The sequence below is a fragment of the Mesorhizobium sp. P2_A8 genome, from assembly GCF_056404935.1.
In genome coordinates this window covers 958,267-1,014,323 of sequence record NZ_JBFUDB010000001.1, presented here as the reverse complement: position 1 = coordinate 1,014,323, position 56,057 = coordinate 958,267, and the positions used below count along the sequence as shown (strand labels likewise).

Here is a 56,057-nt window from a genome sequence, read left to right as displayed (position 1 = left end):
TTCGAGAAGTACTTCTCCGCCGAGCCCGGCGAAGGCGATTGACAACACGGCCGCAAAGGCCGGTATTACGCTAGGTAAGAGGCCCGTCGCATGAACCGCCTTGACAGGCGGCGCTAAGCTGTGGCCTTCGCTTCCGCAGCAAAACCTTGATTCTTCCGACTTTTTGTGTTACATCAGCCAAACATGCCGGTGACACAACGTCGATTTATGGCGCAGACGCCCCAAATCACTGAAAGGTGAAAATCCCATTCCGGACCAGAGCGATCTGGGCCAGGCGGTCGCACTATTGCGGTTGGCCGGTCCCGGCTTTTTCCGATGGGTTCATCTGTTGTGCGGCTAACGATCGGTTTCCCCGATCGCGCGAGTTCGGGCCGGCAGGACGCCGGTACCACAACAAGGAGTCCAGGGCGTAATGGCAACGATCACCCCGCAGAAGAAGTCCACCGCTGCGCGTCACGGTTTCAAGACTGGCGAGTACATCGTCTATCCGGCGCATGGCGTCGGCCAGATCGTCTCGATCGACGAGCAGGAAGTAGCTGGGCACAAGCTGGAACTGTTCGTCATCGACTTCCAGAAGGACAAGATGCGCCTGAAGGTGCCGGTCGCCAAGGCGACCTCCATCGGCATGCGCAAGCTGTCGGAGGAGGATTATGTCGAGCGCGCGCTGAAGGTCGTGCAGGGCCGCGCCCGCGTCAAGCGCACCATGTGGTCGCGCCGCGCCCAGGAATATGATGCGAAGATCAATTCCGGCGACCTGATCTCGATCTCGGAAGTGGTGCGCGACCTCTACCGCGCTGACAACCAGCCGGAGCAGTCCTATTCCGAACGCCAGCTCTACGAGGCGGCGCTCGACCGCATGGCCCGCGAGATCGCGGCCGTCAACCGCATGTCGGAGACCGAAGCCGTGCGCCTGATCGAGGTCAATCTCAACAAGGGCCCCAAGCGCGGCGCCAAGGCCGACAATGAGGAAGCCGAGCAGGAAGAAGCTGCCTGAGTTCTTCGCCTTTGAAGTCATGAAAAACCCGGCCTCGCGCCGGGTTTTTGTTTCTCGGGAAGATGACGTTGGGGGATACCCGCGCCTACGCGTCACCTCCACTTTCCTTTTCCGCCTCCTGCTTCAGCGTTGCGATGAAACGCCTGGTCCGCTGGTGCTCCGGATTGCCGAACAGCACGCCGGCCGGCCCTTTCTCGACGATGACGCCGGCATCGAGGAACACCACTTCCTGGGCGATCTTGGAGGCGAGGCGCAGATCATGCGTCGCCATCACCATGGTCGTCCCTTCGCTGGCCAGCTTCCCGAGGACGTCGACCACCTCTTGCGCCAGTTCCGGATCGAGCGCTGACGTCGGCTCGTCGCAGAGCAGCACCTTCGGCGACGGCGCAAGCGCCCGGGCGATCGCCACGCGCTGCTGCTGGCCGCCCGACAGGGTTGCCGGCCAGGCGTCGGCCTTGTGCGCCATGCCGACCTTTTCCAGCAGGGCCAGCGCCCGCTCGCGTGCCCGCTCCGTTGGCCATTTCAGCACCGTCACCAGCCCCTCCATGACATTCTCGATCGCGGTACGATGCGGAAAAAGCTGGAAGTTCTGGAACACCATGCCGGTCTGCAGGCGCAAGCGCTGGATATCCCTGGCCGCGACCTTGCCGCCAGGGCGGAATTCGAGCGTCTCGTCGCCGATGCGCACTGTACCGGAGGTCGGAATCTCCAACAGGTTGATGCAGCGCAGCAGCGTGCTCTTGCCGCCGCCGGATGGGCCGACGAGCGCAGTGACGCTGCCTTCGGCGATGGCGACCGTCACGCCCTTCAGTACGAGATTGTCGCCAAAACGCTTTTCGATGTTGGTGAGGCCGATCATGAGCGCGCCTCCAGGAAGCCGCCATAGCGGTTGAGTCGTCCTTCCAGCCGCGTCTGCAAGGCCGACAGCACCGAACTCATCGCCAGATAGAGGATCGCCGCCTCGACATAGAGGATCAGTGGCTCATAGGTGGTGGCGACGATGCGCTGCGCCGCCTGGAACATTTCCGGCACAGTGATCGCTGCGGCCAGTGACGTATCCTTGACCAGCGAGATGAAGGTGTTGGAGAGCGGCGGCACCGCGACCCGCCCAGCCTGCGGCAGGATGGTGCGCCGCATCGCCTGGCTCCAGGTCATGCCGATCGAATAGGCGGCTTCCCACTGGCCCTTCGGCACCGAGCCTATTGCGGCGCGGATGATTTCCGACGTGTAGGCACCGATGTTGAGCGTGAAGCCGATCAACGCGGCGGTGAAGGCGTCAAGCAGGATGCCCACCGACGGCAGGCCGTAGAAGATCAGGAACAGCTGCACCAGCAGCGGCGTGCCGCGGAAGATCCAGACATAGAAGCGCACAAGCGCGACCAGCGGCTTCGCCCCGAACAGGCGGGCAAGTGCTGCACCCAGACCAACCGTCAAGCCCAGAACGAAGGAAAGCAGCGTCAGCGGCACTGTGAAGATCAGCGCCGCCCACAAGAGCGAGGGCAGCGACTCCAGCATCAGTTGCAGCCAGTGCGGCACGTAAGACCTCCAAATGGTCGAGGCGGCTTCATCAAAGCGCGAATGTTGTCGGCATATCACGACAAAAGCGGCGAACCGTCAAAGACGGCTCGCCGCTTGATATCGCATGGGCCGGCGACCGGCCTCACTCAAAAATTACTTCGAAACGTCCTGGCCGAAATAGGTGTCGGCAATCTTCTTGTAGGTGCCGTCGGCCTTGATGTCGGCCAGCGCCTTGTTGATCGCCGCAACCAGTTCCGGATCGCCCTTGCGCACGATGACGCCGGAATAGTCGGCGTTTTCCTCTTGCGCGGCGATCTTCACATTGGCGTCGGGCTTGTGCTTCTTGAAGTCGAGGAACGACAGGCTGTCATTGATGGTGGCGTCGGCGCGGCCGGTCAAAAGCAGCTGGATCGACTGGTCGAAGCCGTCGGTGCCGACGAGCTCGGCACCATTGGTCTCGGCGAGCTTGCCGAAATTCGAGGTCAGCGACTGCGCCGACTTCTTGCCCTTGAGATCAGCGAAGGTCTTGATGTCGGTGTTGTCGCCGCGCACGATCAGCACCGCCTTGGAGGCGATGTAGGGATCGGAGAAGTCGTACTTGGCCTTGCGCGCGTCGGTGATGCCGACTTCGTTGATGACGGTATCATAGCGATTGGCATCGAGGCCGGCGATCAGCCCGTCCCACTTGCCTTCGAGGAACTCGGCCTTGACGCCGAGCTTGTCGGCGATCGCCTTGGCGATTTCGACGTCGAAGCCTACCAGTGCGCCGGACGTGTCATGATAGGTGAACGGCGCATAGGTGCCTTCCGTGCCGACCTTGATGACGCCTGCCTGCTTAATCTGGTCGAGATTGGCGCCGGCATGACCGGCGGTAACAGCCAGAGCCTGCAGCGTTCCGGCGATGATAAGCGACTTGAGCCATTTCATTTTTCTGTGATCCCGTCCTTGGCCGGCTGTCCGGCATGTTGTGAGCGCTGGAAACTGACAGATACAAGTCGGAAAAATAAGGAACAGGATTTCAAAAATAACCGACTTCTGAAACCAGATTCTCGAAATAGCGTTTTTTGGCGGAGATCGAGGGCATCGCGGATCATCGCCGGAATCCCTCCAGCAGCACAATCCAGCCACCAACAGCCACGGAACCATTCTCATGCATGGCACGTTTTGGATTTTCTAGGGCACGACGCCGCGATTTCAACCCGGGCGCCTGCCAAGTTTGCAAAGTCATCCGCATCGCCTGACCCAGGGAGCGCCTCATGATGGAAGACACGGCAGGACGGATCATGGTCCGCGCGGCAATGAGGGCTCCCTACCTCGAACGTGACGAAGAACATCGGCTGGCATTACTGTGGAAAGAGGACAACGACCAGAACGCGCTGCACAGCATCACGGTTGCCCATATGCGGCTGGTCATTTCAATGGCCTCCAAATTCCGTCATTACGGCCTGCCGCTCGGCGATCTGATCCAGGAAGGTCATGTCGGCCTGCTTGAGGCCGCCGCCCGCTTCGAGCCCGAGCGCGAGGTGCGATTCTCAACCTACGCGACGTGGTGGATCCGTGCCTCGATGCAGGATTACATCCTGCGCAACTGGTCGATCGTGCGCGGCGGCACCAGCTCGGCGCAGAAAGCGCTGTTCTTCAACCTTCGACGCTTGCGGGCGCGGCTGGCCAACGGCGCCGAACCACTGTCCAACGCAACGCTTTACCGCGAAGTCTCGGAGGCACTCGGCGTCTCCGAGGCTGACGTGGCGATGATGGATTCGCGGCTGTCGGCGCCAGACTCCTCGCTCAACATGCCAATTGCCGATGACGCGGGTTCGACCGAGCGGATGGATTTCCTAGTCTCCGACGATCCGCTGCCCGACGAGATCGTCGGCGACAAGATCGATGTCGCGCGCCGCTCGCTCTGGCTGAGGGAAGCGCTTCGCGCGCTCAACGCGCGTGAGCTGAGGATCATCGAGGAACGCAGGCTGAACGACGAGGGTGCGACGCTGGAAGCGCTTGGCGAGACGCTCGGCATCTCCAAGGAACGTGTCCGCCAGATCGAGGCGCGCGCCATGGAAAAGCTCAAGGTCGCGCTGGTGAAGCAGAACCCAGAGTTTCTGGCGACTGCCGCCTGACCGGCAGCACGCGTCTTACTTGTCGGTGACGATCTTGACCTTGTCGCCGGCCGAGACCGCGGCACCGGGCGACAGCGCATTGAGCACGCGGAACAGGTCGAGCTTGCGGTCGACACCAACCATCTGGGCGGACAGCGAACCCATCGTCTGGCCGGGCTGAACGGTGACGACGCGGATATGCAGCGGCTTCAGGGCCGCCTTTTCCGCCGCGCTTAGGATACGGAACGATCCGCTGACCGAACGCGCTACGGTATCCAGCGAGGTGCTGGCGGATGGTGCCGCAGTCAGCAGCCGGTAGACCTGGCCGCCGGCGCGGATCACTGCGATGTCGAACTGCCAACCTTCGGCGCCGGCATGCGCGGTCGCCGCCTCATTGCCGTTGATCGTCTCCTGCTTGACGCTGCTGTCGTCGAGGCCAGCCACCCAGCCGCTGCGGATATAGTCGGTCAGCGCGCGATTCTTGTCGATGGAGACGCCATCGAAGCGGATGGCCATGTCGCCAGGCCCGGTTGCTGTCACAGCCGCGGCCGAATTGTCGATGATGAAGCCCTGTGGCACCGAGAAGGACACGCCAAGGCCCGGATGGAGGAAGGTCTCGCCACGCACATAGCCTTCCTCGGGCGTGTCGCCATAGAGCAGGCCGTCTATCCCGGCGAGGAAGGAATCGCGGTCGCGTGTGCCGACGCCAGGTGCGCCGAACTGACGGGCATGGCGCTGCGCCAGATCGATGCGCTGCGGGGTGTTGGGGTGGGTGGCCAGGAAGTCGAGGCTGGCATCGGTGGCGCCGCTGATCGAGCGGAAGTCGGTATAGGCCGACATCGACTGCAGGAAGCGGCCGGCGGCGAAAGGATCGTAGCCGGCTTCGCCGATCGACTTGATGCCGATGGCGTCGGCCTCCAGCTCCTGGTTGCGAGAGAATTGCGCCAGCCTGAGTTTGCCGCGGATCAGCGCCGCCTTAGCGGTCGGGCTGTCGCCGAGCACATCGGAAACCACCTTGGTCGCCAGGCCTTCCTCGGCCTCCAGCTGCTGGCGCTGCAGGCCGTGATTGGCGGTGACGTGGCCCATCTCATGCGCGATGACCGCGGCCAGCTCGGCCGAATCGTTGGCCAGCGCCAGCAGGCCGCGCGTGATGTAGAGATAACCGCCCGGCAGTGCGAAGGCGTTGACGTTGGGCGAATTCAGGATGGTGATGCGATAGGTCTGCGTCGGGTTGGCCGACACGACGGTCAGATTGCCGACCACCTTGGCGACCATGCGCTCGAGCTTGGGATCGGAATATTCGCCGCCATAGGTGGCCAGGATGCGCGGATGCTGCGCCTTGGCCAGTTCGGCGAGCTTGCTGTTGGCGGCGACATTGTCGACGGTGATCGGCCTGTCGGAAGGCTGGAAGCCGGATTCCTGAACCTCGGGCGGCGTGAACATCTGGCAGCTCGCCAGCGCCACGGCGAAGCCGGCCAGCGCAAGAAAGCGCGCCAGCGGATTCATTCGTAGTCTGTCAACGCCGATCGCCAGAACGGCTTCCTTTCGGGTCCCTGCGCATGGCCACGAAAATCGGGGGCGATCTTCGGAACGTGTCATGCGCTATCTCAAACTGCTGCAGCATCCGTCGCGCGTCCCTCGGGGCGGGCGGCGGATGCTGCAGGCAAATCACGGCCTGTGCCGGACCGGTGAGGCGGACCTAGCCACACTCCACCACTCATGGCAAGCAAACGCCACATCGCCTGGAGCCGGTTTGACCGTAAATTATGTCCGCTTCCGGGCAACATCCCGTGATACGGCATTCCCGGCGCTTGCACCGACATAGCGCCGGAACGCTTCCGGGCCAGCCCCGGTGAAGAAATCATCCGCCTTGCCGGTTGCCGCGACAACGCCGTTGTCCAGAAACACCACGTGCTCGCCGATGCGGCGGGCATCCCCCGGCTGGTGGGTGACGAACAGCACCGTCATGCCCCGTTCGGCGTGGACTGCGGCCACCAGATCCAGCATGTCGTCGCGCAGCGCCGGGCCGAGCGACGCAAAGGGTTCATCGAGCAGGAGCACCGGCCGGTTGCGTACCAGGACGCGGGCCAGGGCGACGCGCTGGCGCTCGCCGCCGGAGAGTTCACGCGGCAGGCGCTTTTCCTTGCCGCCAAGGCCGGTGCGTTCGAGCGCCTCGGCGATCGCGGCGCGGTCGGCTTCGGTCAGCCGCAGCGATGGCGAGCGGCCGAGCCCGACATTCTGCTCGACGGAAAGATGGGCGAAGAGGTTGTTTTCCTGGAACACCATCGACACAGCTCGCGCTGCCGGCGGCTCGGCGCTGACATCGGCGCCGCCGATCAGCACGCGGCCTGACTGCGGCGTCTCGAAGCCGGCCACCAGGTTGAGCAGCGTCGACTTGCCAGAACCGCTTGGCCCCATGATGGCGGTGATTTTCGACGCGGCGAAATCGACATCGAAGACAAGCGGCGCGTCACCATAGCTGAACGACACCTGGTCCAGCCGCACCGGAACACCCTTTTCAGACCTGCTGGCCGCCCCGTCAGGCATCCCGATCCTTCTCCCTTCCAAGCCAGTGCGCCGCTACGATCAACGCGAGGCAGACGAGGCCGAGCAACAGCGCCAGGCCGGCGGCGTCCTGCGTGCGGTAGCTGCCCATGCGCGCCAGCAGAAGGTAGGGCAACGTCTGCACGGAATCACTGCCGAACAGCGCGATGACGCCGAGATCGCCAAGCGACAGCGCCATGGCGAAAGCGAAAGCCGTGGCGAGCGGCCGCCGCAGCGATGGCCAGTCAACCACGATCAACCGGTTCCAGCCGGCAATGCCGAGCTGAGCACAGAGCCGTTCATGACGTTCGCTCGCCGCATCATAGGCGGGACGGACGGCGCGCAGTGCGAACGGCATCGCCATCACAGCGTTGACGGTGACGACCATGACCGGGGCGATGGCAAAGACATCGCCGACATGGCGCAGCAACAGAAACCAGCCCGCGCCGACGACGATCGGCGGCACGACGAGGACAAAACCGGCACCGGTATCGGCGGCGTGTTCCAGCATTGTCTTGGGACCAGTCCGGCGGTTCAACGCCAGCGCCCGGCGCGCCATGGTCAGCGCCAGCGACAACGTCACGGAAAGCAGCGCCGACAGGAAGGCGAGCACCGCACTGGTCAGCGTCGCCTGCCGCACGGCGACCTCACCGGCCAGCCGGCCGAGATCGGCGCCAAGCCCGGCCATCACCGTGGCGACCATCGGTCCGGCAACGAACAGCAGCGTCAGAACGATGAGCACGACGTTCAGTGAGGTCTCGGCCCCGTTGACCGAAAGATAGCGGCGTGTCGCAACCGGCAGATTGGTGTCGCCGACCACATTGGCGCCAAGCCGCGTCAGCGCCAGCACGACGGCAAACGTCAAGGCGATCTGCAGCAGGGTCAGCGTCACGGCGCGCGCGGGATCGAAATCGAAGCGCAGCGCCTGGTAGATGCCGACTTCAAGCGTTGTCGCGGCCGGCCCGCCACCGAGCGTCAGCACGGTCGTGAACGAGGTGATGCAGAGCATGAAGACAAGCCCGGCGACAGCCGGCAACGCCGCACGCAACGTTGGCCATTCGATCAGCCGGAACGCCGGCCGCGCCCCCATGCCGAGCTGGCTCGCCAGCCGCCACTGATCGGCGGGGATGGTCTGCAGTGCCTCGAGGAACAGCCGCACGCTGAGCGGCAGGTTGAAGAAGACATGGGCGATGAGGATACCCGACAGGCCATAGATGCCCGGCCAGTCTCCACCGCCGATCACGCTTAACACGCCGGCGAAATTGCCGGCGCGGCCATAAAGCGCCAGAATGCCGAGTGCCGCGACGATGGCGGGCAGCGCCAGCGGCACGGCGAACAGCTGCAGGATGAAGGCGCGGCCAAAGAAGCGCGGATGCCGCGACAGCGCGCGTGCCACGAACAATGCCGGCACCACCGAAAGCAGCGTCGAGAGTACGGCCTGCCACAAAGTGAAGCGAACAACGCGAAGGAGATAAGGATTGAAGGCTGCCCAGGCGCCGGAGAAATCGTGAACGCCTTCGACGAGCAGTCCGGCAAACGCACCGCCGATCAGCAGCGCGATGGCGGCAAGCGCGATGATACCGGCGCTGATGCGGGGGTCAGAGGACGCGCGTTGCACGCTGGACCGCCTGACCCGAGACCTGCCATTGACTGGAGTTCAGCGGGCGCCGCGTTCCTTCGCGCCTCCCTCTGTCCTGCCGGACATCTCCCCCACGAGGGGGGAGATCAGCCGTCACTAATCTCAGATGTCGCAGGACGAGCGCCAGCTCCCAAGCTGCCAATCTCCCTCCTTGAGGGGGAGATGTCCGGCAGGACACAGGGGGGCGCCGTAGAGCACTCATCTTCGATCAGTTTACCACAGCCTATTTGCTCATCACCGCCAGCCATTCATCCACCCAGGCCTTGCGGTTGGCGGCGACCTCCTCGGGGCTGAACAGTAAGGTCTTGGTCGGCTTGACCAGTTTGTCGAAGGCCGGGTTGAGCGGCTTGTCGGTCTTGCCGGCCGGAAACATCCAGTTTGTCTCGGGGATGGCATCCTGGAATTTCGGTCCGGTCATGAAGGCCATGAACTTTTCCGCCAGCGGATTCTTGGCCCCTGTGGTGGTGATGCCGGCGACCTCGATCTGCAGATACTCGCCCTCTTCGAACGACGCCGCCTGGTAACGCTCGGTGTTCTCGGCGACCATGTGATAGGCCGGTGAGGTGGTGTAGGACAGCACCATCGGCGCCTCGCCCTTGGTGAACAGGCCGTAGGCCTCGCTCCAGCCCGGCGTCACGGTCAGCACCTTCGCCTTGAGCTTCGCCCAGGCCTCCGGCGCCTTGTCGCCATAGACCGACTTCACCCACAACAGCAGGCCGAGGCCCGGCGTCGAGGTGCGCGGATCCTGGATGACAATCTTGTCGTCGGCACTGCCTTCGACCAGGTCCTTCAGGCTCTTCGGCGGGCTCTTCAGCTTCTCGGTGTCGTAGACGACGGCGAAATAGCCATAGTCGAAAGGCACGAAAATGTCGTCGCTCCAGCCGCCCGGCACACTGACATCGGACACCGCGCCATGTGGCGCAAACAGGCCTGTGGCCTTGGCATCGGCGGTCAGATTGGTGTCGAGGCCGAGCACGATGTCGGCCTTGGTCGATGCCCCTTCCAGCCTGACGCGGTTGAGCAGCGCGACGCCATCGGCGACCGAGACGAAGTCGACATCGCAGCCGCATTCGGCCTCGAATTCCTTCTTCACCACGGGACCCGGACCCCAGTCGGCGGTGAAACTCTCATAAGTGTAGATGGTGAGCTTGTCCTTGGCCAAGGCCGGCCCGGACAGGACCACAGCCATCGCAGAGACAAGAGAGTATAAAAGCGTGCGCATCGGCGCCTCCTTCGTTCGAATTGAAAGGAATTGAGGCGTCGGACTGTCCGAAACGTCTAATCCCTCCGCCGGTACAAACCGGATCAGGTTCAGCGGGTTGGCGACTTGCCTCTCAGCCGGTCCGCGAAGATCGCGTCCGGCACCCCGTTAGAGCGTTTCGACACATAGGCCCGGCCGATCCCTCACGCAAGTGGGAGTTTGCCGGCCTTCCGTTTCCCGTGCCGGGCTGGTAAGGGCCACACGATATGAGCACATTCACCATCTTGCTTGGCGGCGATCTCATCCACACGCCCCGGCTCGACCGCCAGGTCGCAGGCTCCCGCGTCATCGCCGCCGACGCCGGCATCGGCCATGCGCGGCTGCTGGGTCTTGTCCCGGAACTGTGGGTGGGTGATTTCGATTCCGTGCCCGCCAACCTGCCGGACGATCTCGCCGCCGTACCCCGCCGGACCTTCCCGGCGGAGAAGGACAAGACCGATGGCGAATTGGCCATCGCCGCCGCGCTGGAGCGCGGCGCGACCAGCCTGGTGCTCGCCGGCGCCTTCGGCGGCAAGCGCGCCGACCACGCCTTCCTGCATCTGGCGCTCGCCCTGCGGCTGGCCGAGGCCGGGACGAGGATGCTTCTGAGCAGCGGCGCCCAGGAAGGCGCCCCGCTGCTGCCCGGGAAAGCCGGCTTCGACTATGCCGACGGCACGCTGTTTTCGGTGCTCGGCTTTTCCGATCTTTCCGGCCTGACAGTCACCGGCGCCAAATGGCCGCTCGATCACGTCAAGGTGGCGTTCGGCTCGTCATTGACCATCTCCAACGAGGTCAGGGGTCGCCTCGAAGTCACGCTCGGCCATGGCCGCGCGTTGTTGCTAGCTCACCCTTATCCCCTACCTGAAAGCTGACATGGCCCCGCCTCTTCTCAATCTCGACGGGATAAAACTGACCTTCGGCGGCACGCCGCTGCTCGATGGCGCCGCCTTGACCGCGTCGGCCGGCGACAAGATCGCTTTGGTCGGCCGCAACGGGTCCGGCAAGTCGACGCTGCTGAAGATCGCCGCCGGCCTGATCGAACCGCAGGACGGCGAGGTGTTCCGCCAGCCCTCGGCGACCGTCCGCTATTTGCCGCAGATGCCCGACATGGAGGGTTTTGCAACGGTCCGCGCCTATGTCGAGGCGGGGCTCGGCCCCGCCGACGATCCCTATCGCGCCAGCTATTTGATGGAGCATCTCGGCCTGTCGGGCGAGGAGCGACCGAACGATCTTTCCGGCGGCGAGGCCAGGCGCGCCGCCCTCGCCCGCGTCATGGCGCCGGAGCCCGATATTCTGCTGCTTGATGAGCCGACCAATCATCTCGATCTCTCGGTGATCGAGTGGCTGGAAGAGGAACTCGTCCGCACCTCCTCGGCGCTCGTCGTCATCTCGCATGACCGCCGCTTCCTCGAGCGCGTATCGCGCGCCACCGTCTGGCTCGATCGTGGCCAAACCCGCAGGCTGGACAAGGGCTTTGGCCATTTCGAGGAATGGCGTGACCTTGTGCTGGAAGAGGAAGAGCGAGAGCAGCACAAGCTCGGGCGCCAAATCGTGCGCGAGGAGCACTGGCTGCGCTACGGCGTGACGGCGCGGCGCAAGCGCAACATGCGCCGGCTGGGTGAACTGCAGACCATGCGCCAGCGCTTCCGCGGCCATCGCGGCGCCGAAGGTTCGGCAACCATGGTGGCCAGCGACGCAGCCGAATCCGGCAAGCTGGTGATCGAGGCGAAAAACATCGAGAAGAGCTTTGGCGACCTCACCGTGGTCAAGGGATTCTCGACCCGCATCCAGCGCGGCGATCGCGTCGGCCTGGTCGGGCCGAACGGCGCCGGCAAGACGACGCTGCTGAAGATGCTGACCGGCGAGATGCAACCCGACGCCGGTTCGGTGCGGCTCGGCACCAATCTGGAGATCGCCACACTCGACCAGAAGCGCGAGGCGGTCGACCCGCAGGAGACGCTTGCGCAATATCTCACCGACGGACGCGGCGAGAACCTCGTCATCAATGGCGAGCAGCGCCATGTCGTCTCCTACATGAAGGATTTCCTGTTCAAGGCTGAGCAGGCACGTACGCCGGTGCGCGAGCTTTCCGGCGGCGAACGGGCGCGGCTCTTGCTGGCGCGCGTGCTGGCGCGGCCGGCAAACCTTCTGGTGCTCGACGAGCCGACCAACGATCTCGACATGGAAACACTGGAGCTGCTGCAGGAATTGGTGGCCGGCTTTGCCGGCACGGTCATCCTGGTCAGCCACGACCGCGATTTCCTCGACCGCACCGTGACCAGCATCATCGCTCCGGACGGCGGCGGCCGCTGGATCGAATATGCCGGCGGCTATTCCGACATGCTGGCACAGCGTGGCGGCACCAAGCTCGACGACCGCAAGGCTCGCCCGAAGGCCGAAGCCGGCGAAGCCCCAGTGACGGCCAAAAGTGAGGCCGCGGCGCCAAAGGGGCCGGCGAAGAAACTGTCGTTCAAGCAGAAATTCGCGCTGGAATCCCTGCCCAAGAAAATCGAGGCCGTGATGGCTTCCATCTCAAGGCTTGAGAACAACATCGCCGATCCGGCCTATTACGAGCGCGATCCGGCCTCGTTCCAGAAGACCATCGCCGCCCTCGACAAGGAGCGCGCGACACTGGCGGCGCTCGAGGAAGAGTGGCTGGAACTGGAGATGCTGCGCGAGGAGATGGAAGGGTAATGGTGTTCGCGGGCCTTATATTGGACGCATAAAGGGACGCGAACTCCATGCTTCAATCGAAGTCGGCGAAAATCCGTCGGCCATCAGTTCGCAGTTGATCGAAGACGCCAAAGCGTTGGGCATCAACATTTCTTGCGCCGCGGAGATGGGTATTGTGAAAGCGATCTCGGCGAAAAAGACGCGTCAATGGGCAAGAAGAGAACAACGAAGCCATTGCAAGCTGGAACGACCATGTCGGACGCAAAGGACTGCCCCAAGCCAAATATCGGCTGTTTTGATGTCGCCTAAGGCGCTCTCGTCTCAGCCCGCCGTCTTCGCCTGCCAGGCCTTGATCGCTTCGTCGAACACCTTCTCGCCGGGAATGCCCTTTTCCATGGTCAGCAGCGCCCGCCGACCGGTCTTGTAGACGACCGGCACGTCGATCCAGTCCTGCCCGCGAAGCAAGGTCATGTTGGCGTCCTCATCGGCCTTGGTGTCGTTGAGCGCGACGAGGAAGAAGCCGTCGGCGATCTTGGCCGGGATGCCGATCAGCGGGCTGCCGGCATCTTGCTCAGAACTCTTCATGGCGACACGCAGAATGTTGTCGACACCGCCGCCTTCGAAGCCGTCGGGCGTCAGGAAGATCATCTCGATGATGTGGCTGGCCGGCAGTGTCTGGTCGGTGTTGCGGCGGATGGTCATGCGCAACTGGATGTCCTTGCCCGGTATGGTTGCCTCAGCGCGGATTGCCGGCTCCGGCGGCAGGTCGCCACCGGGCGATTCCTGCACCAGTGACCAGACGATGCTGCCGGGCTCCGCCGAACCCTGGGCGGTGCTGGTGCGTTCTTCATAGAAGATCGCCTTCTGGCCGACCGGCAGCGCGGTTTGCGCGGGCGCGGCCGCCGGTGCTGGCGGCGTGGCGCCTGCCGGTGCCGGAGGAGTGGCGGCAGCATCAGCCGGCGCAGCGGGCGCTCCGCTGGCAGGTGGCGTTGCGGGTGCCGTACCCGGCGGCGGCGTTGCGGCGGGTGCGGCCGCGGCCGGGGTGCCGGTAGCCGGGGCGGAAACCGCCGGCGCGTTCGTCGCCGAGGGCGGCGTGGTCAGCGCGGCGACCGATTCGCCTTCGCCGATGCCGCTCTGTCCGCCGGCCGGGCCGGGATCGACTTCGCTGCCCTGTGGCGTCAGCCGCTGCGTGAATTTCGTGCCTTCGGTTTCTGTGCCGGCAGCTGCTGGCGCCGGCGGCGTTGCCGCGGCATCGGTTGCCGGCTTGGCCGGCGCCGGCTTCACCGGTTCGGTCTTGACGACCTTGGTGCTGCCGTCAAGTCCCAGCATCTTGCCGAAGGCGTCCTTGTTCAGCCAGATACCATAGCCACCGCCGGCAACGACCAGCAAGGCGACGATGGCGGCGATCAGCCCGCCATAGCTGCGCTTGCGTTCTGCCGGGCTCAGGCGCTCAAAAGTATCCGACACCGGCTCTTCGTTGCTTGAAAAGACATCGACCCCGTCGTCGGCCACCTCCTCGCTGTCCATGCCCGGAAGGGCCGTGTCAGCGCGAGCAGAAGGCGCCGCTGTCGGCTTTTGCCAGCTAGGCTCGACCTTGGCGACAGGTGGTGGCGCCGGTCGATATGGTTCCGGCTTGCCGAGAGGCGGCGGCGGCCAGGTCGGTTCTGCCTTCGCCGGTTGCCGTGTATGGCTCGGCTGGTTCTTGTTGCGGTCGATGGAAGAAAAGATGTGTTCCAGTTCCGCCAGCGGGTCGGTCTCCGGACCGCTCTTGGCATAGTCCCGCTCGACACTTACGACAGCGTCTTCCAGGGAGCGCTTCTGCTTGGCTATGACCTCGGCGGACAGCGGCGGCGAAAACTCCGCAAGTTTCTTTTCGAGCGCGGAACGCGCGCCGTCATAGATCCGCTTGCGCGTATCGAGTCCCGGCTCGCCGTGCTTGTCGAGCTGCCTTTTCAGAACAGAAACGAAATCTGCCATGCTTCGGTCGACCTGTATTTTGCTCCCGGGCCGGCCCCCGCAAATCAGCCGCGATGCCCCGGAAAGGCTGAGAAACTAGTCTTGAAACGGATCGGTCACAAGTATCGTGTCGTCCCGTTCCGGACTTGTGGATAGGAGCGCGACAGGGGCGCCGATCAGCTCCTCGATGTAACGAACATATTTGACGGCCTGGGCCGGCAGGTCGTTCCAGCTGCGCGCGCCGGCGGTGGTGCCTTTCCAGCCCTCCAGCGTCTCGTAGACCGGTTCGACGCGCGCCTGCGCGCCCTGGCTGGCCGGCAGGTAGTCGATCATCTCGCCGTCGAGACGGTAGCCGGTGCAGACCTTGATCTCGTCCAGCCCGTCGAGGACGTCGAGCTTGGTCAGCGCGATGCCCTTGATACCGTTGACGGCGACGGCCTGGCGCACCAGCACCGCGTCGAACCAGCCGCAGCGGCGCTTGCGGCCGGTGACGACGCCGAACTCATGGCCGCGCGTGCCGAGAAACTCGCCGATCTCGTTTTTCTGCTCGGTCGGGAACGGGCCTTCGCCGACGCGCGTCGTGTAGGCCTTGGTGATGCCGAGCACGTAGCCGATGGCGCCCGGGCCGACGCCGGAGCCGGCGGCCGCCTGGCCAGCGACCGTGTTCGACGAGGTGACGAACGGATAGGTGCCGTGGTCGATATCGAGCAGCGTGCCTTGCGCGCCCTCGAAAAGGATGCGCTCGCCGGCCCGGCGCTTGTCGTCGAGGATCTTCCAGACCCGGTCCATATAGGGCAGGATCTCGGCCGCGACCGAGGTCAGTTCATGCATGATGGCGTCATGCGTGACTTCGGCATGGCCAAGCCCGCGACGCAGCGCATTGTGATGCGTCAGCAGCCTGTCGACCTTCAAGGGCAGCGTTTCCAAATCCGCCAAATCCATCACCCGCACTGCGCGCCGGCCCACCTTGTCTTCATAGGCGGGGCCGATGCCACGACGGGTCGTGCCAATCTTCGTTCCGGAGTTGGAGGCGGCGTCCTCGCGGAATCCGTCCAGCTCCCGGTGCAGGGACAGGATAAGCGCTGTGTTTTCGGCTATTTTCAGGCGCTCCGGCGTCACGTCGACACCCTGCGCCTTGAGCTTTGCCACCTCGGCGACGAAAGCATGCGGGTCGAAAACGACGCCATTGCCGATGATGGACAGCTTGCCCTGCCGCACGACACCCGACGGAAGCAAGGACAGCTTGTAGACCTTGCCGTCGACGACCAGCGTATGGCCGGCATTGTGGCCACCCTGGAAACGCACCACCACATCGGCGCGTTCCGACAGCCAGTCGACGATCTTGCCCTTGCCTTCGTCGCCCCATTGCGAGCCGACGACCACCACATTGGCCATGTTTCTTTTCCCTTGAGACGCCGCCGAGCGGCTTGAATATGGTTCGAAACGACAGGCCTCTATAACGTCAAGACCTCGTGAGCGCGACCTTTCTTTGCCGCCAAAAATGCGCTGAGGCACAACAATTTTCGGCTTTGACATCATTTACTTGGGCCGAAGGGGGCAATAGGCCGGCAAACACCGCTGCTCACCTCTGGCGGCCGGAATCCCGCGATGTATCGAAGCGCCTACATATTCCTGTTGCTCACCACCTTGCTGTGGGGCGGCAATTCGGTGGCCGGTAAGCTGGCGGTCGACCACGTCTCGCCGATGACGCTCGTCTTCCTGCGTTGGGTGCTGGCCGTGGCGATCATGCTGCCGATCGGCTTGCAGACGATACGCGAGGACTGGCCGATGGTGCGCAAGCACTGGCTCGTGCTGGCGGCCCTTGGCGCCAGCGGCTTCACCTTGTTCAACACGATCTTCTACACAGCGCTCAACTACACGACTGCGATCAACGTCTCGATCGAACAGGCGGCGATGCCGATCCTGATCATCGTCGCCAATTTCGTCTTCTTCCGCCTGCGCGTGAACTGGGCGCAGATTGTCGGCGTCGTGCTGACCATCGCCGGCGTGGTCCTGACCGCCTGCCACGGCGACCCGCGCCGGCTGTTGACGCTGGAGCTCAATTTCGGCGACGCCATCATGCTGGTCGCGGTGTTTCTCTATAGCGGCTATTCGGTCGGACTGCGGCTGAAGCCGGTGATGCACTGGCAGAGCCTGATGCTGGCCCTGTCGGTTGCCGCCCTCGTCACCTCGCTGCCCTTCTTCCTGTGGGAGGTCGCCGCCGGCAAGGTCATCGTGCCCGACGCGCGCGGCTGGGCGGTCATCGTCTATACCGCGATCGGCGCCTCGGTCATCTCGCAGATCTTCTACATCAGGGGCAACGAACTGATCGGTGCCAACCGCGCCGGCCTGTTCATCAACCTGGTGCCGATCTTCGGCACCCTGCTGTCCGTGCTGATCGTCGGCGAGACGTTCCAGCTCTATCAGGCACTCGCTTTGGTGCTTGTGCTGGGCGGCATCGGGCTTGCCGAATACAGCGGGCGCAAGGCAGCGAGACTGCCGTCAGCCAGAACACGATGAACGAACGAAAGGCGCGGGCCAGGCCGCGCCTTTCGATCTTTCGCAACAGCTCGGGATCACATCGCGTTGATGTCGAACTGCAGCCGCTTGGCCGAAGCGATCGACTTGTGCGCCTTGACCTGTTCCAGCACGTTCTCCGGGAACGGTGCATCGAGATAGAGCAGCGCGATCGCATCGCCGCCCGGCCGGTTGCGGCCAAGCTGGAAGTTGGCGATGTTGACGCCGTTCTCGCCGCACACCGTGCCGAGCAGGCCGATGATGCCCGGCGCGTCGGCATTGGTGGTGTAGAGCATGTGCTGGCCGACCTCGGCGTCGAGGTTGATGCCCTTGATCTGGATGAAGCGCGGCTTGCCGTCGGAGAAGCAGGTGCCGGCGATCGAACGCGTCCTGTGCTCGGTCGTGACCGTCAGCTTGATGTAGCCGTCGAACACGCCCGATTTGTCGCGCTTGACCTCGGCGACGATGATGCCGCGCTCCTTCACCATGATCGGCGCCGACACCATGTTGACGTCGGAGACCTGCGGCCGGATCAGCCCGGCAAGTGTGGCGCTGATCAGCGCGCGCGTGTTCATCGTCGCGGTCGAGCCGTCGAACAGGATCTCGACCTCCTTGATCGGATCCTCGGTGACCTGGCCGACAAAGGCGCCGAGCACTTCGGCGAGCTTGACGAAGGGCTTCAGGCGCGGCGCTTCCTCGGCGGTGATCGACGGCATGTTGATGGCGTTGGAGACGGCACCCTTGATCAGGTAATCGGCCATCTGCTCGGCGACCTGCAGCGCGACATTCTCTTGGGCTTCCGCCGTCGAGGCGCCGAGATGCGGTGTCGCCACCACGTTCTCCATGCCAAACAACGCGTTCTGCTCGGCCGGTTCGACCTCGAACACGTCGACGCCGGCGCCAGCCACCTTGCCGCTCTTCAGCGCCGCGATCAGGTCGGCCTCGACGACCAGCCCGCCGCGCGCGCAATTGATGATGCGCACGCCGTTCTTCATCTTGGCGATCGCCGCGGCGTCGATGATGTTGCGCGTCTTGTCGGTCAGCGGCGTGTGCAGCGTGATGAAGTCGGCGCGGGCGAAAAGCTCATCCAGCTCGACCTTGTCGACACCGAGTTCCTCGGCACGTTTGTCCGACAGGAACGGGTCGAAGGCGATGACATGCATCTTCAGGCCAACGCCGCGCGTGGCGACGATCGAGCCGATGTTGCCGCAGCCGATGACGCCCAGCGTCTTGCCGGTGATCTCGACGCCCATGAAGCGGTTCTTCTCCCATTTGCCGGCATGGGTCGAGGCGTTGGCTTCCGGGATCTGGCGGGCCAGCGCGAAGATCATGGCGACCGCATGTTCGGCGGTGGTGATCGAGTTGCCGAAGGGCGTATTCATCACGATGATGCCCTTGCGGCTCGCCGCCGGGATGTCGACATTGTCGACACCGATGCCGGCGCGACCGATGACCTTGAGATTGGTGGCGGCGTTGATCAGCTTTTCGGTGACCTTGGTAGCCGAACGGATGGCGAGGCCATCATATTGGCCGATCACTTCGGCGAGCTTTTCCTTGTCCTTGCCGAGGTCGGGCAGATAGTCGACCTCGACGCCTCGATCCTTGAATATCTGCACGGCGGTGGGAGAAAGTTTGTCTGAAACGAGAACGCGGGGCATGGATTTGATCCTTTGCGATTGGCGTCCCTCCCGCTTGGGAAGGGTCGGCGCGAAGCGCCGGGATTGGGTTGTTGCGGCCGACGCGGCCAAATCTTGTTTGGATGGTGAGAGCTGGGTGGAGATGACCCCACCCCGTCCTCCGGCCATCCTCCCTTCAGGGGAGGACTCAGGCCGCAGCCTTGAGCGACGCCTTCTGCGCGGCAAAGGCCCAGTCGAGCCAGGGCAGCAGCGCTTCGAGATCCGACGTCTCGACCGTCGCGCCACACCAGATGCGCAGGCCGGGCGGTGCGTCGCGATAGGCGCCGATGTCGTAGGCGACACCTTCCTTGTCGAGCACTGACACCAGCCCCTTGGCGAAAGCCGCCTGTCCGTCGGCGTCGAGCGCGGACACGTCCGGATCGGTGAAGGACAGGCAGACCGAGGTGTTCGACCGCGTCGCCGGCTCGACGGCGAGATGACCGAGCCATGACGACTTGCCGACAAAGCCGTCGAGGACGGCGGCATTGGCATCCGCTCTGGCGACCAGCGCCTCGAGGCCGCCGATCGACTTCGCCCAGTGCAGCGCGTCGAGATAGTCCTCGACGCACAGCATCGACGGCGTGTTGATGGTCTCACCCTTGAAGATGCCTTCGATCAACTTGCCGCCCGAGGTCAGGCGAAAGATTTTCGGCAGCGGCCACGCCGGCTTGTAGGTCTCCAGCCGCGCGACGGCTCGAGGCGACAGGATCAGCATGCCGTGCGCGCCTTCGCCGCCCAGCACCTTCTGCCAGGAGAAGGTGACGACATCCAGCTTCTGGAAATCGAGCCTCTGTGCAAAGGCGGCCGAAGTCGCGTCGCAGATGGTCAGGCCCTTGCGATCCGCAGGAATGAAATCGCCATTCGGGACGCGCACGCCAGAGGTGGTGCCGTTCCAGGTGAAGACCACATCGCGATCGAAGTCGATCTTCGCCAGATCCGGCAGTTCGCCATAGCCGGCTTCGATCCTGCGCACGTCGGCCAGCTTCAACTGCTTGACCACATCGGTGACCCAGCCGGAGCCAAAGCTCTCCCAGGCGACCATGTCGACGCCGCGCTCGCCGAGCAGCGACCACAGCGCCATCTCAACCGCGCCGGTGTCCGACGCCGGCACGATGCCGATGCGGTAGCCGGCCGGAACCTGGAGGATTTCCCGCGTCAGCTCGATCGCCTGTTCGAGCTTGGTCTTGCCGATCTTGGCGCGGTGGGAGCGGCCGAGCGCAGCCGCTTTCAGCGCCTCGACCGACCAGCCGGGGCGTTTTGCGCAGGGACCTGAGGAAAAATTGGGGTTTGCCGGACGGAGTCCGGGCTTCGTATGTGTCGTCATCGTGGTCTATCCTTCCAGATAGTGGCCCCTCGTTGGGGAGGGGTGGCCCACGGACGGCGATATTCGTTCGGGCTTCGGGCGTCAAGAGGAAAGTTTTTGTCGCTGCCGGGATACCGGCGATCGGCGATCAGGATGTCGTGACTTCAAAAGCAAACGGCGGACCGAAGAGATCCGCCGTCATTGTCTTCATCCGAACCGAGCCTGCTACCAGAGATCGTAGCGCAGCCCGAGCTTGATCTGATGGTTGCTGATCCCCTTGTGGACCGGAAAGGAAGTCAGGCTTTCGGCCGTCACATATTCGGCGTCGGGGGCGGAAAAATACTGATAGCCCAGATCGACGGAAACATTCTTGGAAACCTGATAGGCAAGGCCCGCATTCAGCGTATAGGCCAGGGAGTATTTGGTCTTGTCGTCGTTCAGGACGAAATCGTCGGTGGGATCAAGGTTGTCGGTGAAATAGGTCGCCGAAAGCTTGCGCGTGCTGCGGACAACACCGATACCGGCGCCGAGATAGGGCGTGATCCCGACATAGGTGCCAAGATCGACATAGCCGTTGAGGATGCCCGAGAAGGCGTAATTCTTCAACGATGCAGATGCTTCGGTTGACGTTGCCGGCGGCAACACGATCCCGGTATCATCATAGCCGACGCCGATCTTGTTGCCGGGCAGATAGCCGAGATTGAGATCGGCGCGCAGATAGTCGTTGAAATGGTAGCCGAAGCCGATGCTGGCAAAGATGGGATCTTCCTTGTCGCTGAAACTGGCCGGCGTGAAGGCGAAATCCTCATTCTCGAAGCTCTTCTGCGCCAGATAAGAAACATCGCCGCGCAAATACCAGCCCGAGCCGACCTCGACCGGTACATAGTCTTGCGCCTGGTCGACATAGATCGGTGGATCGTAATCGGCAGCGAGTGCGGGCGTCAGCGGCACGAGGCCGAGTGCGGCAAGCGCCAGCAACATACGCGATGTGAGTGTCATGGTACCCGACTCCCGAATTTGGCGCCGCCAGCAATTGCAACGGCAGCCATCGTTTCAGGCATCATTGTTAACCATAGTGGTTAAGTGCTGGTTAAGGCTAACAGAGCGTTAGCGAATTCATTTCCGGCGGAAACTTTCATTCCAGGCGACCCAAACGAAAACCGCCCGGCTGATGCCGGGCGGTTCGCGAACTTTCAAGCAAAGCAAGTGTTACTTGGTGTAGACTGGCTCGGGTTCGGGCTGGTAGGCCACCGGAACGGAGCAACCGTTGTTGCCGCCAAACTGATAGCGCAGGCCACCGCGCACCTCGTGGGTGCTGATGCCGTCGTCGAAGCCAGGGCCGGCGCTGCTCGCATCCCATTCGAACATGCGGCCGCCCTGGATGTGGCTGTAGCGATAGCCCGCATCAAGGATCACCTTGTCCGTCAGGCAGTAGGAAGCACCTGCCATCAGGGCGTAGGCGAAACGCCAGTTGGATGCTCCGGGATTGGTCTCGGTGGTGTTCGGGTCGTAGACTGTATCCCACTTGACGCGCGCGCCGCCGATACCTGCGCCGACGTAAGGCGTGATGCCGTGCCAGGTGCCGATATCGACATAGGCATTGGCGAGCAGCAACAGGGCGCTCATCTTCGACACCTCGGTCGAGGTCGTGAGGAGATCCGAGGTACCGCCATCAAAGTTCGACTTGAACCAGTAATCGGCGGTCAGATCCGTCCGGAAGTGATCGTTGATCTTGTAGCCGACGCCGCCACCGAGCGAGAAACCGCCCTTGAGCTTGCCGAAGTCGAAACTCTTGCTGCCGGGGGTGACCGTACAGTTACAGGGATCGATGGTGTAAGTCATGTAGTCGATGCCGCGCAAGGTCGACTTGTGATAGTCAAGGTCGCCGCGAATGTACCAGCCACCGACATCGGCCGGTTGCTCGTAAACCGGCGGCGGAGCCTCTTCGACCACCGGCTCCTGAAGGTCGGCTGCGAACACCGGCCAGGCCAGGCCCGCGAACAGCGCGGCGAACAGGGCCTTTCTTGCTGTATTGAACATGCTTGTCACCCCTAGGAAGTTCGGAACGGCCATCGTGTCCGAAATGCGATTGGCTTTCAGTCGTGGATAATGAATTGCAAAGGTTAAAAGGCGTTTAACCCTGTTGCTTAACCACGAATCTCGAAACTTTTGAGGAAGCGGCGCGCGGTCTCCGGAGGCCGGGATCGCCGCCGGCCAACAAAAAAGCCCGCCGGAAAGGCGGGCTTTGAGCGGGTGGAGGTGCTACGGCGCGACACCCTCCGGCGCGCTGGGCGCGACGCCTCCGGGCGCGCTGGGGATCAGGCGGCGCTGCGCGTTTCCGAGATGACTTCGACGATGTCGTTGACGACGGCCTCGACCAGTTGCGGATCGTCGCCCTCGGCCATCACGCGGATCAGCGGCTCTGTGCCGGATGGGCGGATGACCAGCCGCCCGGACTTGCCGAGGCGGTGACGGGCGTCTTCGATGGCTGCCTTGACGGGAGCTTCCTCAAGCGGCTTGCCACCGGAAATTTGGACGTTCTTCAAAAGCTGCGGCACCGGTTCGAATTTCTTCGACAGTTCGCTGACCGGCCGGCCCTGCCGTTTGATGCAGGCCAGCACCTGCAACGCCGAAACCAGGCCGTCGCCGGTGGTCGAGAAGTCCGACAGCACGATATGGCCCGACTGTTCGCCGCCGACATTCAGCCCGTGTGCACGCATATGCTCCACGACATAGCGGTCGCCGACCTTTGTGCGGTGCAATTGCAGCTTCATGTCGCCGAGGAAGCGCTCGAGACCGAGATTGGACATGACGGTCGAAACGACGCCGCCGCCGGCAAGCCGCCCGCTCTGGTGCCAGGATTCGGCAATCAAGGCCATGATCTGATCGCCATCGACGATCGCCCCGTTTTCATCGACGATGACGACACGATCGGCATCGCCGTCGAGCGCGATACCGATGTCGGCGCGCACTTCGTGCACCTTCTTCTGCAGGCCGGCGGGATGGGTCGAGCCGCATTCCTTGTTGATGTTGAAGCCGTTGGGTTCGACATTGATGGCGACGACTTCGGCGCCCAGTTCCCACAGCGCTTCGGGCGCCACCTTGTAGGCCGCGCCATTGGCGCAATCGACGACGATCCTGAGGCCCGAGAGTGACATCGAGCGCGGCAAGGTGCGCTTGGCGAATTCTATGTAGCGGTCATGCACGCCGTCGACGCGCTTGGCGCGGCCAAGTCCGTCGGAATCGGCGAGCGCCAGTTCGATATCCTTGTCGAGCATGCCCTCGATGCGCTCCTCGATCTCGTCGGAGAGCTTGTAGCCGTCGGGGCCGAACAGCTTGATGCCGTTGTCGTAATAGGGATTGTGCGAGGCCGAGATCATGACGCCGATATCGGCTCGCAGCGAACGCACCAGCATGGCGACCGCTGGGGTCGGGATCGGGCCGAGCAGGAACACATCCATGCCGGCGGCGCACAGGCCGGACACCATCGCATTCTCGATCATGTAGCCGGAAAGCCTGGTGTCTTTGCCGAGCACGACGCGATGACGATGACTGCCGCGCTGGAAGGAGAGGCCGGCGGCCATGCCGACCCGCATCGCGATTTCAGCGGTCATCGGAAACTTGTTGGCGCGCCCGCGAATGCCGTCCGTGCCGAAATAATTCCCTGCCATGCTAGCCAGATTCCTCGACAGTTCTTCCCGGCGCGTCATGCCACAATTGGCCAGCACGCCATGATCACATTGTGTGATCATATGTTACCAATCCTTAGAAAACCATTGTTGTGCACTGCACACAACCTGGATGCAACCAACATGCTGGGACTGCCACGCTGCAATATACCAGTTATGCGAGCCTCTCAGCGCAGATGCACCTGGAAAATCTTGCTTTGAATCGGCAACCCGGCAACAATTTCATCACCTTATCGGGAGGAGCCGAATTTCAGCGATATATACGCGACTTGGCATCTGGCGCAACCGCCCGTTGAGCGTTATTGATTTGCAGGGACGTATCATGGGCTGCTGCAACGGAGAAACGCTATGCTCATCCACCGACTTGCCACTTTGACCGGCCTCGCCGTCGCGACCTTGTTCCTGGCCGCGCCAGCCAACGCACTGACGATGGCCGAATGCAGCACGAAGTACAACGCCGCCAAGGACGCGGGGACATTGGCCGGGGCAACCTGGAACCAGTTCCGCAAGGCGCAGTGCGGCACCGACGCCGCAGCCACCACCGAAACCAAGCCAGCCGACACCAAGAAAGCAGCCGAAACGAAACCGGCCAAGGCGACCAAGGCCGCCGCGGCGACCGACAGCACGGCCAAGGGCCTGACGGCGAAGGAATGCAGCGCCAAGTACCAGGCGGCCAAGGCTGCCGGTACGCTGAACGGCCAGAAGTGGAACGACTTCCGCAAGGCCGAGTGCGGCGCCGGCGCATCCGCCGCTGCCGATACCAAGCCGGCAACCACCAAGGCTGCCGCGGCTCCCGCCGACAAGGGTCTGACCATGGCCGAATGCAGCACCAAGTATCAGGCTGCCAAGACGGCCAACACGCTGAAGGGCATGAAGTGGAACGACTTCCGCAAGACCGAATGCGGTGCCGGCGCGTCGGATGACGACACCGTGCCCGCTCCGAGCGAGGCAAGTTACACCAAGGAGCCGGCAAAGCCGACGACTGTTGCGCCCAAGGGCGTCACTTTCCCGTCTGCGATCTCTCCGAAATATGCCAGCGAGACCCCCGGAAAGGGCCGCATGCATACCTGTCTCGACCAGTACTATGCCCTCAAGGACGCAAACGCGCTTGGCGGCCTGAAGTGGATCCAGAAGGGCGGCGGCTTCTACAGCCTCTGCAACGCCAAGCTGAAGACCTGAGCGTCACGTAGCTAGACAAACAAAAGCCCGCGAGGCGTCAGTTTCGCGGGCTTTTTGTTGCATTCGACAGTTGCCGGCCGCCACGCCGCGCTGCATCAGGCGCTGCATCGACAGTACGAGTTCAGTGTCGATGCCTGCAGCCTTGCTGGCATCGATCAGATTGATATAGGCCTCGGAAGGCGTTGCTGCTCTGGCAGATCCACAAGGCGCCGGCGCGCTTCGGTGACTTGAAGCGCCTGGCGCCTGACATCAGTGAAAAGATGCCGATCCAGCAGCTGCGCGAAATGGAAGCCGACGGCATCGTCCACCGCGCGGTCTTCCCCGAAGTTCCGCCCAAGGGTCGAATACTCGATCACCGAATTCGGTATCGAGCTGGACAATGCCCTGATCCCGCTCTCAGGTGTGGCAAGCAACGCCGGCCGGACTGACAGGCAGCGCCCGGGCAAGGCAAGCGCGCTCGCGCCGCATGGCCTGTGACCCAACGCCGAACAGCAAAACGCCGCAGGTTGAAGCCCGCGGCGTTTTCTTTGATATCGATGGTTTGCTAGCTTGACGGCTGCGGCTCCATGCCGCCTTCCGGCTCGGGGCCCTTCTTGCGGCGGCCACCCGACTTCGGCACGGCCGAGCCACGGCTTGGCGGCGTGTCGTCGCCGAGGTCGCGCGAGGGCTTCTGCCCGGCGATCAACTGCTTGATCTCCTCGCCGGACAGCGTCTCGTATTCAAGCAACCCTTCCGCCAGCGCGATCCATTCCTTCTTCTTCTTGGTCAGGATGGATTTTGCCGTCGAATAGGCCTCGTCGATCAGGCGTCGTACTTCGGCGTCGATGATCTGCGCGGTCTCTTCCGAGACGTTCTGCGTGCGCGCCACCGAATGGCCGAGGAACACTTCTTCCTGGTTGTCACCATAGGCGACGTGGCCGAGCTTGTCGGAAAAGCCCCAGCGCGTGACCATGGCGCGCGCCAGCTTGGTCGCCTGCTCGATGTCCGAAGAGGCGCCCGAGGTGATGTTTTCCTTGCCGAACTTGAACTCCTCGGCGACACGGCCACCCATCATGATGGCGAGGCGCGAGATCATGTATTTGTAGCTCATCGAATAGCGGTCGCCTTCCGGCAACTGCATGACCATGCCGAGCGCCCGGCCACGCGGGATGATGGTGGCCTTGTGCAGCGGATCGGCCGACGGCACGTTGAGCGCCAGGATGGCGTGACCGGCCTCGTGATAGGCGGTCAGCGCCTTCTCAGCCTGGGTCATGGCTGACGAGCGGCGCTCGGCGCCCATCATGATCTTGTCCTTGGCGTCCTCGAACTCGGCCATGGTCACCAGGCGCTTGTTGCGCCGCGCGGCCATCAGCGCCGATTCATTGACGAGGTTCATCAGGTCGGCACCTGAGAAGCCCGGAGTGCCGCGAGCGACGACCTTGAGGTCGACATTGGGCGCCAAAGGCACGTTGCGCACATGCACCTTGAGAATCTTCTCGCGGCCGACGATGTCGGGGTTCGGCACCACCACCTGGCGGTCGAAGCGGCCTGGACGCAGCAGCGCCGGGTCGAGGACGTCGGGCCGGTTTGTGGCGGCGATCAGGATGATGCTTTCGTTGGATTCGAAGCCGTCCATCTCGACCAGCAGCTGGTTCAGCGTCTGCTCGCGCTCGTCATTGCCGCCGCCGAGACCGGCGCCGCGATGGCGGCCGACGGCGTCGATTTCGTCGATGAAGATGATGCAGGGCGCGTTCTTCTTGGCCTGGTCGAACATGTCGCGGACGCGGCTTGCGCCGACGCCGACGAACATCTCGACGAAGTCCGAACCGGAGATAGTGAAGAACGGCACATTGGCTTCGCCGGCAACCGAGCGGGCGAGCAGCGTCTTGCCGGTTCCCGGAGGGCCGACAAGCAACACGCCGCGCGGAATCTTGCCGCCGAGCCGCTGAAACTTCTGCGGATCGCGCAGGAATTCGACGATCTCTTCCAGATCTTCCTTGGCTTCATCGACGCCGGCAACGTCCTGGAAGGTGACGCGGCCATGCGCCTCGGTCAAAAGCTTGGCCTTCGACTTGCCGAAGCCCATGGCTCGTCCGGAGCCGGACTGCATCTGGCGCATGAAGAATATCCAGACGCCGAGGATGAGGATCATCGGCAGCCACGAGATCAGATAGCCGAACAGCGAATTGGAACCGTCGGTCTCAGGCCGCGCATTGATGGTGACGTTCTTGTCCTGCAGCCGCTGGACCAGCGACGGATCGCCGGGCGAATAGGTCTGGAAGCCGCTGGCATTGTCGGTGTAGGTGCCGGTGATGCGTTCGCCCGCGATGGTAACCGTCTTGACCCGGCCGGCCGCGACGTCCTGCAGGAACTGCGAATAAGGCACATCGCTGGAAGCCCCTCGCGTCTGCGGCGTCTGGAACAGATTGAACAGGGCGATGAGCAAGACCGCTATGATCGCCCAGAGCGCGAGGTTTCGATAGTTCGGATTCATCAATTGTCCCGTTGGCGTCCACAGCGCGGACACACGTCATGAGAGGAAACTTGCGCCTAACATAGGGAGAGCGCCTCCCCTTGCCAAGCATAACAGCACGTCTGGGTTAAGCTTTAGCCCATCATCAATCGGCACTGTGGCCGCTGAAAGGCAAGGGCGGCACTGGGGCAGCCCCAATCAGCCCGGCGACGGCCCACGCCGGCGCCAGATCGAAGGACGGCAGGAAGCGGGCAAAGGACGCAACGACCGGCCGCGCCTCAACCGCCCTCGGCACCGGGATATCCCCCGGCAAATCAGGGCATTCACCGGCTTGCCACAACGCCGGCTCGGCGGCGAGCGCGGCGCGCATCAGGCTCGGCGGGGTTTTTCCGTCACCGATCGCCAGCCGCCTGGCCGCCGCTGCCCCGAAAGGGGCGATCAAAAATGCGCCGTGGCTGTCGTTCAATGTGATGCGCCGCCGGCCATCCCAGAGGGTATCCCCGGTGACCGCAGCGGCGGGCGGCAAGCCGCGCGCCTCGCGGCGCAGGAAGATGCCGGCGCGCCGGGAATCGACCACCGTCCGCGACAATGTGGCGCAAAGAAATCCGGCCTTCAGCCGGCCAAACAGCGCCTCGCTGCGGGCCTGATCCGGCAGGAAGGCAATCCCGCCGGTCGTGGCCAGCAGAAGGCGCAGCGCATAGACGGCCGCCCGATCGCCGCCGGTGTTCAGCAAGCCCGGGTCAAGACGAATGAGCCCGGCCGCCGGCTGTTCCGCGAAACGGCGGATCAAATCCGCGGCAGCCAGACCAACCTGCCGGCGTGCGTTGCCCTCCTGCGCGGCCAGCGCCAGCGCATCGCCGATGCGCTGCACGCCGTCGTCGCCAGCGGTGAGCGCAGCGCGCATGCGCGGCCGCTCGAAAGCCGCGTCGACGTTGGTCGGATCGTCGGCCCAGCCGACATCCCGGCGCCGCAGGACGTCGCGCAGTGCCGCGCGCCGCATACCGAGAAGCGGCCGCACGATCCAGCTGCGCCACTCATACAAGGTGGCCGGTGCCATACCGGCAAGTCCACGGCCTGCCGTTTCGGCATCGCCTCGGCCCTGTTCACGCGTCAATCCTTCTTTGCGTGCCTGCCGCATCAGCACCGTCTCCGCCTGGTCGTCGGCGGTATGGCCGGTCAGGATCAGGCCGATGCCTTCCGCTTGTGCTGCTGCGGCCAGCAGCCGGTAGCGCGCTTCTCGTGCCGCGGCCGGCAGACCGGTCGACGGCTTGGGGCCAGACCATGTCAGGATGCGGTGCGCGATTGCGTGCGTGGCGCACAGCCTCGCCATCCCCTGCGCTTCCGCTGCCGAACCCGGGCGCAAGCCGTGGTCGATCGTCACCGCCAGCAGTTTTGTGGCCGGCGCAATGCGGTCGAGATGTCGTTTGAGGAGAAGGAGCAGGGCGGTCGAGTCGCTGCCGCCAGACACGGCCGCAACTGCGCCGCGGGTAAAATCGATATGCGAAAAAAGGCTTGTCGAAAGGTCAGGCTCGATGTCGAGCATCAGCAGGCAGCCAGAGCCTTCTCCTGCTTGACGCGTTCCTTGAGCGCACCGGAAATATCGGGATAGCGCTTGCCGATCTCGCTGAAGGTGGCGCAGGCCACGTCGTGCTGCTTGAGGCCGACCAGCGACACGCCGAGCTTCAGCAGCATGTCGGGAGCTTTCTTGGCCTTGGGGTAGTCCTTGCTGGCGGCGAGGAAAATCTCTGCCGCGTCGCGGTATTTCTGCTGGCCGAGCAAAGACTCGCCAAGCCAGTAATGCGCATCCGCGGCTTTCGCATCCTTGGGGAAGCGGGAGATATGATCGCGAAAACCCTGCTCGGCGGTGCTGTAGTCGCCCGAGAGAATGAACTGATAGGAGTTGCGGTAGAGCTCCTCAGGGTCGTTGGTGGCCGGCAATGCCGCCACCACCGTGCCTTCGGACTTGCCGGCCTTGGCCGGGGCGCCGGCGGCGGGAGCGGTATCCTGCGCCGGCGCGGTCGCCTGGGTGCTGCCGCCGGCATCGATGACGTTGCCGTTCTTGTCGACGGTGATGGTGCCGAAGGTCTTTTCCGGCGCTCCCGTTCCGGGAATCAGCTTCCCTGGGTCGCCATTGGGCGATTCGACGATGACGTCCTGGCCGGCGGCGGGCGCGGTGCCCGCATCGGCCGGCGCCTGCGTTGCCGGGGCCGCCGCCACATCATCGGTGTTGGTATTGGTGGTAGTGGCGTCCGATTTCTTCTGTGCCGGCGGCTGCCCGCCTTGCGTGCCGCCCTCAAGCTGCTGGAAGCGGAACTCGTTGTCTTCCTGCTGCTTGCGGATCTGCTCCTGCATCTGCAGGACCTGGAAATTGAGTTCCTCGATCTTGCCGTTCATCTGCCGCAGTTGCTCTTCCAGGCTGGTGACGGCCGTGCCATCGGACTGCACCAGCTGAACCTGATCCTGCTTCTTCTTCTCGCCAAAAAGGCTGGGCAACTCGATCGTCGGCAGATGGAAGGAAAAGCCGCTGTCGGTTGATTGCCCTGTGCCGCTCGCCCCCAAGCCGCTAGCCAAGGCGGTGACGCCTGATAGGAGCAGCAGCGCAAGCGTGCCGCTCAGAACCGATCTCAAATGCATGTGCCTCTCGCCGTGATTTCGTTAGCTTGTTCGCGCCTTCCAATCAGAGTGGGACCAGCCAAGCGCCCTCGGCTCATAGCAGGAGCCGAGACTTCGGCCAAATTTTGTTTCGGGCATCCGGAAATGAAAAAGGCGGCCCGAGGCCGCCTTTCGCAAGGGTGTGTTGCATTTTTGCCGCTGGATCGCCGCGCCTTCTTTTGACACGCCGGTCGGCTGCACGATGGCTCAGGAGCCGGCGCCGCTGAGCGTGGTGACCGCACGGCGGTTCTGCGACCAGCAGGAGATGTCGTCGCACACCGCGACCGGACGTTCCTTGCCGTAGGAAATCGTCTTCAGGCGGCTGGCCGAAACGCCCTTGGCGACGAGGAAGTCGCGGGTGGCGGCAGCGCGGCGGGCGCCGAGGGCCAGGTTGTACTCACGCGTGCCGCGCTCGTCGGCATGGCCTTCGACGACGATGGCGTACTGCTTGTACTGGTTCAGCCACTGCGCCTGGCGCGAAAGCGTCGTCTGCGCATCGGCACGGATCGAGGTGGAGTCCGTATCGAAAAAGATGCGGTCGCCGATGTTGACCGTGAAGTCCTTCGCCGACCCGGGCGTTGCCGCGCCGGCGCCGTTGAGGCCAAGGTCGGCGGCGTTGTTCGGCGTCTTCTTCGAGGCGCAACCGGTGATGGCGAGCATCGCCACCAGCGCGATCATGACCGGGTTTCTGGTAAGTGCTGCGATACGGCCCATGCCGCCTCTCCTTCGTATTTCGAGTGATTTCGTTGATCACCCAGTAACCACGTTTGGGTTAACCGGCATTCAAGAAACACGGTTAAAAATTGGTTTAGGCTGCCCGTCCGCAGCTGATTGGCCGAAGCCACATTTGGCGCGGACCCTAGGCGTAAATGCGGCCAAAACGCGACCAAGACGTGAAAAGGGGCCACAAAGGCCCCCTTTCTGGCAGCTATGACAATTGAGCGAAACTATTCGAGGAGCGGCGACCAGGCGGGGTCGGAGGCGAAGTTCGCCGTCGGGATCGATTGCTCGTTGCGGCCGGTGAGGTCGACCGAGACCAGCTTCGGGCCTCCGGCGGAATCGCGGAAGAACATCAGCACGCGGCCGTTCGGCGCCCAGGTCGGCCCCTCCTGCTGGAAGCCGGAGGACAGGATACGCTCGCCCGAGCCATCGGTCTTCATGACGCCGATCTGGAATTCGCCGCCGGTCTGCTTGGTGAAGGCGATGAGGTCGCCGCGCGGCGACCACACCGGCGTCGAATAGACGCCGTCGCCGAAGGAGATGCGGTTCTGGCCCGAGCCGTCGGCGCCCATCACATAGATCTGCGCGCGGCCGCCGCGGTCGGAGGTGAACACCACCTGGCTGCCGTCGGGCGAATAGGACGGCGAGGTGTCGATGGCGGTCGAGTTGGTCAACCGTGTCGTCGAACGGCTCCGCAAGTCCATGGCGAAGATGTTGGAGTTGCCGTCGTCGCGCAGCAGGCTCATGATCACCTTCTGGCCGTCGGGCGAAAAGCGGGGCGCAAAGGTCATGCCGGGAAAATTGCCGACCAGTTCACGCTGGCCGGTCTCGATCTGCAACAGGTAGACCCGCGGCTGACCGCTTTCATAGGACATGTAGGTGATTTCCTGCCGGTTCGGCGAGAAGCGCGGCGTCAGCACGATCGACTTGCCGTCCGAGAGATAGCGGACGTTGGCGCCATCCTGATCCATGATGGCGAGGCGCTTCTTGCGCGCGTTCTTGGCGCCGGATTCGTCGATGAACACGACGCGCGTGTCGAAATAGCCCTTCTCGCCGGTCAGCCGTTCATAGATCGCGTCGGCGATGATGTGGGCGACGCGACGCTGATTGGCGTCATTGGCAAAGAACTGCTCACCGGACATCTGCTGGCCGGCAAAAGTGTCCCACAGCCGGTACTGGGCGCGGATGCGGCCGTCAGCCTCCTTGCCGACGCTGCCGGTCACCAGCGCCTGGGCATTGATCACCTTCCAGTCGTCGAAGCGCGGTGCAGCATCTGGATTGGAGATCTTCTCGATAAAGGCACTTTTGTCGATCGGCGCGAACAGGCCCGAGCGCTTCAGGTCGGCGGTTACGATCTCGGATATCTGGGCGCCAAGTGCATCGCCGCCCTGGAAATCCGTGATGGCGATCGGCAGCGGCTCGACATTGCCCTTGTTGACGTTGAGCTCGACGAGCGCCAGGGCCGGCAACGTGCCGGCAGCAGTCATGCCCATCGCCATCGCTGCGATCATCAGGAGCGGCTTGAGGATTGATTTCATGTCTTCTCGCTTCTCGTACTGATTTTCGGATACTCGGGCCTACAGGCCCAGCATCTCCCTTGGATCGAAGGTGACGCGGACGTCAGCCCAGATGTCCTGCTTACCCGCAGGGACCTGCAGGCCGGTGACATCGCATTTTTGCACTGCGCGAACGGCACTTTCGTCGAACTGGCGGTTTCCGCTCGACTTCTCGACATTCGGGCGGCCATCCAGCTTGCCGGAGGCATCCAGGTTGAATCGGACGACGACGACGAAGTTTTCCGAACCTTCAAGGCCAACCGGAAGGGTCCAGCAGCCGCCCAGCTGGCTTTCCAGGGCACCCATTTCGGATTTCGACAACTTCTGGCCCTGATCCTTGTCGCCGCCGAGCGACGCCTGTTGGGTCGAGCGCTTGGCCCCGCCGCCGGATGGCTTCTGCTTGTCCAGCAGCGCGGAGATCTCGTCGGCGTTGAACTGCTTGTCGTCGGACTTCGGCTTCGACGAAGCTTCCTTGACCGGCTTGTCGGCATCCTTGCGATCCGGCGCCTTGGCGCTTTCGGCCGGCGCCGGCTGCGGCTTCGGCCGCGCTTCGGGCGCGGGCGCCGAGTCCGGCAGCTGTGTCGCTTCGGTGGGTGGCTCCTTGGCTATAGCTTCGGCGACGGCGTCAGGCTTGACCTCGGGCGTCGGATCGATTGCCGCGGTCCTGTCCTGCGGCGGCGGGGTCGGCGCCGGCTTGGCCGGTGTCGGCTTGGGGTCCGTCTGCTTGACCGGCTCGGGCTTCACTTCTTCCTTGGGCGTCGGCGCCGGCGCCACTTCCGTTGCCGGAATGGGCTTGGGCTTTTCCTGCGGCTTCGGCACGTCCTCGGGCTTCGGCTTTCCGATCGGGGTCGGCGCTGGCGGCGGAGCCGATGTCATCTCGACCGGCTTCGGCTTGGCCTCCGGCGTTACCGGCTTGTCGGTGTCGACGCTGTTCTCGCCGACCTTCTGCGCTGCCGGCACGATGTCCGGGCGCTGGGTCGGCACGGGGGCCGGCTTTTCATGCATCACGGCCTTCTTGTCGCCCTGCAATGTCTGCGCAATGGCTTCCATCGGCACGATGTCGACCGCCACCGACTCGACATCGGCGGACGGGAGTGCGGCCGGCGCCGACAGGGTGAACAGGCCGAAGGCCAGCACCGCCGTATGCATGATCACCGATGTGGTGAGGCCGGTCTTCATCGTGCGTCTATTGATCCTGTTCCTGCAGTGAAACCAGGCCGATATTCTTGTATCCAGCGGCCGAAATGCGGGCCATCACCTTCATCGCCGTGCCATAGTCGGTCAACTTGTCGCCACGGATGAAGATGCGCTCTTCATAGCCGGTCTTCGAGATTGCCTGCAGCTTGGCGACCAGTTCCTCGATCGGAATCTCGGTTTCCTGCAGATAGATCTGGCCGGCGGCGTTGATCGAGACGGTGATCGGCTGCGTATCGGCATTCATCGCCTTGGCCTGCGTGTCCGGCAGGTCGATCGGCACGCCGACTGTCAGCATTGGCGCCGCGACCATGAAGATGATCAGCAGCACCAGCATCACGTCGACCATCGGCGTGACGTTGATCTCCGACATCAGTGCATGGTGACGGCCGCGCCGCCTGTGGCCGCGCCCACCGCGTCCTCCCATGCCAACGGACATACCCATCAGTTACTCCTCAGGCCTTGGGGGCCACTTTTTCATCGATTTGGCGCGAGAGTATGGCGGAGAACTCATCGGAGAACCCTTCCATGCGCACCGCTATCTTGCTCGCATCGGACGACAGTTTGTTGTAGGCGATGACGGCGGGGATGGCGGCGAGCAGGCCGATGGCCGTCGCCAGCAGCGCTTCGGCAATGCCGGGCGCGACCACCGCAAGACTGGTGTTCTTGGAGCCGGCGATCGCCTGGAACGAGGTCATGATGCCGATGACGGTGCCGAACAGGCCGATGAAGGGTGCCGCAGAGCCTGTGGTGGCGAGGAAGCCGAGGCGACCCTCCAGCTTTTCCATTTCGCGGGTCAGCGCCAGGTCCATCGCCTTGTCGATGCGGGTCTGCAGCCCGAGCGGCGTTTTGGCGCCCTTCTCGAAACTCTTCTTCCACTCGCGCATCGCAGCCACGAAAATCGCGCCCATGCCAGTGGTCTTGCGGTCGGCAAGCGTCCGGTAAAGCTCTTCCAGCGACTGCCCCGACCAGAACACCTGCTCGAAACGGTTGAGCGCCAGCCGCATGCGGGCATAGGAAACCAGCTTGTCGACGATGATCGCCCAGGTCCAGACCGAAGCGCAGAGCAAGCCGATCATGACCAGCTTGACCACCCAGCTGGCCTGGCTGAACAGCGCCCAAATCGACAATTGCGCGCCCGGGTCGGCGAGTGCGATATTTTCCATCGTTACGTCCTTAAGATTTCCGGGCTAAGCTGGCGGCTGGCCCCTGGCATCCCTTGTGGTCGGTTCGCACGAAGCTACCGGAACAACCCCAAACCGTGCCGTTGGTGGCCTTTTCGGGGCAAATATTGGTGAAAGGAAGGCGCCTGATCACGCCAATCTTCACCAATCTCTTCATGAACCGTTATGGTTAAGGATGGGTTAGTGAATAAGGCGCGGCGCATTGCCACGCCCCGTGGCGCGGCACATGCAATCGCCAGCTGTCGCAGTCCGTCTAAAGCGCATCGTCTGAATGGATTCAGACGATGCGCATTGGGTATTTGTTCTTATGCATGTCGTTCCCCCAAAACCCGGGGCCACTTTCGGGCGACATGCATTAGTCGGCCGCGGGTGAAGCCTTGGGCATGAACGCCGCCACCCATTCCCTGGGAAAGCGCCTTGGCCGGCCATTCTCGCCGATGATCGCCGCCTCGACCTTGGCCTCGACCAGCACCTCATCGCCGCGTTTGAGCTGCTGCGCCATGAAGATGCGCGCGCCGGATATGTCCTCGGTGCGGGTGTCGACAGTCAGGATGTCGTCGATGCGGGCGGGGCCGCGAAAGTTGATCTCCATGCGACGCACCACCCAGACGATCTTCTCGCCATGCTTGCCGTCGGCAAGCTCGGTGTGATGCACGCCGGTAAGCCTGAGATAGTCGGAGCGGCCGCGTTCGAAGAATTCGAGATAGCGCGCATGGTAGACGACGCCCGAGAAATCGGTGTCGGCATAGTAGACGCGCGCCATCAGCCGGTGGCCGAACTCCGTCAGCGCACCGGAAAGCCCCGCCAGCAACGCCGCCGATTCACCATGATCGTCCATTGCGCTTTCCTTTTTGGGCCTGACCGGGCACCTAAAGCGTGGCGCGCTTCAGGCAATTGTTTTCCGTGCGTGCCGTTGTCCCAAACCCGCAACACACTTTTGGGCGACACGCACTGGCTTGGCGCATGAACCCGATGGCACTGTTGACGGCGATGATCAAGACCTTGATGACGGCGCTGTTTGTGCTGCTGGCTCTGTCGCTGCCCGGCCAGGCGGCCACCTTCATGATGAAGCGCGGCCTCAATCTCGACCAGTGGACGACGTGGCCGGGCGAGGCGCAGTGGGGCGACGCCAAGGCCATCCTGCCCTATCCGGAATGGCGGAAGTTCCTCAAGGAGGACGACCTCAAGACGGTGAAGGACGCGGGCTTCGATTTCCTGCGCATGCCGGTCGATCCATCGCCCTTCCTGTCCGACCAGACCGTGGCCTTGCGCGACGACCTCTATGCCAGCGTGCTGGACTCGGTGCACATGATCAACCGCGCCGGGCTGAAGGTGGTCGTCGACATGCACTTGATCCCGGCCGGCGGCAGCCGCAAGATCGGCATGGCCGAAGTGATGGATGACCCTCAGGCCTTCGACGCCTATGTCGACATGGTGCGCAAAATGGCCCGCACGCTGGCCGGCGAAGATCCTGCCCGAGTCGCCTTCGAGCCGATGAACGAACCGATCGTCGACTGCGACAGCGACGGCACCAGCTTGTGGCCGGATCGGCAGCAGAAGCTGTTCGCGGCGGCGCGATCCTCGGCCACGAAACTGACCCTGGTGCTGACCGGCGCCTGCTATTCCGCCGCTTCGGCGCTGGAGAAGATCGATCCGAAAACGATCCCCGACGACAACGTCATCTGGACCTTCCACTCCTACGATCCGTTCCTGCTCACCCATCAGGGCGCGACCTGGGCCGGCGATTTCATCCCCTATGTGACCGGCCTGCCCTATCCGCTGACCGCGGTGCCGCAGGCACAGCTCGAGGTGACGCTCGACACCATCCGCGCCAGGATCAAGGCCGAAGCGCCATGGCCGCTGCAGAGCGGCCTGCTTGCCTATCTCGACGAACAGGTCGCCGGCATGGACAGTCCCGACAAGCTGCTCGGCCTGATGGATGCGCCGTTCAAGAAGGTCGAAGCGTGGGCGAAGGCCAACGGCATCGAGCCGCAAAACATCACGCTCGGCGAATTCGGCATGATCCGCCAGGAATACGGCAACGCCTATGTGATGCCGGCTGCGTACCGGGCCGCCTATGTCAGGGACATGATCGCGCGCGCCGAGGCACATGGCTTCTCGTGGTCGGTGTGGAGCTATGGCGGCGCCTTCGGCATCGTCGATGCCTTCAACGGCGACAAGGCCGAGCCTGACGTGATGGATGTGATCCGCGGGCTGCATTGACCGTTCAGCCGAGGTCGATCGACAGGATTTCGGGGCGCATCCCGAAACGCACCGGCAGAATGCTGAAGCCAAGCCCGCCCGAGACGATCAGATTGCGTTCATTCTCGACGACGTGGCCATAGGCATAGCGATTGCCGAAACGCGACGGCACGATAGGCGAATAGCCGAACAGCCGTACCTGTCCGCCATGGGTGTGACCGGACAGGGTCAGCGACACCCGCCACGGCACGGTGGGAAAAATATCGGGCTCATGGGCGAGCAGAATGACCGGCGAGCTGTCGCTGACCTTGGCCAGCGTGCCGTCGAGATCGTCCAGCCCCTTGAAGCCGGCACGGTCGCTGGTCGGGAGCAGGGCCAGCTGGTCGGCGAGCCCGGCGATCCAGACACCTTGCCCTTTCTTTTCCAGGCGCACGACATCGTTCTCCAGGACCGGGATGCCGACCGTCTCCAAGGCCTTGCGCGCTATGGTCGGGCCGGCTCCGGCGCGCTGCGCGAAGCCGTCGCCCCACCAGTCATGGTTGCCAAGGATCGACAGCACGCCAAGCGGCGCCTTGAGGCCCGACAGCGCGGACGCCCATTGCGATGGCGTCACCCGGCCGGTCACCAGGGGCATGCCGGCAATGTAGTCGCCAAGCAGGACGATCAGGTCCGCTTGCTGCGCATTCGCGTCCTCGACAAGCGAAGCGATCCGCTCGGGCGTCATCCATGGCCGGCAGGCATGGATGTCGGCGAGCGCGACGATGCGCAGCTTCAATCCCGCCGGCCAATGCGGTGGCGTCAGCGCATAGCGCTTCACATGCGTCAGCAGCATCGGTTCGATGCCGACCGCATAGGCGCTGAACGCGACAACAGTCAGCAAGGAACCGCCGACAAAGCGCAGGAACCCGCGTCTGGTTATCATGGATTGGCTCCGGCACTTGATCGCGGCGACAGTCGCAAGGCAGCGTTAAAGTCGACGATTGTGCCGGCAAACCGGCCAAGATGAGGAGATTTTGCGCAAGGACATTCACGGATCCTTGATCGCAGGTCCGCGTCCATTCGCCGGGGCCGCTACTCTTCCTGGAACAGGTTGATCTGCTGCTGCGCCAGATCCTTCGGCGCGTCGAGGCCGAGATGCCGCCAGGCATTGGCCGTCAGCATCCGGCCTCGCGGCGTGCGCTGGATGAAACCCTGCTGGATCAGATAGGGCTCGATGATGTCCTCGATCGCGTCGCGCGGTTCGGAAAGGCCGGCGGCGATCGTCTCGATGCCGACCGGGCCACCGCCGAAATTCCGGGCGATCATCGACAGATAGCGGCGGTCGAGGGCGTCGAGGCCGAGCGCGTCGACCTCCAGCCGCGTCAGCGCCTCATCGGCGATCTGGCGGTCGACATGGCCATCGCCGGCGACCGAGGCGAAATCCCGCACCCGGCGCAATAGCCGTCCGGCAATGCGCGGCGTGCCGCGCGCACGCCGCGCGATCTCCAGCGCGCCATCGTCGCCGAGCGGCATTTGCAGGATGCGCGCGCCGCGCCGCACGATCTGCTCCAGCTCCTCGACGGAATAGAAATTGAGCCGCACCGGAATGCCGAAGCGGTCGCGCAGCGGATTGGTGAGCAGGCCAAGCCGCGTCGTGGCGGCGACCAGCGTAAACCGGGCGAGGTCGATCTTGACCGAGCGCGCCGCCGGTCCCTCGCCGATGATCAGATCGAGCTGGAAATCCTCCATTGCTGGATAGAGGATTTCCTCCACCGCCGGGCTCAGCCGGTGGATCTCGTCGATGAACAGCACGTCGCCTTCTTCGAGATTGGTGAGCAGGGCCGCAAGGTCGCCGGCCTTGGCTATCACCGGGCCGGAGGTCGAACGGAAATTGACGCCGAGCTCGCGCGCCATGATCTGCGCCAGCGTCGTCTTGCCCAGGCCTGGCGGCCCGACGAACAGCACATGGTCGAGCGCCTCGTTGCGGCCCTTGGCTGCCTCGATGAACACTTTGAGGTTGGCCCGCACCGCCGCCTGGCCGACGAAATCGTCAAGCGTCTGCGGCCGCAAGGTCTGCTCGGCATCCTCGCCGCGTTTTTCGGGGGCAATGAGACGGGGGGACAGGCTCATGGCGCCTTCCTTACACACAGCAAGGACCTGAACAAGCGAACCCTCACCGCGCCAGTTCCTTCAGCCCGAAGCGGATCAGCTTCGGTGCATCGGCATCCTCGCCCGCCGTCTTCAGCGCTGCCGCCACCGCATTGGCCGCGGTGTCGCGCGAATAGCCGAGATTGACCAGTGCCGAGACGGCGTCGGTGATGGGCGCCGGTGCGACGCCTTCACCGAGCTCCTGCTTCAGGCCAATGGTGCCCGAGGCAGTTCCGGCATAGGCAGGCGCCTTGTTCTTCAATTCGGTGACGATGCGCTCGGCCACTTTCTTGCCGACACCGGGGGCACGAGAGACCATGGCGATATCGCGCAGTGCTATCGCGTTGGCGAGATCGGCCGGCGCCAGTGTCGACAGGATGGCCAGCGCCACCTTGGCGCCGACACCTGGCACATTGTTCATTAACAGCCGGAACCATTCACGTTCCAGCTGCGACTGGAATCCGTACAGCCGCAGCATGTCCTCGCGCACATAGGTCTCGATGAACAGCACCACCGCTTCGCCCGGCGCCGGCAGTGCGGCCAGCGTGCGCGCCGAGCAATAGGCGACATAGCCGACGCCATGGATATCGACGAGGCAATGATCCTCGTCGATCTCGTCGAGCGTACCCTTGAGTTTGCCGATCATTGCCTAACAGCCTCTCACGATGCCAATGCTGCCATCCGGTAGGCGACACTCTGCCGGTGATGCGCGTGGCAGATGGCGATGGCAAGCGCATCGGCGGCATGTTCGGTATCGAAAGTGGCTTTCGGCAACAGCACCTTCACCATCATGTGGATCTGCTTCTTGTCGCCATGACCGACGCCGATCACCGCCTTCTTGACGGCGTTGGGCGCATATTCGGCAACGACAAGGCCCGCACGCGCCGGCACCAGCATGGCGATGCCGCGCGCCTGGCCAAGCTTCAGCGTCGCCACCGCGTCCTTGTTGACGAAGGTTTGTTCAACCGCCGCCTCGTGCGGCATGGCGGTGTGCAGGATTTCGGCGAGCCCGTCATGCAATTGGCACAGCCGTGTCGCCAGCGCCGCCTTGTCGTCGGAACGCACTGTGCCGGAGGCGATGAAGCGCAATGAATTGCCGAGGCTCTCGACGATGCCCCAGCCGGTGCGCCGAAGCCCCGGATCAATACCGATGATGCGAATCGCTTCCCCCATCCGACGAGTTTACCTCCGGCGGACAGCGATGCCAGCGAAATGTGAACAAACCAGAAACGAAGCGGCAGGCCGAGGCTTAACCGCGGGCGAAAGCCGTGTTGAGCAGGCTGATCTGGTCGGAAACCGGATTGGGCCTGCGAGCCATCGGTTGCATGTCGACCACGTCGCCGGAGCCATAGATCTCCTCGTCCATGCGGCGCACAAGCGCCTGCAGGCGCAGCGAGCGGGTGACGAGGTCGAGGAAATCCTTGGGCAGCTCTGCCCAGCCGGCGGCTTCGTCATGGGCGGAAGCAGTGTCGAGGCGGACCTTGGACTTTTCCGACGCAACCTGGTCGCGGGTCATCTCGCCGGAATTCGCCGCGCGCTGCAAAAGCAGCCAGGAGGCAACCTGCATCAGCCTTGTTGTCAGCCGCATCGATTCGGCCGCATAGAGCGTGGCCCCCAGCCTTGACAATTTCTTTGCCTCGGAGCGGCCCTTGCCGTCGAGATACTCCGCCGCCTGTTCGACCAGGCCCATGCCTTCCTGGTAGAGCGGCTTGAAGGATTGCGTGAAAACCCGGCGCTCCGCCAGTTTGACGGTTTTCGCACTGCCCTTCGAAAGCTCGTTCATTGCTACGCCCCCTGCACCTACAGCTGGCCGATTCGGCTCACTGCCGATACACCCAGCACCCTATAGAACTGAAGCTTGAAAATGCGCTTCGTTCCCGGCGAAGGCAAGCACATGTTTAACAGAAGGTTAACGGCGAGCCCGCTGTCGGGCGCCCTGAAATCCGGACAAAAAAAGAGCCGCGGATGAGGCGGCTCTCAGGAGTTTAACAGGGAGGCGTCAAACAAAGTGGCTCCAACCACTCGGTAAGAATCCAGATCACTGGATGGACATAGTAAACACCTGTAAAGCTTAATGAAGCCTTAACGGCGCGTGTGTTTTTTGACCGAACGCCGCCGTCCTGTGCCGTAACAGCACAGCCCGAACCTCGTTCCAGGCTCAAATCAGGCCTTCTTCCAGACAGCCGGCAAGGCGATGAAGGCAAACAGCAGCATGGCCGCGTAGAAGCCCATCGAAGAAATCCCCACAAGCGGTTCGATCGCGGCATTGCCGGCAAGCAGGAAATAGAGGCCGATCAACAGGCCGATGCCGCTGATTGCCGTCAGCCAGAAATGGATGGTGGCGAGCATCTTTTGCCCGACTGCCGGAAACAGATGGTAGAAGAAGGCGAAGACCGCCGACATCAGCCACCCGGCGACCATCGTGTGGGCGTGGGTCGGCATTTGGCCGTGGTCCTGGCTGATCGCCATGTGCAAGCCGAGCGCCATGCCGCACAGCGAATAGATAATGGCCAGCGTGAAGAAATTCCGTGCTACCCCTTGCATATGTCCCCCGAATTGCCTTTTCCCGTGTGCGGGAATGGGTTGATCGTCAGGCGATTCCTGTCGCCGCCGGGCTCCCGGCATCGGCGCACTAGCATCGGCACTGTTTCCAGACGATGTCGCACCAACCCCTCCCGACACTTCTCACGATGGCAGAAAACCAGGCAGCGCGTCCGCCCATCCAGGCGATTTCGCGCGCTGGCGGGAAGCTGAAACAGAACCGGATTTTCCGCGACATCGTTGCGAAACACGCGCCGCGCTAAACGCCTCGCTCCTCTGACGGCTGGCGCCAATCGTGCCCTGCCTGAACCCTCCAGAACACCCAGGGAGCCACCATGGACTGGTACGCGATCGTCAAATTTCTCCATATCGTCTCGGCCAGTTTATGGGTCGGGGGCGGTTTCGTGCTGTTCCTGCTCGGCGTGCTTGCCGAGCGCGCCGGCAACATCGAGGAAAAATTGCAGGCGATGCGCGCCAGCGGCCAGTTGGGTGGCCGTTTCTTCGCGCCGATGTCGATGCTGACCCTGATCTTCGGCCTCATCATGTGCAGCTTCTGGGTCGGCTTTTCGGATTTGTGGATCATTATCGGTCTCATCGGCTATGCCACGACCTTTTCGATCGGCATGTTCATCTTCAAGCCGACCGGCGAGCGCATGGGCGCGATGATCGCCAAGGAGGGCGTCACACCGGCTGTTCTGGCCATCGGCCAGCGCATGATGAGCGCGGCTCGCTTCGACTATGCGGTGATGCTGGTGATCATCGCCGATATGGTGCTCAAGCCGACCGCGCATGACATCGGCATCCTTGCCGGCATGGCGTTGGTCGTGGCAGCAGGCGCCACACTGGCCCTTGGTGGCAATCGTCGCCTCGTGCCGAGCGCCGCCTGACACCGCCGTGATGGTCAGGGCGGTGCGGCCGCCTCACCTCTACATCAGACCGGCGACGCCATCCCACAGCAGCTTCAGCGCCACCACCGCCACGGTTGCATAGGTGAAGGGATAGAAGGTTTCCGGGCGCATCCGCCGCACCAGCCACGCCCCGGCGATGGTCGACAGCGGCGCCAGCGGCATCAGCACCGCCGATGCCGTCAGATTGGCGGTGTCGAACTGGCCGAGCGCGAAATAGGGCACGAGCTTCAGCGCATTGGTGGCGGCAAAGAAGATCGCCGCGGTGCCTGACAGAATCTTGGGATCGAGCCGGATCGGCAAGGCATAGACCTGGAACGGCGGGCCGCCGACATGGGCGACGAAGCTGGTGAAGCCGGCGACTGTTCCCCAGATGGCGGCAGCCATGCGGTTGGGCGCGACCGCGTGGTCGACGCCATGGCGAAACTGGAGGTAGAGCCAGCGCAGGACGAAGATGATGGCGACTGCGCCGACGATCAGCCGCACCGCCTCTTCGGTGACCAGTGCCGCCGTCAGCCAGCCGAGGCCGATGCCGATGACGGCGCCCGGCATCATGTCGACCAGCATCTTGCGGTCGTAGACGCCCCACCATGTCCACACAGACACGATGTCCATCAAGCACAGGATCGGCAACAGGATGGCGGCCGCCTGCACCGGCGGCATGGTCAGCGCCATCAGCGGCACGCCGACGAAGCCGACGGCGCCGCCGAAGCCGCCCTTGGACAGGCCAACCAGAATGACCGCCGGGATGGCAGCCGCGTAGAACCACGGATCGAGAAGCAGGCCTGACATGAGGAGGGGCTGGGCTGGAGGGAAGCGTATCGACGCTTGAATAGCCTAGAATTTTGAGCGGAGCGACAGCAAATGTAAGCGTGGCAGCGGGCACGCCTGGCCAATGCCATTCCTTCGCCCGACCAGCCCTCTGCAAACCAGGGCGACACCAGTCTGGTCAGGATGCCTGCAAAACCTTTGCCCTCTCACGGGAGGCGGTTGCGTCGAGCGGCGGCGGCCGCCGCCGGATCGGCTGCGCCTTGATGATGGCGGTGCTGGTCTCGGCCTTGTCGGCGATGCGGTCGAGAATCCCGTCGAGATCGCCGATCGAGCGCACGAACAGACGGGCGACGAAGCAGTCATCGCCCGTCACCTTGTCGCATTCGCCAAATTCGGGGATCTCCTCGATCAGCTTCTGGACGATGTGCAGCTTGCCCGGCAGCGGCCGGATGCGAACGATCGCCTGCAGTGTATAGCCGAGTGCCAGCGGGTCGATCTCGACGGTGAACGCCCGGATGACGCCACGTTCCTCCAATCGTCGAAGCCGCTCCGAAACGCTTGGCGACGACAGCCCGACTTGGGCAGCCAGGTCCTTCAGCGAGGTGCGCGCGTCCTTGACCAGGATTTCGAGGAGATTTCGGTCGAGATCGTCCAGCATTTTACATTTCTCGCGAATTTGGAGCCATGCCCTAATATAAATAGGCATTTTATCCATACTACCTTTTCTATCAGATGGAAAGCTCGGGCGCCGCATGAGATTATGCGAGATCAACGGGTTCGGAGGTTTGTTGTGAACGATACAGTGCGCGGCACGGTCGAAATGTCCGCCGCAATGGCGATCCTGGGAACGATCGGATGGTTCGTCGTCCTCTCCGGCCAGCCGATCATGGATGTGGTGTTCTGGCGTTGCGCTTTCGGCGCGCTGACGCTGCTGGTCATTTGTGCCGGGCTGGGGTTGCTGCGCAACAGGCTGTCGCTACGCATCATTGGCATCGCCGCGCTCGGCGGCGTCGCCATCGTCGTCAACTGGCTGCTGCTCTTTAGTGCTTTCTCCCGCGCCTCGATCTCGATCGCCACCGCCGTCTACAACACGCAGCCCTTCATGCTGGTCGGCTTCGGCGCGCTGTTCTTCGCCGAACGGCTGACCCTGACCAAGCTGACCTGGCTGGCAATCGCCTTCGCCGGTATGGTGCTGATCGTGCAGGCCGCCCCTGATGCCGGCGATGTCGGCACCGATTATTTTACCGGCATCGTCATGGCGTTGGGCGCGGCCTTCTTCTGGGCCGTCGCCGCCATTGTCACCAAGAAGCTCAAGGGCACGCCGCCGCACCTGATCGCGCTGATCCAGGTCTGCGTCGGCGTCGTCATGCTGGCGCCCTTCGCCAATCTTTCCCAGCTTCCGGCCGATGCGTGGAGTTGGGCCATGCTGGCGACGCTCGGCATCGTCCACACCGGCCTGATGTACATCCTGATGTACGGCGCCATCCAGAAGCTGCCTACGCATCTGCAGGGATCGCTGTCCTTCATCTACCCGGTGGTCGCGATCCTGGTCGATGTCGTGGCCTTCGGCCATCGGCTGCATCTGAGCCAGATCGTCGGCGCCACAGCAATTCTGATCGCCGCCGCCGGCATGAATCTCGGCTGGACGCTGTGGAAGTCGAAAACGCCCGTCGCCAGCCCCCACCCGATCAAGTGACGCGGGCCCGCCGGACGCCCGGCGGGTCAAAATCGCGATCCCGGTTGCCCGCCTGTTCAAAGCGGGCACTTTGCTCTATGCCGCAATCCAACCATCTTCGCCCGGCATAGGCGAAACGCGGGATCGAAGAACCATGAATGACGCAACGCCCCCCAACCGCTGTCGCATCGTGCTAATCGCGCCGCCCGGCGTGCCGGCGGCCCGTATCGCCGCGGCATTCGAAGGCGGCGACGTCGCTTCGCTGATCCTGCCGGAGAACGGCATGGACGAGGCCTCCTTCCAGGCTTTTGCCGAAGAGATCGTGCCGGCAGCTCAGGCTGCGGGCGTCGCTGTCGTCATTGCCGGCGATACCCGCATAGCCGGCCGCGTCCAGGCCGACGGTATCCATGTCGAGGTCTCCAAGGCCGAACTCTCCGAGACGATCGAGCATTTCCAGTCGAAAATGATGGTCGGCACCGGCGGCGCCAAGACGCGCGACGACGCGCTCGAGCTTGGCGAGACGCGGCCCGACTACATCTTCTTCGGCCGCTTCGGCTACGACAACAAGCCAGAACCACACCCGCGCAACCTGTCGCTTGGCAGGTGGTGGGCCGATATGATCCAGATCCCTTGCATCGTCATGGCGGGATCCGACATCGCCTCGGTGGAGGCAGTGGGCGCCACCGGCGCCGAATTCGTGGCACTGTCGAGCGCCGTGTTCGCCGACGGCACCGATCCCAAGGCGGCGGTCGCCAGCGCCAACGCGCTGCTCGACGAGACCGCGCCGCGCTTCGAGGACTGACGTGCCCTCCGCGACGCTTCCCCTCCAGGCTCTGCTTGCGGTGCTGATGGTCCAGGCAGCGGCCGCGGAGACCGTCCCGCTGCCGCAACCCAAACCAGAAGTCGGCGTGCAGACGGACAAGCCGATCGACAAACCGCTGCCGCAACCCGCAACCACGACCGAGCCGGCGCCGCTGCCGTCGGCCGACACCGTCAATCCCGACCGCTTCGGGGCGAAGCCCGCCGATGCCGCCTATGGCGCCTTCCAGCGCGGGCTCTACAAGACGGCCTACAATCTCGCACTGATCCGCGCCCAAAATGGCGACCCCGCGGCGCAGACGCTGGTGGCCGAGATCCTGTCGCGCGGGCTGGGTGTGCCGCTGAATGCGGCCGGTGCGGCGAAATGGTACGCGCTTGCCGCCGAACAGGGCGTGCCGGAATCGCAGTTCCAGTATGCGCTGATGCTGCTCGATGGCCGCTACGTGAAGAAGGACGAGAAGGGGGCCTATGCGCTGATGCAGGCCGCCGCCGAAGCGGGCAACCGGCTGGCACAGTTCAATTTCGCGCAGATGCTGGTCCAGCAGGATCCCGGCGATGCCGGCCTCGCCAAGGCAGTATCCTACTACGAGCGCGCCGCCGCAACCGGCCTCGCCGACGCGCAATATGCGATGTCCCAGATCTATGCCAATGGCGTCGGCGGCAAGCCGCGCGATGACGCGCAGGCAAGGCGTCTGCTGGCGCAGGCCGCACGGCAGAACTACGACACCGCGCAGATCGATCTCGCCGCCTGGATGATCGAAGGCCGTGGCGGGGCGCGCGACCTGAAATCCGGCTTCGGCTGGATGAAGCAAGCGGCGGAGGGCGGCAATGTCGCCGCCCAGAACCGCCTGGCCAAGCTCTATATGCAAGGCATCGGCACGGATCCGGATCTTGTCCTTGCCGGCGCCTGGTACATCGTCGCCCGCCGCGCCGGTCTCATCGATCCGCAGATGGACGATTTCCTGCAGGGGCTGGGCGACGACCAGACCAAGCAGGCCCTGCAGAAGGCGAACCGCCTGCCCTGAGGCGGCTCGCGAAATCACCGCGTGTGATCGAGGACGACCTTGCCGAATGGCGAGCCATGCTCGAGATGGTGAAAGGCCGCCGCTGCCTCTCCCCATGGCAAGACCCGGTCGATCGCCGGCCGCAGCCGGTTCACGACAAGCGCACGGTTCATGGCCTCGAAGGATTCGCGTGAACCGACCGGTATGCCGCGTGCCCTGACCTGGCGGCGAAAGATATCGAGCGGATTGATCGCCCCCTCGCTGCCGCCGAGATAGCCGATGACGTTGATCTGGGCGCCGCGTGCCGCGGCCTTCAGCGACTGCGCGAAGCTCTGCGGCCCGCCGACCTCGATGATATGGTCGGCGCCACGGCCATCGGTCAGTTCCAGGACGGCCGACGACCAATCCGGATTGTCGCGATAGTTGACGCCGTCATCGGCGCCGAGTTGTTTTGCCCGCTCGAGCTTGGCGTCGCTGCTCGACGTGACGATGACGCGCGCGCCGGCAGCAGCAGCGAACTGCACCGCAAACAGCGACACGCCGCCTGTGCCAAGGCTGAGCACGGTTTCGCCCGGCTTCAGATGGCCTTCGGTGAACAGCGCATGCCAGGCGGTGACGCCGGCGCAAGGCAGCGTCGCCGCCTCGACATCGCTCAGATGCACCGGGGCAAGCACGGCCGCCTGTTCGTCCAGCAGGGCGAATTCGCTGAGCAGTCCGTCGATGGGACCGCCGCGCTGGTAGGACGGTTCGGCCATGGCGAAGCTGCCGCCGACCCAGCGCTGCCAGAAGGTGCCGCAGACACGGTCGCCGACCTTGAACCGGCTGACCTCGGAGCCGACCGCCACGACCTCGCCGGCGCCATCCGAAAGCGGCACCAGCGGCAATGGGAATGCAGTGTGATAATTACCGCGCGCGATTTCCACGTCGCGGTAGTTCAGCGCCGTCGCCTTGACCTTGATGGTCATCTCCTGGCGGCCCGGTTCCGGCATCGGCCGTTCGACCATTTTGAGGTGGCCGATGCCGCCTGGGTTCTGCAGTTCGATGGCTTTCATTGTCGTCATCCTTTCCGTTGCAAGGAAAATCGCTTGCCACGCAACGGATTTCAAATTCATAATAAGAAGAATGATTATGCGTATAGAACATGGTAGAAACGGATGCTCGAGGAACTGCGCACGCTTGTCTTGTTCGCCGAGGAAGGGTCGATCCAGAAAGTGGCCCGGCGCCTGCCGCTGACGCAGCCTGCCGTGAGTCGGCAGATCCAGCGGCTGGAGGACATGCTCGCCACCACGCTGCTCGACCGGCGGCAGAAGCCGCCGCGGCTGACCCAGGCAGGCCAGGATGTGCTGGCACGCGGCCGCGACATTCTCGCTTCGGTCGATGCGCTGAAATCCTTCGCCGGCAGTGCCGAGCCTGAAGGCGCGCTTCGCCTTGGCCTTGCCCACGGCCTCTCCGACAGGGATGTGGCGGGGGCCATTGCCAATGCCGCCGCCTTGTTTCCAAACGTGTCGCTACGCCTCAAGACCGGCTGGAGCGCCGAGCTCGTCGACCAGTTTGATCACGGGCAACTCGATGTCGCCATCGTCTTGCGGGCAAGCGCCGGCGAAAGCAGCGAAGGTGCCATCGGCACGGAGCGCCTCGGCATTGTGGCCGGCAAGCACTCCGGCCAGGCGCCCGATCTTGCAAATGCCGCCTGGGTCTTGAGCCCCGCACCCTGCGACGCGCGCCAACGGCTGCTTGCCGTCCTGGGCGAAGACGCAAGGAGATTGTCCATCGCCGCCGAAATCCAGGACCCGGCCATGCAGATGGAGTGGGTGCGCCGGGGTCACGGGCTCGGCCTCATGCCCATGCGCCTTCTGCGTCAGCACCTGCCGAAGGGCGTGATGCTCGTCGAAGCAGGTGATCTCGATCTCTCCATGCACGTCGTTGTCATGCGCTCGCCGCACATCCATCGACTGACAAAGGTCGCCGATGCCGTCGCCAAATCCATCGGTGCGGTTCTCAACCGGAGCGAATGACACCGCTGCCATGGCATCGCACCTCCGGACCTCGGCCTGGGTGTTCCATCCCCGTCGCATGGCCGCAGCCTGCCCGCTCCCTTGCCTCTTCTGGCGATTTGTGGTCTTGGGAGCCGCGAAATCGCTTTCTCGGCGAACATCTCATTCCGGATCAGATCACTATGGCCAAGATCAATGGCAACGAAATCCGTCCCGGCAACGTCATCGAGCATGATGGCGGCCTTTGGGTGGCGGTCAGGACCAACACGGTCAAGCCAGGCAAGGGCGGCGCCTACAACCAGGTCGAGCTGAAGAACCTCATCAACGGTACCAAGCTCAACGAGCGTTTCCGCTCGGCCGAGACAGTCGAGCAGATCCGGCTCGACTTGAAGGATTTTTCCTTCCTCTACGCGCAGGAAGATGCGCTGGTGTTCATGGACACCCAAAGCTACGAGCAGCTCGAATTGAACAAGGACTTCGTCGGCGACCGCGCCGCCTTCCTGCAGGACGGCATGATGGTGACCGTGCAGCTCTATGACGAAAGGCCGATCGGCATCTCCTTGCCCGACTATGTGACGCTGACCATCACCGAGGCGGATCCGGTGGTGAAGGGCCAGACGGCGGCTTCGTCCTACAAGCCGGCCATGCTGGAAAACGGCATCCGCGTACTGGTGCCGCCATTCATAGGCGCTGGCGAGCGCATCATCGTCGACACCAACGAAATCACCTACGTGCGCCGCGCCGACTAGAGCAATTCCACGAAAAGTGTGAAACGGTTTTCCCGGGAAAAGCGCATAGCGCTTTCCCTTGGGAATTGCGACAAACAAGGAGACAGAGCGGTTCGGCGTTTCCGTGAAGCGATCAACCGATCTAAGCATGATCCCGAACCGAAGGTCAGCGCAGCAAGAAGTTGCAGACTTTTCGGAAACAAGCACATGGAGCGCGGGCGCGATCCAATTTGAGTTGATCCGCCCCAAGCTCTCGGAGTTTCAACGATATGGCACGCTCAGCCCTTCTCAACGTCATGGTCCAGGCCGCAATGAAAGCCGGCCGCTCGCTGTCGCGCGACTTCGGCGAGGTGCAGAACCTTCAGGTTTCGCTGAAAGGCCCTGGCGATTATGTCAGCCAGGCCGACCGCAAGGCCGAGGACATCGTCTTTGCCGAACTGTCGAAGGCACGGCCGGGCTATGCCTTCCTGATGGAAGAGCGCGGCGTGGTCGAAGGTGACGACAGCCAGCACCGCTGGATCGTCGACCCGCTCGACGGCACCACCAATTTCCTGCACGGCATCCCGCTCTTTGCCGTTTCGATCGCCCTGGAACGCCAGGGGCAGATCGTTGCCGGCGTCATCTACAATCCGGCAATGGACGAGCTCTACACCGCCGAACGCGGCGGCGGCGCCTTCATGAACGACCGCCGCTTGCGCGTCGCCGGCCGCATCAAGCTGGTCGACACGGTGATCGGCTGTGGCGTGCCGCATCTCGGACGCGGCCACCACGGCAATTTCCTGGTCGAACTGCGCAACGTCATGGCGGAGGTCTCCGGCGTCCGCCGCATGGGTGCCGTCTCGCTCGATCTGGCCTATGTCGCCGCCGGCCGCATGGATGGTTTCTGGGAAACCGGCCTGTCGGCCTGGGACGTCGCCGCCGGCCTGCTGCTGATCCGCGAGGCGGGCGGCTTCGTTTCGGACATGGATGGCGGCCAGGACATGCTCGACAACGGCTCGGTGGTCGCCGGCAACGAGGTCATCCAACGCGCCTTGCTGAAGGCCGTGAAGAAGCCGCTCTCGGCGCGCTGATGCGCCGCAGTCGCAAAACCGCAACGGAAGCTTGAAATACTGCCAGGCGAGCGCCCAAGTTAGGGTGCGCGGCGCAGGAACCCGGCAGTGAAAGACAACCAACTCTACCCCGACATACCGTTCATCGGACGCTGGCACTATTCGCGCGCCGAGATGATCGCCGACGGTATCGTCCATGCCGTCGGCATCGTGCTGGCGATTTCGGCCGGTTCGGCATTGCTGGCGCTGGCGGCCTTTCGTGTCGGGCCGGGCGAATACATCGCCGCTGCCTTCTATGTGGTTTCGCTGCTCACCGTGCTGTCGGTGTCGCTGACCTACAATCTGTGGCCGGTGTCGTCGCCAGCGAAATGGATCTTGCGGCGCTTCGACCATGCCGCGATCTATCTCCTGATCGCCGCCACCTACACGCCTTTCCTGGCTCAGCTCGAGGGCTCGCCGCTGGCGCACTGGATGATCGTGCTCGTCTGGACCGCCGCTGCCATGGGCATCGCCATCAAGGTGTTTTTTCCCGGCCGTTTCGACCGGCTGGCGATCGTCTTCTATCTCGCCATCGGCTGGAGTGGCGTCATTCTGGTGAAGCCGCTTGTCCAGACGCTGCCGACGACGTCGCTCGCGCTCATCGTCGCCGGCGGCATCGTCTATTCCTGTGGCGTCATCTTCTTCGCCTGGAAGGGACTGCGCTTCCACAACGCGCTGTGGCACGGTTTCGTCGTCACCGGCGCCGGCCTGCATCTGGCTGCGATGGTCGACTGTCTGGTCATCAATCGCCTCTGACACAGACTATCGACGCGGCAATATTGCCAAGCGCCATTCAATTTGGTCACAATTCCGTTTAGAGTCGCGGTCTACGTGATCGGCGGCGGCATCGGAAACGGGGCACGGATGGCTTTTCTCAGATCCTTCGGCATGGGCAGACGTTCTGATGTCCTGATCTACGACCCGCACAAACTGTCGAGCCCTCAGGTCTTCTTGCTGACCATGATGATCTTCCTGGTCATCGTTGCCTTCATCGCCGCCATCCTGACCCGCCAGATCTCAACTGCTTTTGGCAGCAATCCCGGCCTCAACGGTCTGATCGTCGGCGTGCTGGTGGTCGGCATCCTGCTGGCCTTCGGCCAGGTCGGACGGCTGTTTCGCGAAGTGCGCTGGGTCAACTCCTTCCGTGCCGGTTCGGAGACCACTGAACCGGTGCTGCTGGCGCCCATGAAGGCGATGATCGGCCGCTCCTCGGCGACGGCCTTCTCGACCAGTTCGATGCGGACCATGCTCGATTCCATCGCCACGCGCCTCGACGAAAGCCGCGACACCTCGCGCTATCTTGTCGGCTTGCTGGTGTTCCTCGGCCTGCTCGGCACTTTCTGGGGCCTGTTGAACACCATCGGCTCGATCCGCGAGACCATTGAATCGCTCGATCCGGGCACGGGCGACGCCGCTGCGGTGCTCGATTCGCTGAAGCAAGGTCTTTCGGCGCCTTTGGCCGGCATGGGCACGGCTTTCTCGTCCTCGCTGTTTGGCCTGTCCGGCTCACTGGTGCTTGGCTTCCTCGACCTGCAGGCCGGCCGCGCCCAGACGCGCTTCTACACCGAGCTGGAAAACTGGTTGTCCTCGGTCACCGATCTGTCGTCCGACATCGTCGTCTCTGACCCGGCCAAGGCCGAATCCTCGGACGAGATCCGGGTTTTGTCGGAAAGGCTGCGCAGCATGCAGGAGAATGGCGGCAGCTCCAATCCGCGCGTCGCCACCGCCATGGCCAATCTCGCCGACGGCATTTCCGGGCTGGTCAAGAACATGCGCTCCGAGCAGCAGATCATGCGCGACTGGGTCGAGGCCCAGTCCGACGAGCAGAAGGCGATGCGCAACACGCTGGAAAAGATCGCCGATGCCCTGAAGAAGCCCGGGGTGCATTGACGTGGCGCTGGCACGTGGGCGGCGCACCGATCGCCGCATCGACTACTGGCCGGGCTTCGTCGACGCGCTCTCGACTCTGCTTCTGGCGATCATGTTCCTGCTTACCGTCTTCGTGCTGGCGCAGTTCCTGCTCGGCCGCGAAATCTCCGGCAAGGATACGGCGCTCTCGCGCCTCAATTCGCAAATCAACGAACTGACCCAGCTTCTGGCGCTGGAGCGCTCGACGACGCAGGACAAGGATGATTCGCTGGCCAATCTGCAGGCATCACTGTCGGCAGCGGAAGCCGAAAAGAGCCGGCTCCAACAATTGCTGGCGCAAGGTGCGGGCGCCGGCGACGCCGCCAACCAGCGTGCCGTAGCACTGTCGGGGGAACTCGACAGCCAGCGCCAGATCAGCCAGCAGGCGCTGAGCCAGGTCGAGATCCTCAACCAGCAGATTGCAGCACTTCGCAAGCAGATCGGCGCGCTCGAGGATGCGCTCAACGTCTCCGAAACCCGTGACCGTGATTCCAACACCAAGATTGCCGATCTCGGCCGCCGCCTGAACGTAGCACTTGCCCAGCGCGTGCAGGAGCTGAATCGCTACCGCTCCGACTTCTTCGGCCGCTTGCGCGAGATCCTCGCCGACCGCGAGAACATCCGCATCGTCGGCGACCGCTTCGTCTTCCAGTCGGAAGTCCTGTTCCCGACCGGCTCCGAGGTGATCAACGATGCCGGCAAGGTCGAGATGAAGAAACTCGCCGACGCCATCATCGAACTGCAGAAGGAAATCCCGCCCGAGATCAACTGGGTGCTACGCGTCGACGGCCATACCGACAACAAGCCGCTCTCCGGCACTGGCCGCTACCGCGACAACTGGGAACTGTCGACGGCGCGTTCGACCTCGGTGGTAAAATTCCTGATCGAGAACGGCGTGCCGGCCAACCGGCTGGTCGCCGCCGGCTTCGGCGAGTTCCAGCCGCTCGACCCCGCCGACACCGAAGAGGCGCGCAACAAGAACCGCCGCATTGAACTGAAGCTCACCGAACGTTGATCCATCATCACGCGGCATCACGCGAATTTGTTTGCCGGCTCAACTCTAGGGCGCAGACCGAGGCCGACAAGGCCTGAAAAGATTATCTTTTTTTAATTACACATCGTCGCTGTGCAGTCCTAGCTTCCCGCCTGGGCCGAGAACCGCCGGCGATGATCCCCCATCGCGACGCGACGGAACCGGACGGCCCTCGGCCGGAAGGCAGGCGAAACAACCGCTGCCTTCCCTTTCAGGAGGAGACGCGCGATGCGCTCTTTTATTCCCAAGACCTCGCTCAGAACTGCGACATTCACGGCATTCCTCATCGCCATTCCCCTCGCCGGCGCCTATGCCGCGGGCCATCACAAGGGCGGTCTTGACGCCACCGACCCGACCGACTTTACCGGCCCGCGCGTCGAGGGACTCCTCAACCAGGTCCAAGGCGTCCACCAGGGCATAGTCGACGCAAGACAAGCCAACAGCATTACGCCGGCCGTGGCCGAGCGCCTGGAAATGCGGACCGCCCGCATCAGTCAGGCGGCCGAGAAGATCGCGGCATCGGATCATGGCAGGATACCGGCGGCACAATACCATGACCTGCTGCGCCGTCTCGACAATGTCGACCAGCGTCTGAAGGGCGATACCGGGAGCGTTTTCCTGATGGGCGATGGCGCCGACGGCGGAAAATATCCGAACGGCTGAGACCGCGCACCTCGATATCGAGCATGATTCTGCCGAAGTCGATTCCGATTTTCCGGGCATGCGCCAGGAAGGGACCACCTGGCGCCTTCGGGACCTCAATCCCGCGGGCGTCTCTTTTCGCTACCAGCCCAGCCAGACTGCAATCAGGGCAACCACCGCCGGCACGGTCTGGATGAACAGGATCTTGCGGCCAACCGTGGCCGCGCCATAGAGGCCGGCAATGGCCACGCACAACAGGAAGAAAACCTTGACCTGAAATCCGGCAGCGCCGAGGTAAAGCCCCCAGATCAGCCCAGCGGCGAGGAAGCCGTTGTAGAGGCCCTGATTGGCGGCGAGCACCTTCGAAGCGCTGGCGAATTCCGGCGTCAGATTGAATGCCTTGTGCCCGCGCGGCGTGTCCCACAGCACCATTTCGAGATAGACGATGTAGACATGGATCAAGGCCACCAGCCCGACCAGGATGTTGCCGATCATAGTCCTCCCCCTTCATCTGTCGCCGGTAGCATTTCACGCGTGACCTCACCTGCGCAAGATGCACCCGCAGCGCAGTGCCCGAGGGTTGCAAACGCCTTTGCGTTGGTATCTTTTCGCGCCGTCCTCAATCACGGAAGCCTCCATGTCCTTTCAGAAACTCGATGATCTCGGCCACAAGCTCGAAGCGCTCGAGCATGCGCTAGCCATCCTTGGCGCCGACGAGGCCACCCACATGGCAGTCGGTGGCGGCGAGAAGCGCGCCGAGGCAATGTCGGCGCTGGCAGGCATGTTTCACACCAGGGCAACGGCACCGGAAATCGCCGACTGGATCGCCGCAGCCGAACAGGAAGCGTTGAGTGAGGAGCAACGGACCGCCATCGCGGAACTGCGGCGCCAGTACACCAATCTGACTTGCCTGCCGGTCGAATTCGTCGAACGGCAGACCACGGCGCGCATGCGCTGCGAGCAACTGTGGCGCGACCTGCGCGCCAAGAACGACTGGGCTGGCTTCCAGCCGGCGCTCGAGGGCGTGGTGGCGCTGGTGCGCGAAGAGGCGGCGCTGCGTGCCGATGTGCTCGGTCTCGCCCCCTACGACGCGCTGATGGAGCAATACGACCCCGGCAACCGCGCCGCCGACATCACGCATGTCTTCACCGACCTCAAGGCTTTCCTCAGGGGTTTCGTGCCGGAGGCGCTGGCGATACAGGAAGCGCGGCTGCGCAAGCGCCCGCTGAAGCCGCTTTCGGGCACCTATGCGATCGACCGGCAGCGCGAGCTCGGCCTTGCCATGATGGCGGCGGTCGGCTTCGACCTGACACACGGGTCGCTGTCGGTGTCGCACCACCCGTTCTGCGGCGGTGTGCCGAGCGACGTGCGCATCACCACCCGCTACAAGACGTCTGACTTCCTGTCGGCGCTGATGGGCGTGCTGCACGAGACCGGCCATGCGCTGTACGAACAGAACCTGCCGAAGGCATGGTCGCACTGGCCGCTCGGCAGGGCGCGCGGCATGGCCGTGCATGAAAGCCAGAGCCTGTTCGTCGAAAAGCAGCTTGGCCGCAACCCGGCCTTCTGGCGCTGGGCGCTGCCGGTGGTCGAAAAGCATCTCGGCGAAGCCTGGTCGCTCGACGACATCCTGCCGCATGTGCATCATGTCGAACGCGGCCTGATCCGTGTCGATGCCGACGAGGTGACTTACCCGCTGCATGTCATCCTGCGCTACGAACTGGAGCAGGAGCTCGTCTCGGGCAGGCTGGAGGTGGCCGATCTGCCCGAAGCCTGGGACGCCAAGATGCGCGACTATCTCGGCCTTTCCACCATCGACAATCCGGCCGACGGGC

The 56,057-nt window shown here is 63.6% G+C and carries 55 protein-coding genes, 1 pseudogene and 1 riboswitch (2 of these 57 only partly in view); of the genes and pseudogenes, 23 read left to right on the top strand and 33 right to left on the bottom strand.

Annotated elements, in window-relative coordinates:
* Positions 1-42 carry the final stretch of a ferredoxin FdxA gene (fdxA, locus tag AC1D10_RS04955; RefSeq protein WP_013529180.1) on the top strand. The gene continues 297 nt to the left of window position 1, outside the view, so 42 of the gene's 339 nt are visible here — the last part of the coding sequence; the start codon falls outside the window, past its left edge; it ends in the stop codon at positions 40-42.
* Between the two features lie 370 nt (positions 43-412).
* On the top strand, positions 413-994 hold the full coding sequence (locus AC1D10_RS04950) for a CarD family transcriptional regulator (protein WP_006327799.1): 582 nt from the start codon (positions 413-415) through the stop codon (positions 992-994).
* Positions 995-1,079: 85 nt separating this feature from the next.
* Here the strand turns inward: AC1D10_RS04950 and AC1D10_RS04945 are convergent, their stop codons facing one another.
* From AC1D10_RS04945 to AC1D10_RS04935, 3 genes are all read right to left on the bottom strand, one after another.
* A complete protein-coding gene (locus AC1D10_RS04945) occupies positions 1,080-1,853 on the bottom strand; it encodes an amino acid ABC transporter ATP-binding protein (RefSeq protein ID WP_477269219.1) in 774 nt (257 codons plus the stop codon).
* Positions 1,850-2,530, bottom strand: a complete 681-nt coding sequence (locus tag AC1D10_RS04940; RefSeq protein WP_477269217.1) for an amino acid ABC transporter permease — start codon at positions 2,528-2,530, stop codon at positions 1,850-1,852. The genes AC1D10_RS04945 and AC1D10_RS04940 overlap by 4 nt, the downstream gene beginning before the upstream one ends.
* 135 nt (positions 2,531-2,665) lie before the next feature.
* A complete protein-coding gene (locus AC1D10_RS04935) occupies positions 2,666-3,439 on the bottom strand; it encodes an amino acid ABC transporter substrate-binding protein (protein WP_477269215.1) in 774 nt (257 codons plus the stop codon).
* Between the two features lie 329 nt (positions 3,440-3,768).
* Here AC1D10_RS04935 and AC1D10_RS04930 point away from each other — a divergent pair, with 329 nt between their 5' ends.
* On the top strand, positions 3,769-4,632 hold the full coding sequence (locus tag AC1D10_RS04930; RefSeq protein WP_379095331.1) for an RNA polymerase factor sigma-32: 864 nt from the start codon (positions 3,769-3,771) through the stop codon (positions 4,630-4,632).
* 15 nt (positions 4,633-4,647) lie between these two features.
* Here the strand turns inward: AC1D10_RS04930 and AC1D10_RS04925 are convergent, their stop codons facing one another.
* From AC1D10_RS04925 to thiB, 4 genes are all read right to left on the bottom strand, one after another.
* Positions 4,648-6,117, bottom strand: a complete 1,470-nt coding sequence (locus tag AC1D10_RS04925; protein WP_477269212.1) for a M48 family metalloprotease — start codon at positions 6,115-6,117, stop codon at positions 4,648-4,650.
* A 258-nt stretch (positions 6,118-6,375) separates the two neighbouring features.
* Positions 6,376-7,158 (bottom strand): thiamine ABC transporter ATP-binding protein, encoded by a 783-nt coding sequence (gene thiQ / locus AC1D10_RS04920; protein WP_477269210.1) that lies wholly within the window; start codon positions 7,156-7,158, stop codon positions 6,376-6,378.
* Positions 7,151-8,773, bottom strand: a complete 1,623-nt coding sequence (thiP, locus tag AC1D10_RS04915) for a thiamine/thiamine pyrophosphate ABC transporter permease (protein WP_477269208.1) — start codon at positions 8,771-8,773, stop codon at positions 7,151-7,153. The genes thiQ and thiP overlap by 8 nt, the downstream gene beginning before the upstream one ends.
* 244 nt (positions 8,774-9,017) lie before the next feature.
* Positions 9,018-10,016 (bottom strand): thiamine ABC transporter substrate binding subunit, encoded by a 999-nt coding sequence (gene thiB, locus AC1D10_RS04910; RefSeq protein ID WP_477269206.1) that lies wholly within the window; start codon positions 10,014-10,016, stop codon positions 9,018-9,020.
* 43 nt (positions 10,017-10,059) lie between these two features.
* A riboswitch (TPP riboswitch) is annotated at positions 10,060-10,173 on the bottom strand.
* 88 nt (positions 10,174-10,261) lie between these two features.
* Here thiB and AC1D10_RS04905 point away from each other — a divergent pair.
* From AC1D10_RS04905 to AC1D10_RS04890, 4 genes and pseudogenes are all read left to right on the top strand, one after another.
* Complete coding sequence (locus AC1D10_RS04905; RefSeq protein WP_477269204.1) at positions 10,262-10,906, top strand: thiamine diphosphokinase; 645 nt, start codon at positions 10,262-10,264, stop codon at positions 10,904-10,906.
* 1 nt (position 10,907) lies between these two features.
* Complete coding sequence (locus AC1D10_RS04900) at positions 10,908-12,728, top strand: ABC-F family ATP-binding cassette domain-containing protein (RefSeq protein WP_477269202.1); 1,821 nt, start codon at positions 10,908-10,910, stop codon at positions 12,726-12,728.
* Positions 12,729-12,822: 94 nt separating this feature from the next.
* Positions 12,823-12,876, top strand: a pseudogene (locus AC1D10_RS04895) (hypothetical protein); the annotation flags it as partial.
* A 64-nt stretch (positions 12,877-12,940) separates the two neighbouring features.
* Positions 12,941-13,006: a hypothetical protein gene (locus AC1D10_RS04890; RefSeq protein ID WP_477269852.1), complete on the top strand. Its 66-nt coding sequence runs from the start codon at positions 12,941-12,943 to the stop codon at positions 13,004-13,006.
* A 22-nt stretch (positions 13,007-13,028) separates the two neighbouring features.
* On the opposite strand, the gene AC1D10_RS04885 is transcribed toward AC1D10_RS04890, so the two are convergent.
* Entirely contained in the window at positions 13,029-14,684 is a 1,656-nt protein-coding gene (locus AC1D10_RS04885; protein WP_477269200.1) for a hypothetical protein, read from the bottom strand.
* Positions 14,685-14,759: 75 nt separating this feature from the next.
* Positions 14,760-16,058, bottom strand: coding sequence for an adenylosuccinate synthase (locus AC1D10_RS04880; RefSeq protein ID WP_477269198.1), 1,299 nt, complete (start codon positions 16,056-16,058; stop codon positions 14,760-14,762).
* 213 nt (positions 16,059-16,271) lie between these two features.
* On the opposite strand from AC1D10_RS04880, the gene AC1D10_RS04875 reads away from it, so the two are divergent.
* Positions 16,272-17,183, top strand: a complete 912-nt coding sequence (locus AC1D10_RS04875; protein WP_477269196.1) for a DMT family transporter — start codon at positions 16,272-16,274, stop codon at positions 17,181-17,183.
* Positions 17,184-17,239: 56 nt separating this feature from the next.
* On the opposite strand, the gene serA is transcribed toward AC1D10_RS04875, so the two are convergent.
* The 5 genes from serA to glmM form a co-directional block, all read right to left on the bottom strand.
* Positions 17,240-18,838 carry a phosphoglycerate dehydrogenase gene (serA, locus tag AC1D10_RS04870; RefSeq protein ID WP_379095305.1) on the bottom strand — a complete coding sequence of 533 codons (1,599 nt, stop codon included), beginning with the start codon at positions 18,836-18,838 and terminating at the stop codon, positions 17,240-17,242.
* A gap of 166 nt (positions 18,839-19,004) precedes the next feature.
* Positions 19,005-20,180: a phosphoserine transaminase gene (locus tag AC1D10_RS04865; RefSeq protein WP_477269193.1), complete on the bottom strand. Its 1,176-nt coding sequence runs from the start codon at positions 20,178-20,180 to the stop codon at positions 19,005-19,007.
* A 204-nt stretch (positions 20,181-20,384) separates the two neighbouring features.
* The gene (locus tag AC1D10_RS04860; protein WP_477269191.1) at positions 20,385-21,158 is read right to left on the bottom strand and encodes an outer membrane protein; all 774 of its coding nucleotides are present in this window, start codon (positions 21,156-21,158) and stop codon (positions 20,385-20,387) included.
* Positions 21,159-21,368: 210 nt separating this feature from the next.
* Positions 21,369-22,199 (bottom strand): outer membrane protein, encoded by an 831-nt coding sequence (locus AC1D10_RS04855; protein WP_477269189.1) that lies wholly within the window; start codon positions 22,197-22,199, stop codon positions 21,369-21,371.
* 278 nt (positions 22,200-22,477) lie between these two features.
* Positions 22,478-23,830, bottom strand: coding sequence for a phosphoglucosamine mutase (glmM, locus tag AC1D10_RS04850; RefSeq protein ID WP_477269187.1), 1,353 nt, complete (start codon positions 23,828-23,830; stop codon positions 22,478-22,480).
* A 366-nt stretch (positions 23,831-24,196) separates the two neighbouring features.
* On the opposite strand from glmM, the gene AC1D10_RS04845 reads away from it, so the two are divergent.
* Together AC1D10_RS04845 and AC1D10_RS04840 are read left to right on the top strand one after the other, a co-directional pair.
* On the top strand, positions 24,197-25,027 hold the full coding sequence (locus AC1D10_RS04845; RefSeq protein ID WP_477269185.1) for a hypothetical protein: 831 nt from the start codon (positions 24,197-24,199) through the stop codon (positions 25,025-25,027).
* Positions 25,028-25,209: 182 nt separating this feature from the next.
* Entirely contained in the window at positions 25,210-25,455 is a 246-nt protein-coding gene (locus AC1D10_RS04840; protein WP_477269183.1) for a winged helix-turn-helix transcriptional regulator, read from the top strand.
* A 116-nt stretch (positions 25,456-25,571) separates the two neighbouring features.
* On the opposite strand, the gene ftsH is transcribed toward AC1D10_RS04840, so the two are convergent.
* The 9 genes from ftsH to ybgC form a co-directional block, all read right to left on the bottom strand.
* On the bottom strand, positions 25,572-27,500 hold the full coding sequence (gene ftsH, locus AC1D10_RS04835; RefSeq protein WP_477269181.1) for an ATP-dependent zinc metalloprotease FtsH: 1,929 nt from the start codon (positions 27,498-27,500) through the stop codon (positions 25,572-25,574).
* A gap of 124 nt (positions 27,501-27,624) precedes the next feature.
* Positions 27,625-29,022 carry a tRNA lysidine(34) synthetase TilS gene (tilS, locus tag AC1D10_RS04830; protein ID WP_477269179.1) on the bottom strand — a complete coding sequence of 466 codons (1,398 nt, stop codon included), beginning with the start codon at positions 29,020-29,022 and terminating at the stop codon, positions 27,625-27,627.
* Entirely contained in the window at positions 29,022-30,113 is a 1,092-nt protein-coding gene (gene ybgF, locus AC1D10_RS04825) for a tol-pal system protein YbgF (RefSeq protein ID WP_477269177.1), read from the bottom strand. Before ybgF ends, tilS begins: the two co-directional genes overlap by 1 nt.
* Positions 30,114-30,338: 225 nt before the next feature.
* The gene (gene pal, locus AC1D10_RS04820) at positions 30,339-30,845 is read right to left on the bottom strand and encodes a peptidoglycan-associated lipoprotein Pal (protein ID WP_477269175.1); all 507 of its coding nucleotides are present in this window, start codon (positions 30,843-30,845) and stop codon (positions 30,339-30,341) included.
* Positions 30,846-31,078: 233 nt separating this feature from the next.
* On the bottom strand, positions 31,079-32,362 hold the full coding sequence (gene tolB / locus AC1D10_RS04815) for a Tol-Pal system beta propeller repeat protein TolB (protein ID WP_477269850.1): 1,284 nt from the start codon (positions 32,360-32,362) through the stop codon (positions 31,079-31,081).
* A 66-nt stretch (positions 32,363-32,428) separates the two neighbouring features.
* On the bottom strand, positions 32,429-33,586 hold the full coding sequence (tolA, locus tag AC1D10_RS04810; protein WP_477269173.1) for a cell envelope integrity protein TolA: 1,158 nt from the start codon (positions 33,584-33,586) through the stop codon (positions 32,429-32,431).
* 7 nt (positions 33,587-33,593) lie between these two features.
* A complete protein-coding gene (gene tolR / locus AC1D10_RS04805; RefSeq protein ID WP_477269171.1) occupies positions 33,594-34,046 on the bottom strand; it encodes a protein TolR in 453 nt (150 codons plus the stop codon).
* Positions 34,047-34,056: 10 nt separating this feature from the next.
* Positions 34,057-34,767 (bottom strand): protein TolQ, encoded by a 711-nt coding sequence (tolQ, locus tag AC1D10_RS04800; RefSeq protein WP_023758651.1) that lies wholly within the window; start codon positions 34,765-34,767, stop codon positions 34,057-34,059.
* A gap of 373 nt (positions 34,768-35,140) precedes the next feature.
* Complete coding sequence (ybgC, locus tag AC1D10_RS04795) at positions 35,141-35,623, bottom strand: tol-pal system-associated acyl-CoA thioesterase (protein WP_379103867.1); 483 nt, start codon at positions 35,621-35,623, stop codon at positions 35,141-35,143.
* Positions 35,624-35,757: 134 nt separating this feature from the next.
* Here ybgC and AC1D10_RS04790 point away from each other — a divergent pair, with 134 nt between their 5' ends.
* The gene (locus AC1D10_RS04790; RefSeq protein WP_477269848.1) at positions 35,758-37,008 is read left to right on the top strand and encodes a glycoside hydrolase family 5 protein; all 1,251 of its coding nucleotides are present in this window, start codon (positions 35,758-35,760) and stop codon (positions 37,006-37,008) included.
* 4 nt (positions 37,009-37,012) lie between these two features.
* Here the strand turns inward: AC1D10_RS04790 and AC1D10_RS04785 are convergent, their stop codons facing one another.
* The 6 genes from AC1D10_RS04785 to AC1D10_RS04760 all read right to left on the bottom strand — a co-directional run bounded on the left by AC1D10_RS04785 (position 37,013) and on the right by AC1D10_RS04760 (position 41,658).
* Positions 37,013-37,909 (bottom strand): metallophosphoesterase, encoded by an 897-nt coding sequence (locus AC1D10_RS04785; RefSeq protein ID WP_477269169.1) that lies wholly within the window; start codon positions 37,907-37,909, stop codon positions 37,013-37,015.
* Between the two features lie 149 nt (positions 37,910-38,058).
* Entirely contained in the window at positions 38,059-39,096 is a 1,038-nt protein-coding gene (ruvB, locus tag AC1D10_RS04780) for a Holliday junction branch migration DNA helicase RuvB (protein WP_477269167.1), read from the bottom strand.
* Positions 39,097-39,139: 43 nt separating this feature from the next.
* Positions 39,140-39,760 (bottom strand): Holliday junction branch migration protein RuvA, encoded by a 621-nt coding sequence (gene ruvA / locus AC1D10_RS04775; RefSeq protein WP_095089529.1) that lies wholly within the window; start codon positions 39,758-39,760, stop codon positions 39,140-39,142.
* A gap of 14 nt (positions 39,761-39,774) precedes the next feature.
* Positions 39,775-40,287 carry a crossover junction endodeoxyribonuclease RuvC gene (gene ruvC, locus AC1D10_RS04770; RefSeq protein ID WP_184872365.1) on the bottom strand — a complete coding sequence of 171 codons (513 nt, stop codon included), beginning with the start codon at positions 40,285-40,287 and terminating at the stop codon, positions 39,775-39,777.
* Positions 40,288-40,363: 76 nt separating this feature from the next.
* Positions 40,364-40,897 (bottom strand): protease adaptor protein RcdA, encoded by a 534-nt coding sequence (gene rcdA, locus AC1D10_RS04765; protein WP_477269165.1) that lies wholly within the window; start codon positions 40,895-40,897, stop codon positions 40,364-40,366.
* A gap of 380 nt (positions 40,898-41,277) precedes the next feature.
* A complete protein-coding gene (locus AC1D10_RS04760) occupies positions 41,278-41,658 on the bottom strand; it encodes a hypothetical protein (protein WP_010912040.1) in 381 nt (126 codons plus the stop codon).
* Between the two features lie 332 nt (positions 41,659-41,990).
* Here AC1D10_RS04760 and AC1D10_RS04755 point away from each other — a divergent pair, with 332 nt between their 5' ends.
* The gene (locus tag AC1D10_RS04755) at positions 41,991-42,542 is read left to right on the top strand and encodes a DUF2269 family protein (RefSeq protein ID WP_477269162.1); all 552 of its coding nucleotides are present in this window, start codon (positions 41,991-41,993) and stop codon (positions 42,540-42,542) included.
* Positions 42,543-42,581: 39 nt separating this feature from the next.
* On the opposite strand, the gene AC1D10_RS04750 is transcribed toward AC1D10_RS04755, so the two are convergent.
* Both AC1D10_RS04750 and AC1D10_RS04745 read right to left on the bottom strand, forming a co-directional pair.
* Positions 42,582-43,352 carry a sulfite exporter TauE/SafE family protein gene (locus AC1D10_RS04750; protein ID WP_477269160.1) on the bottom strand — a complete coding sequence of 257 codons (771 nt, stop codon included), beginning with the start codon at positions 43,350-43,352 and terminating at the stop codon, positions 42,582-42,584.
* Between the two features lie 157 nt (positions 43,353-43,509).
* Positions 43,510-43,989, bottom strand: coding sequence for an Lrp/AsnC family transcriptional regulator (locus AC1D10_RS04745; RefSeq protein ID WP_379103885.1), 480 nt, complete (start codon positions 43,987-43,989; stop codon positions 43,510-43,512).
* 132 nt (positions 43,990-44,121) lie between these two features.
* Between AC1D10_RS04745 and AC1D10_RS04740 the strand changes: the two genes are divergently transcribed.
* The 3 genes from AC1D10_RS04740 (at position 44,122) to AC1D10_RS04730 (ending at position 46,850) form a co-directional block, all read left to right on the top strand.
* A complete protein-coding gene (locus AC1D10_RS04740) occupies positions 44,122-45,027 on the top strand; it encodes a DMT family transporter (protein WP_477269158.1) in 906 nt (301 codons plus the stop codon).
* Between the two features lie 133 nt (positions 45,028-45,160).
* Complete coding sequence (locus AC1D10_RS04735) at positions 45,161-45,808, top strand: thiamine phosphate synthase (protein WP_477269156.1); 648 nt, start codon at positions 45,161-45,163, stop codon at positions 45,806-45,808.
* A 46-nt stretch (positions 45,809-45,854) separates the two neighbouring features.
* Positions 45,855-46,850 (top strand): tetratricopeptide repeat protein, encoded by a 996-nt coding sequence (locus AC1D10_RS04730; RefSeq protein ID WP_477269846.1) that lies wholly within the window; start codon positions 45,855-45,857, stop codon positions 46,848-46,850.
* Positions 46,851-46,864: 14 nt separating this feature from the next.
* Here AC1D10_RS04730 and AC1D10_RS04725 read toward each other — a convergent pair whose 3' ends face one another.
* Positions 46,865-47,881 (bottom strand): zinc-dependent alcohol dehydrogenase family protein, encoded by a 1,017-nt coding sequence (locus AC1D10_RS04725; protein ID WP_477269154.1) that lies wholly within the window; start codon positions 47,879-47,881, stop codon positions 46,865-46,867.
* Between the two features lie 102 nt (positions 47,882-47,983).
* Between AC1D10_RS04725 and AC1D10_RS04720 the strand changes: the two genes are divergently transcribed.
* The 7 genes from AC1D10_RS04720 to AC1D10_RS04690 all read left to right on the top strand — a co-directional run bounded on the left by AC1D10_RS04720 (position 47,984) and on the right by AC1D10_RS04690 (position 54,243).
* Entirely contained in the window at positions 47,984-48,844 is an 861-nt protein-coding gene (locus AC1D10_RS04720) for a LysR family transcriptional regulator (protein ID WP_477269152.1), read from the top strand.
* 161 nt (positions 48,845-49,005) lie between these two features.
* Entirely contained in the window at positions 49,006-49,572 is a 567-nt protein-coding gene (gene efp / locus AC1D10_RS04715; protein ID WP_111548334.1) for an elongation factor P, read from the top strand.
* A 248-nt stretch (positions 49,573-49,820) separates the two neighbouring features.
* Positions 49,821-50,621, top strand: coding sequence for an inositol monophosphatase family protein (locus AC1D10_RS04710; RefSeq protein ID WP_477269149.1), 801 nt, complete (start codon positions 49,821-49,823; stop codon positions 50,619-50,621).
* 87 nt (positions 50,622-50,708) lie between these two features.
* Positions 50,709-51,395 (top strand): PAQR family membrane homeostasis protein TrhA, encoded by a 687-nt coding sequence (gene trhA / locus AC1D10_RS04705; RefSeq protein WP_477269147.1) that lies wholly within the window; start codon positions 50,709-50,711, stop codon positions 51,393-51,395.
* Between the two features lie 108 nt (positions 51,396-51,503).
* On the top strand, positions 51,504-52,529 hold the full coding sequence (locus AC1D10_RS04700; protein WP_477269145.1) for a MotA/TolQ/ExbB proton channel family protein: 1,026 nt from the start codon (positions 51,504-51,506) through the stop codon (positions 52,527-52,529).
* A 1-nt stretch (position 52,530) separates the two neighbouring features.
* Positions 52,531-53,562, top strand: coding sequence for a peptidoglycan -binding protein (locus AC1D10_RS04695; protein ID WP_477269143.1), 1,032 nt, complete (start codon positions 52,531-52,533; stop codon positions 53,560-53,562).
* Positions 53,563-53,808: 246 nt separating this feature from the next.
* A complete protein-coding gene (locus tag AC1D10_RS04690) occupies positions 53,809-54,243 on the top strand; it encodes a hypothetical protein (protein ID WP_477269141.1) in 435 nt (144 codons plus the stop codon).
* A gap of 120 nt (positions 54,244-54,363) precedes the next feature.
* Here AC1D10_RS04690 and AC1D10_RS04685 read toward each other — a convergent pair whose 3' ends face one another.
* Positions 54,364-54,717, bottom strand: coding sequence for a DUF1304 domain-containing protein (locus AC1D10_RS04685; RefSeq protein ID WP_477269139.1), 354 nt, complete (start codon positions 54,715-54,717; stop codon positions 54,364-54,366).
* 142 nt (positions 54,718-54,859) lie between these two features.
* Here AC1D10_RS04685 and AC1D10_RS04680 point away from each other — a divergent pair, with 142 nt between their 5' ends.
* A protein-coding gene (locus AC1D10_RS04680) for a carboxypeptidase M32 (RefSeq protein WP_477269137.1) crosses the window boundary here: on the top strand, positions 54,860-56,057 show its 5' portion. 287 nt of this gene lie beyond the right edge of the window; only the first 1,198 of its 1,485 coding nucleotides appear in the window; the start codon lies at positions 54,860-54,862; its stop codon lies beyond the right edge, outside the window.

Bases quoted from the DNA above. Each gene is read 5' to 3' on its own strand.
- AC1D10_RS04950 (WP_006327799.1), top strand. From the start codon at position 413: ATGGCAACGATCACCCCGCAGAAGAAGTCCACCGCTGCGCGTCACGGT.
- AC1D10_RS04945 (WP_477269219.1), bottom strand. From the start codon at position 1,853: ATGATCGGCCTCACCAACATCGAAAAGCGTTTTGGCGACAATCTCGTA.
- AC1D10_RS04935 (WP_477269215.1), bottom strand. From the start codon at position 3,439: ATGAAATGGCTCAAGTCGCTTATCATCGCCGGAACGCTGCAGGCTCTG.
- AC1D10_RS04930 (WP_379095331.1), top strand. From the start codon at position 3,769: ATGATGGAAGACACGGCAGGACGGATCATGGTCCGCGCGGCAATGAGG.
- AC1D10_RS04925 (WP_477269212.1), bottom strand. From the start codon at position 6,117: ATGAATCCGCTGGCGCGCTTTCTTGCGCTGGCCGGCTTCGCCGTGGCG.
- thiQ (WP_477269210.1), bottom strand. From the start codon at position 7,158: ATGCCTGACGGGGCGGCCAGCAGGTCTGAAAAGGGTGTTCCGGTGCGG.
- thiB (WP_477269206.1), bottom strand. From the start codon at position 10,016: ATGCGCACGCTTTTATACTCTCTTGTCTCTGCGATGGCTGTGGTCCTG.
- AC1D10_RS04905 (WP_477269204.1), top strand. From the start codon at position 10,262: ATGAGCACATTCACCATCTTGCTTGGCGGCGATCTCATCCACACGCCC.
- AC1D10_RS04900 (WP_477269202.1), top strand. From the start codon at position 10,908: ATGGCCCCGCCTCTTCTCAATCTCGACGGGATAAAACTGACCTTCGGC.
- AC1D10_RS04885 (WP_477269200.1), bottom strand. From the start codon at position 14,684: ATGGCAGATTTCGTTTCTGTTCTGAAAAGGCAGCTCGACAAGCACGGC.
- AC1D10_RS04880 (WP_477269198.1), bottom strand. From the start codon at position 16,058: ATGGCCAATGTGGTGGTCGTCGGCTCGCAATGGGGCGACGAAGGCAAG.
- AC1D10_RS04875 (WP_477269196.1), top strand. From the start codon at position 16,272: ATGTATCGAAGCGCCTACATATTCCTGTTGCTCACCACCTTGCTGTGG.
- serA (WP_379095305.1), bottom strand. From the start codon at position 18,838: ATGCCCCGCGTTCTCGTTTCAGACAAACTTTCTCCCACCGCCGTGCAG.
- AC1D10_RS04865 (WP_477269193.1), bottom strand. From the start codon at position 20,180: ATGACGACACATACGAAGCCCGGACTCCGTCCGGCAAACCCCAATTTT.
- AC1D10_RS04860 (WP_477269191.1), bottom strand. From the start codon at position 21,158: ATGACACTCACATCGCGTATGTTGCTGGCGCTTGCCGCACTCGGCCTC.
- AC1D10_RS04855 (WP_477269189.1), bottom strand. From the start codon at position 22,199: ATGTTCAATACAGCAAGAAAGGCCCTGTTCGCCGCGCTGTTCGCGGGC.
- glmM (WP_477269187.1), bottom strand. From the start codon at position 23,830: ATGGCAGGGAATTATTTCGGCACGGACGGCATTCGCGGGCGCGCCAAC.
- AC1D10_RS04845 (WP_477269185.1), top strand. From the start codon at position 24,197: ATGCTCATCCACCGACTTGCCACTTTGACCGGCCTCGCCGTCGCGACC.
- ftsH (WP_477269181.1), bottom strand. From the start codon at position 27,500: ATGAATCCGAACTATCGAAACCTCGCGCTCTGGGCGATCATAGCGGTC.
- tilS (WP_477269179.1), bottom strand. From the start codon at position 29,022: ATGCTCGACATCGAGCCTGACCTTTCGACAAGCCTTTTTTCGCATATC.
- ybgF (WP_477269177.1), bottom strand. From the start codon at position 30,113: ATGCATTTGAGATCGGTTCTGAGCGGCACGCTTGCGCTGCTGCTCCTA.
- pal (WP_477269175.1), bottom strand. From the start codon at position 30,845: ATGGGCCGTATCGCAGCACTTACCAGAAACCCGGTCATGATCGCGCTG.
- tolB (WP_477269850.1), bottom strand. From the start codon at position 32,362: ATGATCGCAGCGATGGCGATGGGCATGACTGCTGCCGGCACGTTGCCG.
- tolA (WP_477269173.1), bottom strand. From the start codon at position 33,586: ATGAAGACCGGCCTCACCACATCGGTGATCATGCATACGGCGGTGCTG.
- tolR (WP_477269171.1), bottom strand. From the start codon at position 34,046: ATGGGTATGTCCGTTGGCATGGGAGGACGCGGTGGGCGCGGCCACAGG.
- tolQ (WP_023758651.1), bottom strand. From the start codon at position 34,767: ATGGAAAATATCGCACTCGCCGACCCGGGCGCGCAATTGTCGATTTGG.
- ybgC (WP_379103867.1), bottom strand. From the start codon at position 35,623: ATGGACGATCATGGTGAATCGGCGGCGTTGCTGGCGGGGCTTTCCGGT.
- AC1D10_RS04790 (WP_477269848.1), top strand. From the start codon at position 35,758: ATGGCACTGTTGACGGCGATGATCAAGACCTTGATGACGGCGCTGTTT.
- AC1D10_RS04785 (WP_477269169.1), bottom strand. From the start codon at position 37,909: ATGATAACCAGACGCGGGTTCCTGCGCTTTGTCGGCGGTTCCTTGCTG.
- ruvB (WP_477269167.1), bottom strand. From the start codon at position 39,096: ATGAGCCTGTCCCCCCGTCTCATTGCCCCCGAAAAACGCGGCGAGGAT.
- ruvA (WP_095089529.1), bottom strand. From the start codon at position 39,760: ATGATCGGCAAACTCAAGGGTACGCTCGACGAGATCGACGAGGATCAT.
- ruvC (WP_184872365.1), bottom strand. From the start codon at position 40,287: ATGGGGGAAGCGATTCGCATCATCGGTATTGATCCGGGGCTTCGGCGC.
- rcdA (WP_477269165.1), bottom strand. From the start codon at position 40,897: ATGAACGAGCTTTCGAAGGGCAGTGCGAAAACCGTCAAACTGGCGGAG.
- AC1D10_RS04760 (WP_010912040.1), bottom strand. From the start codon at position 41,658: ATGCAAGGGGTAGCACGGAATTTCTTCACGCTGGCCATTATCTATTCG.
- AC1D10_RS04755 (WP_477269162.1), top strand. From the start codon at position 41,991: ATGGACTGGTACGCGATCGTCAAATTTCTCCATATCGTCTCGGCCAGT.
- AC1D10_RS04750 (WP_477269160.1), bottom strand. From the start codon at position 43,352: ATGTCAGGCCTGCTTCTCGATCCGTGGTTCTACGCGGCTGCCATCCCG.
- AC1D10_RS04745 (WP_379103885.1), bottom strand. From the start codon at position 43,989: ATGCTGGACGATCTCGACCGAAATCTCCTCGAAATCCTGGTCAAGGAC.
- AC1D10_RS04735 (WP_477269156.1), top strand. From the start codon at position 45,161: ATGAATGACGCAACGCCCCCCAACCGCTGTCGCATCGTGCTAATCGCG.
- AC1D10_RS04730 (WP_477269846.1), top strand. From the start codon at position 45,855: ATGGTCCAGGCAGCGGCCGCGGAGACCGTCCCGCTGCCGCAACCCAAA.
- AC1D10_RS04725 (WP_477269154.1), bottom strand. From the start codon at position 47,881: ATGAAAGCCATCGAACTGCAGAACCCAGGCGGCATCGGCCACCTCAAA.
- AC1D10_RS04720 (WP_477269152.1), top strand. From the start codon at position 47,984: ATGCTCGAGGAACTGCGCACGCTTGTCTTGTTCGCCGAGGAAGGGTCG.
- efp (WP_111548334.1), top strand. From the start codon at position 49,006: ATGGCCAAGATCAATGGCAACGAAATCCGTCCCGGCAACGTCATCGAG.
- AC1D10_RS04710 (WP_477269149.1), top strand. From the start codon at position 49,821: ATGGCACGCTCAGCCCTTCTCAACGTCATGGTCCAGGCCGCAATGAAA.
- AC1D10_RS04700 (WP_477269145.1), top strand. From the start codon at position 51,504: ATGGCTTTTCTCAGATCCTTCGGCATGGGCAGACGTTCTGATGTCCTG.
- AC1D10_RS04690 (WP_477269141.1), top strand. From the start codon at position 53,809: ATGCGCTCTTTTATTCCCAAGACCTCGCTCAGAACTGCGACATTCACG.
- AC1D10_RS04685 (WP_477269139.1), bottom strand. From the start codon at position 54,717: ATGATCGGCAACATCCTGGTCGGGCTGGTGGCCTTGATCCATGTCTAC.